Genomic DNA, 56,010 nt, shown 5'->3' on the forward strand with positions numbered 1-56,010 from the left:
GCTTTTGCAGCACCTGCTCAAGATGTGGATACTTTGCCAAATCAACAAATTGAAATTGTTGAGAGTGCCAACCAAGTAATTGCCCCCGCTGTTGATTTTCAAAACAACGAACTTCTTGCCAAAATCAATGCGAGAATGGCTGATACAAAAACAGCACGCGGCGGCTTCAAACAAACGGACGCAATGGGAGAAATCACAACAGGTGATTTTTATCTTCGGCGTCCAGGGCGCGTTCGTTTTGAATATGCCGCCCCTACCCCGTATTTAATTGTTTCAGATGGAACAACGGTCGCGATTGAGGATAAAGAATTAGACACAATCGATCGTGCACCTTTATCTGCGACGCCGTTAAAGCACTTTCTCAAGAAAACACTCAACCTGGCTGAGGATACAACTATTCTTGATGTCAGATCACTTCCAGATTCCCACCTCGTTGTCATAGAAGACAACCCCAAGAATGGTGATGAAGCTATTGATGGATTAGTTTTTCTGAAATTTTCTAAAGAAAACTATGATCTCATGGGATGGGTGACGATAGATGGGCTTGGAAATGAAACGCGTGTAGATTTATTCGACATGGAATTGAATGGAAATATCAGCCCTCGTCTCTTTGTTCTTGAAGATGAGGACAATAGAGACCGTCGTTAAATGGACGCAGGACTCACAATTAAGCCAACATTGTGTCTGTCGACCTTTTGGTCACACAAAAAAATAAAATAAAACTTATTGTATTTTAGATTTTTATGTGTCAATTTTACCACGTCAGTTTCAATACGAAGGCTTGGTTTCCCCCCGCAGGCTTTTTCTAAACTGATCTGGTTGAAAGGGAGCTATCCCCTCCTCGAATACCACAATTTATCGCGCCCGATTGTTCCCCGCAGTCGGGCGCATTTGTTTGTTCTTCATTTTGTTGATTATTGCTATGCGGCCTTACATTTGATGGCTTGCAATAATTCGCAACGCTCCATAGACCTAAATCTATGACAGATCTTCGTTTAACTTCTTGGAATATAAATTCCGTCCGTTTGCGCATGCCTCGCGTGGCTGATTTTATTGCACGCGAAAAGCCAGATATTTTGTGCCTTCAAGAAATAAAATGCCGCGAAGCAGAATATCCGCTTAAAGCATTTGAAGAGGCCGGCCTCCCCTATGTTGAGATTGCTGGACAAAAAGGAATGCATGGCGTCGCTATTGGGTCGCGATATCCATTAGAACGGTTGGAAACACCCGATTTCTGTATGCGTGAAGAAGCTAGAGCAATATCAGTACGCGTTGCAGGTGTAGAAGTTCACAATCTATATGTACCAGCTGGCGGCGATGAGCCTGACCCTACAATCAATGATAAATTCGCACACAAGCTTGAATTCCTCGCGCGCATGGAAAAAACTTATTCGGCTCGGTCAAATGATTCACAGCCGCTTATTGTTGTTGGCGATATAAATGTTGCACCCAGAGAGCATGATGTTTGGTCACATAAACAATTGCTGAAAGTTGTCAGTCACACACCGATAGAAACTCAAGCAGTAGATCGTATTCTAAAAGAAGGTGGTTTTGCTGACATTGCTCGCGTGAAGCATGAAGACAAAGAAAAACTGTACTCATGGTGGAGCTATCGCGCAAAAGATTGGGAAAAATCTAACAGAGGGCGCCGCCTAGATCACATTTGGGCAAACAGAGCAGCCACTCCCCTCACCGATCCGGCTAGCTATGAAATTCACAAAAATGATCGCGGCGGTGAAAAACCATCCGATCACGCACCTGTAACGATTAATCTAAAATCTGCTGTTTAAAAGCAAACCCTATAACTGCAGCCTGTATCCACCCGTTTCTGTAATCAACAGATACGCATGTTGTGGGTCAGGTTCAATTTTCTGGCGCAATCGATAGATATGAGTTTCTAGTGTGTGGGTGGTTACATTTGCATTGTAACCCCACACTTCTGATAGAAGCTCTTCCCTCGCAACAGCTTTGCCTTCAGCGCGATACAAATATTTCAAAATATTTGTTTCTTTTTCGGTCAGACGTATCTTCTTGCCCGCTTCGTCCGTCAAAGACTTCATAGACGGTCTAAATTCATATGGCCCAACTTTAAAAGTTGCATCTTCACTTTGTTCAAATGTTCTTAAATGCGCGCGAACACGAGCAAGTAATACAGTGAATTTAAAAGGCTTAGCGACATAATCATTGGCACCAGAATCTAATCCAAGCACCATATCTGCGTCAGAGTCTTGACCCGTCAACATTATGACGGGAACACGAAGACCATGTTTACGCATCAATTTACAAGCATCACGGCCATCCATATCTGGCATTTCGACATCTAGAATTACAAGATCTGGCTTTTCAGCTTCAGCCAAGTTCATTCCTTCAGTCGCATTGTGCGCTTGAATGATGGAAAACCCTTCATGCCGCTCAAATTGCTCTGCCAACGCCTCACGCAGGTCATTATCATCATCTACGATAAGAATGGTCTTAATTTGCGACACGTTGATCTCCTCACAATGGTTGTCTTTAGATTATGGTCATAGAATTAAGGCCAAAATCTATACATTAGATTAGAATGTAAGCATTGTTATTGAGTGGTGGAAGAGATGAGTAGCTATTATCACGCGAATTTTAGAGCAAATGAGAGCTCTGTGATCTCTTGGAAGGACAAAAGCTATCGCTGTTCACTTGGAAAAAAAGGGCTAATCCTCGCAAACCTTAAACGCGAGGGAGATAATAAAAGTCCCATTGGTGAATGGCCGATAAGGCGTGTTTTCTATCGGCCAGATAGGCTAAATTGCCCAGAAACTAAGTTAGAAACATTTGCTCTATCTCCCTCAATGGGATGGAGTGACGACCCGGAAGACACAGAAAACTACAATCGTCTTGTGAATCTGCCTTATGCATACAGCCATGAGAAACTTTGGCGTGATGATGGCGTATACGATATTATCGTAGAGCTAGGTTATAATGATCAACCGCCCATTCTGGGAAATGGAAGCGCAATCTTCATGCATATTAAAAGAAATGAGTATGAGGGCACAGAAGGTTGCGTTGCGCTTGCCAAAGAACATTTACTCGAATTACTCGAAGATGCTCAAATCGGTGATTTCGTGAAGATCGATTAAGTTGGATTATGCTTTGGAAATACGCTCCCCAAATAAAGCAGATCCGACTCTCACATGCGTCGCCCCAAAACCTATCGCTGTTTCAAAATCACTACTCATTCCCATTGATAATTTAGAGATTCCGTTTCGATTTGCTATTTTTCTAAGCAGGGCAAAATGGGGTCCAGCGGGTTCATCAACAGGTGGAATGCACATTAAACCTGATATTTTCAGGCTAAATTCACTGACGATTTGTTTTAAGAAATCATCTACTTCTCCAGGAAGTATACCAGCCTTTTGATCTTCCTCTCCTGTGTTAACTTGAACAAATAATTCTGGGTTTTTTCCAGTTTTCTGTACCGCTTTTGCAATAGACTGGGCAAGCTTCAGCCTATCAATGGTTTCAATGACATCAAATAATCTAACTGCTTCCTCAGCCTTATTGGTTTGCAATGGACCAATCAATCTCAGCTTCAGATCAGGGATTTGTTGTTTACGTTCACCCCAGCGTTCAAACGCTTCTTGAACTCTATTCTCTCCATAGACACGCTGACCTATTGCCAACATATCCTCTATTCTGTTTTCTGGTTGTACTTTGGAAACAGCGGTTAAAGTGATAGATTGCGGGTCCACCCCTTTTGAAAGGGCGGTTTTTTCAATACGTGCTAATATATCTGCGCGTCGCTCGGAAATAGAAAGATCAGGTGTTTGCATCATGAGTTTTGTTGAACCGCAAACTTCCGATCGTCGCAAGCTTCTATCTGTAAATCGTGCATATTTCTTATCTAGAAAACCTGCTCGATTGGAATCTGTTTTACCAGCAAGCATATTTGTAACAGATCCAAACCGAACACCTGATCCGGTTTCCATTGCAAGGCAATTGCCTCAAGGCAGTGGAATACTATATCGGCATTTTGGTAAAAATGATCGTTTCACTATTGGAGAAGAGCTAAAGATCATAGCCAGAAAAAATCGTTTGAAACTGATAATATCTTATGACCCAAAACTAGCTGATTTTATTCAGCCAGATGGAGTCCATTGGCCCAAAAAATACATCAGACACTTTTTACAACATAAACGGTTTTACAAACTTAATACCTGCTCTGCCCATTCATTCAGACAGATTTCAAATGCAGGTAAATTAAATTTTGATGCTTGCTTTGTCTCGGCTGTTTTTCCAAGTCGCAGTCCATCCGCACCCAATGCGATGGGTCCAGCAAAACTAAGGTTTTTGTGTCAGGAGTCGCAAATTCCAATTTACGGATTAGGTGGATTAAACCCCAAAAATGCACACGCAATCATCAAACATGCAGGATATGCAGGTGTCGACGGCTTTACATGAATTCAAATAGTTGAAGTTTAGAAAGAAAAAGCAGACTCGATGCGAACACCAGTTTCATTCTCTTGATCTACCCAGCTTGATGTATCTTGAGAAAGTCTTTCTCCACCAATACTAATCCCGCCACCAATACGGAAGCGAGGTGAGAACTGATAGAAAGCACCAGCTGTGATTTCTTCTTCTGGAAGCACATGCACATCATCACCTGAACGACGTGTCATATCAAGGGTCAGCCCCCAACGACCATTTCCGCTCCAAGCCAACCCAAACTCATCAGTTTCAGTAGTAGGTGCGACTAGAAATGATTTCTTTTCAGCATCTTCATTCGCTTTGTAAACAAAACTTTCATACCATTTTATTGGTGCGCTATTTGTTTCAAATTCAGCTACAGTTGACTCAACAACTTGTGGCTCATCAGCCCAAGCAGGTGCAGCAAACATAGCAGCAGAAATTAAAAGACCAGCGAAAAGTTTCATAACAACCCAAATAAAAAATATTTATTCCACACCCTCCTACTACTACCATAGGCGCCTATCGGAAAGTGTAATTCCTCCAAAAGTGCGGAATAAAGCTTAAATTTCCTTTAAGTGTTACTCATAACGCACAATAAGCTCGAAAACGGCGCCATTCCCTTCAATTTCCTGGTTAAAATATTCAGTCTTTGACGAAATGTAAGATAAGCCAATATCTACAAATTTGTTGAGAGGCTTAGAAACTCCCAAAGAGAAATTTTCACCCGAGATATCCAGCAATTTGTCTTTTGCACTTCCAAATTCTGCACCGACGACCCAATCATTGATTTCCCGCGTTAAACCGATTTCCCATGCACGATAATTAGCATTCTCACTTTCAATGGCATTATCAGAATCTATATACCTACCGCCCAGTTTCCAATCACCTTTTTCAAATTCTGCTCCCCCCCCAATAGCTGCATAATCGCCAAACCTCGAATCAGCACTCGATGAGGTTGCATTTATGCCGGTTAATCCAAGCCTGACTCGAAAATCCTGATCTCTAAACAAATGGGAAAACGATAATCCAGCTTCGTAGACATCTTCCAGATTGGCATTTTTGACGCCTGCCGTATTAACACTTGAGCTAAAATCAACACCTTTAGCATTCGCTTTTGGAGTGTAGGAAGCACCGGCACGAAAGCCAAGCAATCGCGGCGACATATATGTTATTTTGGTGCTGGGTCCGGTCACATCATTTCTGGATCTAACGATAGAAGACGATGTCGCATTTAATCGAGAACTATTTGGACTCCCAAACTGCATCACACGCGGTGGTCTAGCATCCAACCGAGCCGCCGCCCCAATATCTCGTCCGACACTCAATTCTCCCCAACCTGATTTTAGATATAAAAAAGCCTGTTCAAGACTCCCATACGGGCCATAATCTACCTCATTAGAAGAAACTGAAAGTCCTGTTGATGGAGCACGTATTCCAGTAAAATCACTGTTTTCAGCTAATTCATTGGAATCAAACTGCAAATGTCCTGCAAAACCTTGTCGCGTTTCATTATCAATTTGACCACGTATCTCGCCGACAAAACCAAGCGACATACCATTGTCGAAATAGTGTTTTTTTTCAATTCCGATACCAAATTGCGTTGCAAAAGGCTGACTTTCTGAAGAATTATTTTCGTCAATGAGACGACCCAATAATACAGCTTCCGCATTGAATTCTATAGGATTATCCTGCGCTTGAGCGGATTGCCCAACGCTGCTTGTGCCAGTCGCCACCACAAAAAATCCAGAAATCAGGTTTTGATATTTCATTCCATCTACGTCCTTATTCTGAATGCATATTAATCATGAATCAAATTGACGAAGTCTTATATGTCCGAAACTTATCGCGAAGACCATACATCTCAACACTTGCGCCATAGGGCATCTGCCAGTTAATGAGGTGTTTAGAAATGGTGCAATACCCCGCGCCTCTGACATGGAGTAAAGGCATATGGCCTCTGTAAAGATCACCGGATTCGCAATTTTGGCAGCATCGCTTGCAGCAACAGGCTGTTCGTCGTTTGGCGGTTCTTCTGACCAGGCAACTGTCAGAAAAGTAAGCGCAGACGGTAAACAGCAAGCTGGTATTGGCGTAAATGCTTACCTCTGGCGTGCATCCCTCGATACAATTAGTTTTATGCCTCTAAAATCAGCAGACCCATATGGCGGTGTTATCAATTCAGATTGGTACGCAAACCCAGAATTACCTGATGAGCGTTTTAAAACCACTGTTTACATTCTTGATACAAGATTGCGCGCCGACGGTGTGAAAGTTGCTGTGCAAAAAGAAGTGCTCGTAAACGGTAATTGGCAAACAGCAAATGTCGATGAAGGAACTGGTGCAGCGCTCGAAAACGCAATTTTGAGCCGTGCGCGTGAGCTTCGTTTGTCTTCGATAGAATAGTTCATTCTAACAACTTCAAAATTTCTTGGTCATCAATTCAAATTGACATACCAGATACACCTTATGAAACTCACGCCGTGATCTAAGATTTCGGCGTGTTTGAAATAATATACTTAAAATAGGCATCAAGAATCTACTTGATGGATGGAAGGCGATTTATGGTCTCGCGATATAATGCACGCGAAGTAGAGCCCAAATGGCAAAAAGCGTGGGCAGACGCTCAAATTTTTGAAGCGAAAACTCCTGCAGAAGCTGGCGATATGCCAAAAGCATACGTCCTTGAAATGTTTCCATACCCATCAGGTCGCCTCCACATGGGTCACGTTCGCAATTATGCGATGGGCGATGTTGTTGCCCGTTTTCATATTTCAAATGGCTATAATGTGCTTCATCCAATGGGTTGGGATGCATTTGGAATGCCGGCTGAAAATGCAGCAATGGAAAAAGGTGCTCAACCCGGCGTTTGGACTCACGAAAACATAGACGCCATGAAGGAACAATTTTCTCCTTTGGGACTGTCTCTCGATTGGAAACGCGAATTCGCCACTTGTGATGCAGACTATTATGGCCAGCAACAAAAAATCTTCCTGAAATTTTGGGAAAACAATTTGGTTTTCCGTAAAAAATCGAAGGTGAATTGGGACCCAGTCGACAATACTGTTCTTGCTAATGAACAGGTCATTGATGGCAAGGGCTGGCGTTCTGGTGCCATTGTCGAACAACGCGAGCTTGAGCAATGGACTCTTAAAATAACCCATTATGCTGAAGACCTGTTAAAGGGATTAGACAGCTTAGACCGCTGGCCTGAAAAAGTCCGTACCATGCAAGCCAATTGGATTGGTAAAAGCCTCGGAGCAACCTTTACATGGCCATTTGCTGGTGAAGCACCCCAAGGGCATGAAAAAGGCATAGACGTCTTCACAACGCGCCCTGACACACTTTTTGGTGCGAGTTTTGTTGCTTTGGCTCCTGATCACGCCATTACAAAAGAATTGGCGAAAACCAACCCCAAAATTGCTGCTTTTATCGCTGAAGCAGCGAAAGGTGGAACAACAGAAGAAGCCATAGAAAAAGCACCAAAACTCGGCATTGATCTTGGCTTAAAAGTTAAACACCCTTTCAATCCTGAATGGGAAATACCTGTCTGGTCTGCCAACTTTGTATTATCAACATATGGATCTGGTGCTGTTTTTGGGTCTCCTGCTGGTGATCAACGCGATTTAGATTTTGCCCGCAAGTATGACTTGCCAGTCATACCAGTCGTACTCCCAGCGAATGCTGATCCAGAAACCTATACGATAGAGAATGAAGCCTATACTGGAACAGGCACTCTGTTTAACTCTAAATTCCTTGATGGCCTATCGACATCAGAAGGGATTAAAGCTGCAATAGCAAAGCTTGAAGAATTAGGCTTGGGGTCTTCCTCCACAACATACCGTTTGCGTGACTGGGGTATTTCTCGTCAACGCTATTGGGGATGTCCTATCCCTGCAATTCGTTGTGATGATTGCGGTGTCGTGCCAGTCCCAGAAGACCAGCTTCCGATTAAACTTCCTGATGATCCTGATTTTTCAGCGCCTGGAAATCCGCTCGATCGTCACCCGACTTGGAAGCATACAACTTGTCCAAAATGCGCAAAACCAGCAACGCGTGAAACCGATACTTTAGATACCTTCATGGATTCATCTTGGTATTTCGCGCGCTTTTGTGATTCAGATTCGATTGAACCCGTCAATAAAGAAGCTGCAAGCTATTGGTTACCTGTGGACCAATATATTGGGGGTGTAGAACATGCTATCCTTCATCTTCTATATTCTCGCTTTTTTACAAGAGCCATGCATGATTGCGGAATCATAGACCTTCCAGCCGGTGAGCCATTTGCAGGATTATTCACGCAAGGCATGGTAACTCATGAGACTTACAAATCTTCCGAGGGCAAATGGTTATCTCCTGAAGACATAGAAGAGCGTGACGGCAATCTTGTTGAATTAGAAACAGGAAAGCCTGTTAGCGTTGGACAAATTGAAAAAATGTCCAAATCAAAAAAGAACGTTGTCGACCCGTCTATAATCATTGGAGATTATGGTGCAGACGTCGCGCGCTGGTTCGTATTGTCAGATTCTCCTCCAGAACGCGATGTAGAGTGGACTCAATCAGGCGCAGAAGGTGCATGGAAATTCATTCAGAAATTGTGGTCCTTGGCCGAGGCTGGCCCCGCTGAAGATGATGGTGAAATTGGCGACGGAGCAGCATCGGAACTCCTTCGTGCTACCCACAAAACAATCGATGGCGTTACACGCGGCATCAAAGACTTTCGTTTCAACACATCCGTCGCTCAAATCCATGAATTCTCAAATACTTTGAAAAAAGCCGAGAATGCGAAAGGCCCCGGTATAGCCACTGCCCGTCGATTTGCGTTGAAAACACTTGCGCAGCTCGTCTCACCTTTTGCACCCCACGTCGCTGAAGAAAGCTGGGCTGCTCTTGGTGGTGAAGGCTTAGTCTCTAGTGCACCTTGGCCTATCGCTGATGAAAAGCTAATGACTTCCGATACATTGACTATGCCGGTTCAAGTTAATGGAAAAAAACGCGGTGAGATAGAAGTCGATAAATCAGCGACAAAAGATGCTGTCGAAGAAATAGCGCTCAGTGATCCCAAAGTAGCGGCATTTCTTGCGGATAAAACCGTGAAGAAAATTATTGTCGTTCCAGGCAGAATTGTGAATATAGTGATCTCATGACCCAGAAACACTTCATTGCTTCTATGTTACTAATCACAACTGCTAGCCTTGGGCTAAGCAGTTGCGGTTTTCAGCCTGTTTATGGAAACGTGGATGCTATGAATGGGCCTATCAAAGTCATGCAAATTGATGGGCGTATCGGGCATAGGTTGCGGCAGGAATTAACACGCACACTTAGTAGCGGACTTCCAGGAATAGAAGATGGTGCATTTTTAACTGTTACCGCAGTAGAAGGTTTGCAACGCTTAAATCTTAAAGCCAATGTTGGGGTCTCTCGTACCACTATAATCGGTACAGCAAATTACACTCTACGAGATATTGAAGGTAGGGTTTTGTTATCCGGATCTGTGAGCGTCCAAACTGATTACGACGTCGCTAATTCTGAATATGGAGATATCGCACTACAAACGGATGCACGAGAACGTGTCGCTTATCTGCTGTCGCGGCGCTTACAAGAACAACTTTCTCTAGATGCAACCTCATCAAGACAAGATATTCAAATGAAGGAAGCAGAGTCCACCCTTACTGAAACTGCAGAAGAAGATAATGCAGCTAAATCTCTTGAGGACAACCAAGATAAACTGGACCGTATTCCTTGAACTTATCAGGCGACAAAGCTCTAAATTTTGTTCAAAGGCCTAAAGCAGGCATAAATGTAGTGCTTGCATTTGGCGAAGATCTTGGCGTCGTGTCAGACGCTGCACAAACGCTAGTTCAGAAATGGCGTAAGGTTGAAAACTCCGAACTCGACATTGTTCGTTTGCATGAAGACGAATTGAAGAAAGATCCCGGATTACTAACTGAACACCTCAGCGCAGTTTCTTTGCTAGGTATCAAACAGATCCTTCGCGTGCGATTAAGCAATGAATCGATCGCCAAACAATTGATTACGGTCGTGGATCAAATCGCTACGGGTAAATTATACCCAGAGAATTTTCTCATTCTGGAAGCAGGAGAACTTAAAAAAAGTTCTAAACTTCGAACAAGCTTCTCTACGTCTCCCGATACAGCATGCTTACAATTTTTTGCTGACTCAGACGTCGAGACTAGTGAATACATCCGTATAAAACTAAGTGACCTAAACATCCAAATTGACGAACTTGCTTTGGAACAATTTGCAGCGGAGCTACCCGGTGACAGGCGGCTCGCAAATGCAGAGATAGAAAAGCTTAGCCTTTATGCTTTCGAGCTTGGGCGTTCAATCCAACCAGATGACATCAAAGCTATCTGCTCTACAGAACAACCGCGCGGCGCTGACAACGCAGCTGACGCAGCTTTAGCGGGCGATATTGATGAGGCCAATAAGTCTCTCGACCGATTTTTGGATGCAGGCGGTTCAGCTATCTCAGCGCTAAGGACACTGCACTACAGACTATTGAGAGTTATCGATGCTCAGTCTGGAGCACGTTTTCTAAGGCCACCAGTATTTGATCGCGACAGACCTGCTTTCAATAAAATGCTAAAAGATTGGGATGCCGCCAGATTAAACCGCGCATTGTCCACCCTGTATGCAGCTGAGAAAACCTGCAAACAAGGTGGCATACCTGCCGAAGCAATATTAAAGATCGTCATCGATCGCTTCAGCCGTCGTCAAGTCTAGATCAGCGTGTCGCCCGCGCTGACGTAAGACGTCGACACACATCATCCAACTGCTCTAATTGCGTGTACTGGATTTTGATCTCACCGCCCTTATTGCCCTTATGTTTAATTTCAACATTCAAGCCAAGAGCGTGCGCTAGATCAGATTCCAACGCTTCCGTATCAACGTCTTTATGGCCTGCGGGTTTGGTAGCAGATTTCTCTTTCATACCATTTTCAGCAAGCATTCTGAACTTATGCGCTAATTTTTCGGTATCACGCACAGACAGACCATTTTTCATCACACGCTCTACCACGAGCATAGGATCTGGTGCACCCAAAGCCGCCCGTGCATGTCCAGCACTTAAATGACCTTCTCTCAAAAGGTCACGCGCCTCATCAGGAAGATTTAATAACCGAAGCGTATTTGCGATATGTGGACGACTTTTTCCCACATGATCCGCCAGCATATCCTGTGTCCGACCAAACCGTTTGATCAAAGATTGATAAGCTTCCGCTTCCTCTAATGGGTTCAAGTCCGCACGTTGCACATTCTCGATGACACCAATTTCAAGAACCTCCAACTCATCCAGCTCTTTGATAACAGCCGGTACAGTGCGCAGCCCAGCACGCGTCGCTGCGCGCCAGCGGCGCTCTCCTGCGACGATCTGATACTTACCATCCCCCTTATTAGGATCAGGACGCACGAGAATGGGTTGAATAACACCTTTAATTCGAATGGACGCTTCCAACTCAGCAAGGTCTTCTTCCTTGAAAGTCTGACGCGGCTGGTTTGGGTTTCCAGAAATTGATTTAATCGGAATTTCTAGAGCGTTTAACTTTGCCAAACCAGAACCACTTGCTGGCACTGTTTTCTTTGCTGCTGAATCTGGTTGCAGAGCTTGCTCACCAATCAAATCCATCAATCCACGACCTAGCCGTGATGGTTTCGCTTTAGGCGCTGCATCTTCTTTGTTTATGTCTTTAGCCATATTATGCACGCTCCCGTTCTCTTTGAATCACTTCACTGGCCAGCTTGATATATGCCTCACTACCGGAACATTTGTGATCGTAAAGCAAAGCAGGTTTTCCAAAACCAGGCGCTTCAGACAATCTCACATTCCTTGGAATGACCGTCTCATACACTTTAGAACCAAAGAAAGATCTAACGTCTGCTTCAACCTGCGCCGATTGCGCTTGACGCTTGTCATACATCGTCAACACAATTCCCTGAATTTCAAGCTCGGCATTCAATGCACCGCGTACAACTTCAACAGTGCGTAGCAATTGACTCAAACCTTCCATCGCAAAAAACTCACACTGTAACGGCACAAGAACCGCATCACAGCCAGTCATGGCGTTTATCGTTAGAGAGCTAAGAGATGGCGGGCAATCAATTAAAACGAAATCATATTCATCGCATTCGCCATTTGCCGCTGCATCTCTATAGGCGTCCATAGCGTCTTTAAAACGATAAGACCGGCGTGGATCATCAGACAGTTTGGTCTCAACACCAGAGAGGTTTTCATCTCCAGGAATGATGTGAAGCCTTGGTATAACCGTCTCTTTGCAAGCTGCACGTATCTCTGCGCCATCAATGACAACATCATAGCTGGTAAGATCACGTTCTGACGGTGGTATGCCCAAGCCTGTGGAAGCATTACCTTGAGGGTCAAAATCTATTAGAAGTACTTTGCGGCCCGCTGCTGCGAGGGCAGTTCCTAGATTGATAGAAGTCGTGGTTTTCCCAACGCCTCCTTTTTGGTTCGCTACTGCGATAATCCGTGTGCTCATTTATTTCGACGGTTAAGTCCCTTAACAACCAGAATACGACCTTCGGTATGACTGAAACTCTCATGCAGCTCGTAATCAAACTCCCAGTCAGACTGAGCAATTTCGATTTCTTGCAACACTTCTTTCCCTTTTAGGAATATACAGCTCGCCTTATTAGCGAGGAATCTTTCGCTATAATCGTAGAGTTGGGGCAATGATGCAAGCGCTCTTGACGTGACATGATCGTAAGTTTCACGTGAAACACTCTCAATTCGTGAGTTTTCTACAGAAATATTCAAATTCGCCGCTCTAGCAGCCGCCCTCAGAAATGCGCATTTCTTCCCATTAGATTCTACAAGCGTATATTTTTCTGCGGCATTACAAGATGCACACGCCATAATAAGTGCCGGAAAACCTGCACCAGATCCTAGATCAATCCACTTTGATGCATCATCAGAGCGGTATTGATAGACCTGTAATGAATCGAGAATATGACGCCGCCAAAGACGATTACGTTCTAATGGACCAATAAGATTGTGAGTCTTTCGCCACTTATCCAAAACTTCGACAACGATATTTATTTTATCAAATGTTTCACGTGAAACATCTAAATAGTCAGAAAGATCCTTCGACCGAAACCCGTCTTCATCCACCAAGGGATTATTCATTAGCTAGCTGCTTTCTGAGATTTCTTTACATACGCCAACAAAGCCGTAATAGCCCCTGGCGTAACACCTTCAATCCGGCTCGCTTGCCCCAATGTGATGGGTTTTATCAATTCCAGTTTGGACCGCACTTCATGGGATAATCCTCCCACTAATTTATAATCCAGCGACTCAGAGAGTTTTAAACGCTCGTCTTTCTGGAAAGATTCAATATCAGCTTTTTGTCGATCAAGATAAGTGGCGTAGATCGCTTCGATTGAAAGCTGTTCCTGAACCTGTTTTGAAAGCTCCAATAGTTCAGGCCATTTCTTAGCAAGTGTCTCATACTCAACGTGCGGGAAAGCTAGCATTTCATACGCACTACGACGACGGCCATCTTGGGTAATCTTGACGCCAATATCAGTCGCTTCATTGGGCGTCATAGCCAATCTTTGAAGCAACTCTCTACCGTGCTGAAGCGCGTTCAGTTTATTGTTGAATGCTGATCTACGGTCCTCGCTAATGATATTCCATTCATCAGCGAAAGGTGTAAGCCGCTGGTCCGCATTATCCGCACGCAGTGACAATCTATATTCAGCGCGTGACGTAAACATGCGATAGGGTTCAGACACGCCGCGTGTCACAAGGTCATCTATCATAACGCCGATATACGCTTGAGAGCGATCGAGAACAACTGACTCTAAACCCTGTGTCGAACGCGCAGCATTCACGCCTGCCATAAGGCCTTGCGCCCCAGCTTCTTCATACCCAGTTGTCCCATTTATCTGACCAGCCAGATAAAGACCCGGAACCTTCTTCAGCTGTAAATCAGCTTTAAGCTCTCTAGGGTCCACGTAATCATATTCAATAGCATAACCATATTGAACGACTTTGACATTCTCCAAACCCTTCATCGTGCGAAGGAATTTATCCTGCACATCAGCCGGCAATGAAGTCGAAATACCATTCGGATAGACAAGATCATCATCTAAGCCTTCGGGCTCTAGAAAAATTTGATGCTGGTTTCTATCTGCAAAGCGCGTGACCTTATCTTCAATAGATGGACAATAGCGCGGTCCTTTACCAGCTATGGCTCCAGAATAGACAGCTGACTTGGAGATATTGTCATTGATAACTTTGTGCGTCTCTTCATTGGTGTAGGTCATTCCACACTCAATTTGAGGCACAGTTATTTTATCTGTCAGGAAAGAGAATGGCACTGGATCATCATCGGCCGGCTGCATTTCTAACTGCGACCAATCAATGCTGTTTTTATCCAGTCTTGCGGGCGTTCCAGTTTTAAGGCGGCCCATATCGAGATCCAAACTATAAAGCCGCTTGGAAAGTTCTTTTGCAGGTTGGTCGCCAATACGGCCAGCAGGAATACGCTCTTCGCCGCGATGTATTATTCCATCAAGGAAAGTCCCTGTCGTTAGCACAACAGCTTTGCTTTTGTATATCGTTCCGCTTTCGCCAACGACACCTGACAAAACATCATTTTCAAATGTGAGATCATCAATGCCGTCTTCAATGACAGTCAAATTTTTCTGCGCCTTTACAGCAGCTTGCACGGCATTTCGATAAAGCTTTCTATCAGCTTGTGTACGAGGTCCTTGTACAGCTGGGCCCTTAGATCGATTGAGCAATCGAAACTGAATACCAGAGACATCAGCAGCACGTCCCATAATGCCATCAAGAGCATCAATCTCGCGAACGAGGTGTCCTTTGCCCAAGCCGCCAATAGCTGGATTACATGACATCTCACCAATAGTGCTTGCCTTGTGCGTGATAAGCGCAGTGTTCGCTCCAGCGCGCGCAGCAGCTGACGCAGCTTCTACACCGGCGTGTCCACCACCAACAATTATGACATCAAAATCTAAATTCATGCTGACCATCCAAATACCAAGCACAAGCATTTAGAGATTTTATATCAGTTCGTCGACTCCGCCAAATGAGAATTGATCAATGTGTTTCACGTGAAACATCACTTTCCGATACAAAACTCACCAAAAATTCTGTCGAGCACATCTTCGGAATCTATTTCACCAGTAATTTTTCCTACATCGCGTGCGGCCAGTCTAATATCCTCTGCAATAAGATCTGCTGAGAAATCATTTTCCATGGCAAGGATGGCGTGTTGTAAGTTTTCTTTGGTAGATAATAATAATTGTTTGTGGCGTTGGCGAGAAACTAGCGGCGCAGAAGCACCCGTCGACATACGGTCAATAACTGTCTGTTCTAATTTATCTTTGATACGTTTGACATCTTCAGACATCTTCAGCGAAACTTTTTCTCTGAATACTTTTTTGTCCAAATCAGAGAGATTTAAATCTTGAGGAGTTCCATCAGACAAGTCTGCTTTATTTGCTAAAATAAAGTCTCCATCCTGCGCTAAACTTAAATCAGGAAGAGGTTGGTCATAACCGTGCATGAAAATCCTGAGATCACTTTCAGTTGCTCGAATTAAAGCTCTACGAACACCTTCGGCTTCTATCTCATCGCCTGTATCACGCAATCCTGCCGTATCAGAAAGCCAAACCACATAACCGCCTAACTCTAGCCGCACCTCAACAATATCACGCGTTGTTCCAGCTATACTAGATACAATCGCAGCATCACGGCCGGTCAGTGCATTTATAAGCGTTGACTTACCCGCATTTGGCGGACCAATAATCGCAATTTTAAATCCATCACGAACCGCCAAACCTGCATTCGCATTTTCCAAAGCCAAATCAATTGAAGCAATTAAATCCTTCACAAGCGGATAGGCGCGACTATCCACACCGCTAGGCACATCATCCTCGTCAGGAAAATCTATTGCAGCATCAAGTGAAGCCATTGCATTGATTAAATCTGAGCGCCAATTGAGACATTGCGCGTGAAAAGCGCCGTCATATTGTTGCATCGCTTGGCGACGTTGAGCATCTGTTTCGGCATCAATCAAATCCCCAATAGCTTCAGCTTTGGTAAGATCCATACGTCCATTTTCAAAAGCTCTGCGCGTATACTCTCCAGGCTCTGCCAGACGACAAAGTTTAGTTGCTAAACATGCATCTATAACGGAAGCAACAATCGCTGTTCCACCGTGAAGGTGAAGTTCAACAACATCTTCGCCAGTAAAGCTATTAGGGCCAGGCATAAAAGCGACAAGCGCTTCATCCAGTTGATCCCGTTTGGCGGAGTCTGATGGATGAAACAATAATCGAATAACCAGCTTACGTCTTGAGGGTAATTTCTGTGCAGTTAAAAGCTGTAAGATCTCTCCAGCCTTTGAACCAGATAACCGGATAACAGATACCCCAGCTTTACCCGACGCGCTCGCCAATGCACAAATAGTGTTATTCGACATGTTATTTTGACCAAATTGATTTGTTTCACGTGAAACAAATTTTACCAATTGAAACAAGTTTTGCTAAATAAGTTCCAGAATTCTCTGTTTCTGTTCGTCTCGGAATCCCAGAACTATTTCATCGCCGATTTCAAATAATGGTCGTTTCATAAGACTTGGATTTGCCAAAAGCAAATTAACAGCTTTTTCGTCAGTTATGTCATTTTTCTGATCGTCAGAAAGACCTCGCCAAGTCGTACTCGCTTTATTGATCACTTTATCCCAACCCAATAAAGCAACGTATCTTTCTAAATCATTTTGAGGAACACCATCAGATTTTACATCTCTGTATGTAAATCTAATATCATTCTCAGCAAGCCATTTTTGCGCTTTTCGACAAGTATCACATGCTTTAAGGCCGGTCATTGTAAGCATTGAAAATTCCATTCGTTTGATAATTTAAATACAAAAAAGGGATGACACAAATTTGCATCATCCCCAATTCTTCATTCGAAAAATATATAATTCTAGTTCTTCATAGAATCGAAGAATTCATCGTTATTTTTCGTTTGCTTCAATTTATCAAGTAAGAACTCGATTGCATCCTGTGCACCCATTGGGTTGAGGATACGACGAAGAATATAGACTTTCTGTAGATCTTTTTGTTGCATAAGAAGCTCTTCCTTACGCGTACCAGATTTAAGAATATCAATAGCAGGGAAGACACGTTTATCAGCGATTTTACGCTCTAGAACGATCTCTGAGTTACCTGTACCTTTGAATTCCTCAAAGATAACCTCATCCATACGTGATCCAGTATCAATCAATGCTGTTGCAATGATAGTCAACGAACCGCCTTCTTCAATATTACGAGCAGCACCGAAGAAACGTTTCGGACGTTGAAGCGCATTGGCGTCAACACCACCCGTTAGAACTTTACCTGATGATGGAACAACTGTGTTGTAAGCACGACCAAGACGCGTAATGGAATCGAGCAGAATAACAACATCACGACCATGCTCAGCTAGGCGTTTGGCTTTCTCGATAACCATCTCAGCCACTTGAACGTGACGTGTGGCTGGCTCATCAAACGTAGATGAAATTACCTCACCTTTAACAGAACGCTGCATGTCTGTTACTTCTTCTGGACGTTCATCTATCAGCAAAACAAGTAAGTAACATTCTGGGTGGTTCTCAGCGATTGACTGAGCGATGTTTTGTAAAAGAACAGTTTTACCTGTACGAGGCGGCGCAACAATCAGCGCACGCTGACCTTTACCAATCGGCGCAACGATATCAATTACACGACCAGATTTATCCTTGCGTGTAGGGTCAGGAATTTCAATGTTGAAGCGTTCTTCTGGGTAAAGCGGCGTAAGGTTATCAAAGTGAACTTTGTGTTTAACCTGATCTGGTGCTTCAAAATTGATGGACTCAACTTTTACAAGCGCGAAATAACGTTCGTCATTTCTAGGTCCACGAATTTCACCTTCAACAGTGTCTCCAGTACGCAAACCCATTCGGCGAATTTGCTGTGGACTGACGTAAATATCATCTGGTCCAGGAAGGTAATTGGATTGAGGAGAACGAAGGAAACCAAATCCATCAGAAAGGACTTCCACAACACCACCACCAACGATTTCAACATCGCGTTCGGATAGCTCTTTTAGAATGGCAAAAAGCAATTCTTGGGTACGTAAGGAAGAAGCGTTTTCAACTTCGAGATTTTCAGCGAATGCAAGTAAATCTGTAGGAGATTTAAGTTTCAGCTCCGCAAGCGTCATACGCTCAGGGGTTTCAGTCTCAGACATAAACCAGTTTTTCTTTTTTCTATGAGTAACGAATTACGGTATAAATAGGAAAGTCGAACCTAGGTTCGCGCATATTTCGTAACGGTCAGAATAGCCGTTTGAATTTTCTTCACCACATTCACGGTTAAAAGTCAACATCTACAGAAGAAAGTCAGAGCTGCAACAAGCTAAAATTTTTCAATTAGAAAACGGTTCTACAACGACCATTATAATCGCAATAATCGCAAGCATGAAGGGCACTTCATTTAACAACCTAAGTTTCTTTGAAGACATGCTCAACGTTCCAGCCATCTCTTTTTTATGAAGCCCAATAAAATATCCGTGCGATCCTGAAAGCAGAATAACTGCGACTATCTTTACCCAAAACCAGGGTTGGCTCGAGAAAAAATCCCAATTTAGATGTGCAAGTGAAAATCCAAAAACCCATGTTAAAATCAACATAGGCGTTAATATTATTTTCCGAAGCCGAATAATTGCCGAGTCCATAGTTTGGACTAATCCTTCATTATCGCGTCCTTCCATACGGTACACTAGCAGACGTGGGAGCATTAACATTCCAGCCATCCAAGCGACGACGCAAATTATATGTCCGGCGCGAAACCATTCGTAACCCATGCGATAATCCTATTCGGTTGAAATATGACTGTGAGGACATTTAGACCAGTTTTTTGGACAAATACGGTCCCCATCGGATGATAAAATTTCAGATTTTTCCAAAATAGCTTTCCGCACCAGATTTGTTAGTCCGCCAATAAATTCATTCGCTATCCCTAAAGCAGGCGCTCGCAAATAAGTTGTCACACCGTGCTCCCGGGCCAATTCGGCATATTCGTCATCTAATTCGACGAGTGTTTCAATATGTTCGGATACAAAAGCAATCGGACTTACAAGTATATTTTTTCCGTCCGCTGCAGCTTTTAAAATACTAGAATCTGTAGATGGACTGATCCATTCTAACGGTCCCACTTTTGATTGATAACAAATTTCTATTTCCCAATCACTTGGCAATTTTTTAGCAACAGCTGCACATGTTTGTTCTATTTGCCATTGATAGGGATCTCCGCCGTCCACAACTTTTTTAGGCAAGCCATGAGCTGACAATAAAACTCTTAAATTGTCTGGAGCTCCATTGTCTTTCCAAGTCGATACCAATTTATCCACATGCGCATTTATCAATCCCTCTTCCGTGGGATAACAACAAATAGTTGATGCTGTTTTGCCGCCAGCTTTTTTCCAAGCTTGAATGGAAGAACCTGTCGTAGTTGTCGAAAATTGAGGATAAAGGGGCAATAAAACAATTTTCTCAGGATTAAACGCATTTACAGCTTTAACCGCATCTCCAGTAAATGGTTTCCAATACCGCATAGATATAAAACAGCGAGCATCCAGTCCCGTCGCTTTTAATGATTTTTCCAGCTCATCCGCTTGAAATTGAGTTTCTGGTAAAAGAGGTGATGATCCACCCATTTTAGCGTAATTGCTTTTGGCTTCTTTGGACCGTCGCGATGATATCAATTTTGCAATCAACCATCTCAATGGTTGAGGCAGTCCTATAATGGCTTTGTCATTAAAAAGATTGAATAGAAAAGGTTCAACGGTCTCTAAATTATCAGGACCGCCTAAATTGAATAAAACAACTGCAATACGCATATTTTTTATTCCTTATTCTTCTCGAATGACTTTAACAGCCCGTTCAACATTACTAATGGGTGTCTGCGGAGTTACGCCATGGCCAAGATTAAAAATATGTGGCCGATCTTTAAACGCTGATTTAATTTCACGAATCCGTGCATCCATAGCATCTCCACCGGAAATTAACCTGAGTGGATCAAGGTTTCCTTGAACGGGCATTGATTTAGGCAATGCCTCATGGACCCATTTTACAGGTAGAGCAGTATCAAGTCCAACGCCTGTTACCCCAGTATGCTTCGCATAAGGCTCTAACATGGCGCCTGATCCACGAGGAAAGCCAATAATTGGCTGAGTAACCCCAAGATCACGAACACGCTGTATGAGCTTCTGTGTCGGTTTTATAACCAATCTATCCATACTATCTTCGGCTAAACCTTCGGCCCAACTATCGAACACCATGAGTGCATCCGCACCAGCATCAGCCTGAGCTTTAAGGTAGTGTGCGGTTGTTTCCACGAGGATGTCCAAAATTGCATCCAAATCTTCTGGATCTTGATAGGCTTTTAATCGCGCAGCCGATTTATCAGTGCCGCCTTTACCTTCGATCGCATAGACTGCAACTGTCCAAGGTGCTCCTGCAAATCCAATCAACGTTGTTTCAGGTGCCAATTGGGATTTAACACGAGATACCGTCTCGTATACGGGAGACATCCTATCCAACAACTTTTCTAAAGGAAATTTATCAAGATCAGCCGCAGAAGATGCCGGATCAAGTTGTGGACCTTCTCCTTTTACAAAACGTACATTTCTACCCATTGCATCTAGAATAAGAAGAATATCTGCAAAAAGAATGGCGCCATCCATATTATAGCGTCTTATGGGTTGAAGCGTAGCTTCAGTGGCTAAAGACGGTGAATAACAAAAATCTAAGAAGTCCTTGGCTCTACCACGTAGTTCAAGGTATTCTGGTAAATGTCTTCCAGCCTGACGCATCATCCATACTGGAGGATGGTCGTATATTTTGCCATTGAGCGTCTCTAGCAATTTTTTCTCAGGCTGTGCCACGTAAACCTCTTCCTTTAAATTCTATTATTAAGTTTAGATTCTTCTATTGTTATAAGAGCGTTGATAACGGGGAAAAATTAACGTTTGAACTTTTATCCACACTCTATCAACATCCAATGTGGCATTAGTTCACATCGTCTTCATTAATCTTAATTACGATTCATTAAGGTTAACGCCTTTGTTAATAAGGGTTAATTATGAGTCGAGTCCAAATTAACAATAATATGGTGGAAAGAATCTATTTTATTTTGTTGAATTTCTAGCCTGTAGATAGAATTGTGAATAAATGTGAGTAAAGTTAACCAAAATTAGCACCTAACAGGTTTTCCACAGATGGCTGGGGAAATACGGGTAATACCCGGTAAAACCACGGTATTTTGTGCATTAAACCAGTAGAGGACGGCATTGCCGAAATTATATGGACATTTATTTCAACGTCCACCTTCTATCAGATTCAACAGGTGAAACACTAAATGCTGTCATGCGTGCAGCCTGTGCTCAGTTTGAAGATGTATCCCCTTTAGAACATAATTATTATCTGGTGAGGTCTCAAAGACAATTAGATCGCGCGCTTCGGGAAATTGAAGGTGCCCCTGGTATTGTTCTTTACACGATATCTGATGAAGGGTTGCGAAAGACGCTCGAAGATTGGTGTTCATTGACTCATACACCAGTCTTACCTGTCATAGATCCAGCAGTTGATGTGCTAAGTCGTTATTTGGGATTGCGATCCAACAGATCTGTTGCTGGTCAATACAAAGTTGATTCCAGTTATTTTACTCGCATTGAAGCACTAAATTACACATTGGCGCATGATGATGGTCAAAGCGTAGAAGATTTAGGTGATGCCGACGTTGCTTTAGTTGGCGTTAGCCGAACATCAAAAACGCCTACATGTGTTTATTTAGGAAACAGAGGGATTAAAGCTGCGAATGTTCCATTGGTTCCCGGAGTTGATCCGCCCGAAATTTTAATGGGTCCAAATTCTCCATTAGTCATCGCATTGAAGATATCGCCTAAAAGATTGGTTGATATTCGGCGTCAACGTTTAATATCTATCAAAGAAGACCCAAATACCGCTTATGCATCTGAAGAAGCTGTGCGAGAGGAAATAACATGGGCAAATAGATTATTTGCACGCATGAAATGGAAAACAATCGATGTTTCTCGCAGATCCGTAGAAGAAACAGCGGCGGCGATTTTAAACACAATATCCGAATCTGGACGTAATTAGAGGCGACTAACTAAGTGACAGACTCCACATTAATTTTGGCTTCTCAAAGCAAATCTCGCGGTGATTTAATGCGTGGAGCCGGTCTTGTTTTTGAACAAATGGCTTCTAGTTTAGATGAAGATGCCGTAAAAATGGCTATGCGTGCGGATGGTGAATCAACTCAACGTCAAGCAGAAGCTTTGGCTGAGATGAAAGCGTTAAAAGTTTCTATCAAGCATCAAGGCATCGTTCTTGGAGCGGATCAAATGCTAGATCTTGAAGGTGTTCAGTTCGATAAACCTAAATCTATCGACGAAGCACGCGTAAATCTCCTAAAAATGCGCGGAAAAACCCATACATTAGAAACTGCTTTAGTTGCATGCGAAAATGGTCAACCCATTTGGAGAATGACGACGCGTCCTCGTCTTACAATGAGAAATTTTTCAGAAGAATTTCTTGATACCTATCTGAAAAATGAAGGTGATTTAGCGCTTACAACAGTTGGAGCTTATAGACTTGAAGCCCCAGGCGTTCAGCTATTTTCAAAGGTTGAAGGTGATTATTTCTCTATATTGGGTCTCCCCTTAATTCAGCTTCTCAATTGGTTACAAGATCGAGGAGATCTTCAAAAGTGAGTGGGATTTCCAATACAAAAGTTTATGGTGTAATTGGTGACCCCATTGCTCAATCTCTTTCGCCGGATATTCATAATCTATGGCTAAAAGCATCAAATATAAGCGCTTTTTACAATAAATTTCACTTGCAAACTGAAACTGCTGTGTCGGATATTCAAGCATTGCTGAGATTTGATGTTCAGGGCTTGAATATAACAATGCCTTATAAGGAAGCAGCTATAAATTCAGCAATTGATCTCAGTGATACAGCAAAAAAAATAGGTGTTGCAAACACACTCAAAGCAACATCCAATGGATGGTATGCTGAAAATACTGATGCTTATGGATTTTTAAATTCGTTATATGCTGTCATTTCAGAAAACACACTGAAAAACAAAAAAGTGTTGTTAATCGGCGCTGGTGGTGCAGCTAGAGCAGTCGCCTATATTCTTGATTTACAAGGTGCTGATTTAACCATCTTAAATCGAACTGTTTCTAAAGCAGACACCCTTATTTCAGAATTGGCTCCTAAAGCTAAATCTGGTGATTTACAGGGTTTAACAGAGCAAATGGATCGCGTTGATATAGTCATAAATGCGACGAGTCTTAAGGCCGGCCTCGCAAATAATATTGTATTTCCCGACGGTAATTCTCGTTTATTTTTTGACTTATCTTATGGAAAAGCTCCCGAAGAAATTCTGGGTAAAGCGTCTAATGCTGGATGGAAAAGTGAAGACGGCTTAAGAATGCTCGTTGAGCAAGCGGCTCTAGCCTATCAATTATGGCATAATGAAACGCCAAATGTCGAATTGGCCCTTGATATGTGTAAAAAGAAATTAGCATAAAATGATTATCTTAGGTCTTACCGGTTCTATAGGAATGGGGAAATCAACCACTGCCAACATGTTTCTGGATGCAGGCATTCCAGTTTATGATTCAGATGCCGCTGTTCATGCGCTTTACGAACCAGCTGGAAAAGCCGTTGAAAAATTAGAGGATGCTTTTCCGGGTGTAAAAAACCAAGAAGGCAGCATCGATCGTCAGAAATTAAGTGCATATGTGCTAAAAGATTCAGCTGCCATGAAAAAGCTAGAAGCCATTGTACATCCATTGGTATTTGAGACTCGTCTCAAATTTTTAGACGAACATAAAGCAAAAGGCACAGACATTGTGGTGTTTGACATACCCTTGCTTTTTGAAACTGGTTCAGATGCATTTGTTGATAAAATATTGGTCGTGACAGCACCTGCTGAAATTCAAAAACAACGTGTTCTTGATCGTGAAGGCATGACGGAAGAAAAATTTTCAGCAATTTTGACTAAACAAATGCCAGATAAACAAAAACGCGAACGCGCAGATTTTATTATTGATACAAGTCTTGGATTGGATAGCGCTGAAAAAAATGTTCATCAGATTATTCAATCTTTGATCCAGTTAAACGAGAGTGAAGACTAAAATGCGTGAAATCGTATTCGATACTGAAACAACGGGCCTAAGTGCAAAAGATGGTGATCGTATTATCGAACTTGGTGCAGTAGAGATTGTTGATCTTTTACCCACTGGACGTGAATTTCACAGGCTAATCTATCCAGACCGTCAAGTTAGTGAAGATACAATTCGTATTACCGGTATTACCGATGAAATGCTAAAAGGTAAGCCCGTTTTTAGTGATCCAAGTGTTTATAAAGAATTTCTCGATTTCATCGAAGATTCTCCCTTAGTCGCACACAATGCAGAATTTGACCGTGGATTCTTAAATGAGGAAATGCGCCGTGTCGGCGGGCCTGAATTTCCAAAAGAACGCTGTGTAGATACGTTGGCATTGGCACGTGAAAAATTTCCTGGTGCTTCGGCGACACTAGATGCCCTTTGTAAGCGATTTGATATTTCTCTTGCAAAAAGGGACGTTCACACAGCGGTTGTCGACTCTCAGCTCTTAGCGTCAGTCTATCTGGAATTAAGAGGGGGGCGTGCTCATTCTTTTGAATTTGAAAATGAAGGACAATCAGATGCTGAAGTGGCGTTTAAGCGTACTCAGCGTCGTCAACGGCCCAAAAAATTACGTTCTTTTTTAACAGAAGAAGAAAATGCAGCCCACCAAAGTTTTATCGCGACTTTTGACGAAACGCCGGTGTGGAATAAAATTTTGACAAAATAAAAGCGACGGTAAGAACATCGTCGCTTTTATATTTTTTATTGTTTAAGCTTGAGCAGTTGGTGGTGTTTGGTTTTCTGCCGCTGCTTGCGCGCGTTGAGCACGATATAATCCAACAAAATCAATTGGATCTATAAGCAAAGGTGGATATCCGCCTTCCCGTGTTACTTCAGCCATAACGCGTCGTGCAAATGGGAAAAGAAGTCTTGGGCACTCTATAAGCAACAATGGCTCTACATCTGCTTGCTGGGTATTTTTAAGTTCAAATAGTCCAGAATAAACAAGTTCAGCAATGAAAACGACGTTTTCTTCGCGTTTTGCTTGGGCCGATAAACGTAAATTGACTTCAAAAATACCAGGTTGATCAGGTTGTGGGTCTGCTTTTACATCAATACCCAATTCTATAGCAGGAGCATTTTGACCTGCACCTGCTGTAAGCGGGTTGGGATTTTCAAAAGACAAGTCTTTTATGTATTGCGCGAGTACGCGAATTGAGGGACCAGATTCAGCTGATGTTTGAGCTGGATCAATTGTTGGTTGGCCTTCAGTTGAGGGCGTGTCATTCATATCTTTACATCCGTTTGATACGGGGAACTAGGTGCCAGCTAACATGAGCTGCTAAAGCAAACAAGTAAAACGGTTCCATTCCTTGTTTTGTCAACATATATATGTGGCAAGAACTCAAATGATACATTATAAGAAGTGCCATGGATATTGAACTCATAATTTTCGCAGCAGTCGCGTTTTTCGTGCTGTATCGGCTGTACAGCGTTCTTGGAACGAAAACTGGAGCGGAACCACCGCCATCAGTTGTTCGAGAAGCCACACAAAAACGTAAAAATTCAGAAGGTAGTGATGAGAGCAATGTCACACCATTCCGTCCGTCTTTTACTGGGCCTGGTGCTTCTGCAATGGAAGAAATCTCTCAAATAGATAGCACGTTCTCGCCAAGTGATTTCACACGGAAATCAAAAAAAGCTTATGAGATGATCGTCGAAGCTTTTGCTGAAGGTGACAAAGAAACACTTTCAAATTTGTTGGTCGATGATGTGTATGAAGCGTATGTATCTGCAATTGATGAGAGAGAGCAGAACAATACGGAACCACTCCGCCTGATGCGTTTAAAATCAGCTGAAATTGCTGATGCTGAACTTTTGGATGGTGATATTGGACAAGTTTCTGTATCCTTTGAAGCGCAATTGAGTGATGGTGAAAACTTAAGGACGGCAAAAGAGATATGGACCTTCGAGCGCAGTCTAAAATCGTCAAACCCAGCTTGGCTTCTCGGTGGGGTTTCAGAAGCGTCTTAAGATGTGTCACCGCTATTTTTGCAGTCACTGCCTATGGGTGTGCGACAACTACAGTGTCGCCGCCTGAAACGGGTGTACCAAATACACAAGCCACAACTGTTATAACTGGTCCGAAAAATCCAGTCGAGCTGCAAACAGCTTCTGGTTATTCCATGGTGCCAAAATCATTTTCTGATCTACCTGCTTGGCAGAAAACTGATTTTATTTCAGCTCGATCAGCATTTTTGGAAAGTTGCCAAAGCTGGTCTAAGCGTGATGGAAAAAAATTAATATCTACATCAGCGCCTTATAGCGGCACTGTGTCAGATTGGATGCCAGCATGCACAAGCATTCAAGCTGCAACAGATACTAGAATGATCGCTAAAGTATTTGAAACTGAATTTACTCCCTACTTCATTAATCCAACAGACAAGCAATCTAAATTAACGGGCTATTTTGAGCCTGAATTAGAAGTGCGCTACAGGCCAGAAGCTGGATTTTCTCAGGCTGTTCCGGGTATTCCTGAAGACCTTGTAAGAGTGGACCCATCAGAGTTTGATCCTAAATTTGCTAAGGGCAAAGTGTGGGGTCGTGTTATTGAAGGCGAGTTAGAATTTTATCCAGACCGCAAAGATATTATCGATGAACCTTCTAAAGCATTGGGATATGCGTCTCCGGGTGAAATATTCTATTTACAGATACAAGGTTCAGGCAGGCTAAAATTTCCTGATGGAAGAGTTATTCGAGCCGCATTTGCAGCACATAATCACAAACCTTTTGTATCAATAGCTCGACACTTAATCGACACTGGACAGATACAAACCCACCAAGCTGGTATGAATTCTATACTAAATTGGATGGATGAAGTCGGTCCTCAAATTGCTCAAGATGCGATGAATGTTAATCCTCGTTATGTTTGGTTTACGCCTCAAGAGATCAAAGATCCTTCCAAAGGACCTAATGGTGCGCAGGGTATTCCGCTCACAGCAATGGCTTCAATGGCGGTTGATCCGCTATATCACGCATATGGTGCGCCAATATTTATAGATACCAAAGTACCTGCAATTCCTGGTGATTGGAAAGGGCGGGAATTTAGAAATTTGGTGATTGCACAAGACACAGGAGGTGCGATCAAAGGTATTCTACGTGGTGATTTGTTTTTTGGTTCTGGTGATGATGCTGGCGGCAGAGCGGCAAGTATGAATCATGATGTTGCTATGTGGGTATTACTTCCAAAATCTGTCGCATCTGCAATGACTGAAGCACAATTATTGGCAGATAGTGCTGATGGCTAAACGTCTTGTTTCAGATGCTGAAATGCGGTTGTGGAAGAAGATTGCCAAGACTGTTGAACCACATAAAACGACGAAGCAAAAAAAGCCTTTAATCGTCGAAGATTTTGCAAAATTGCTATCCAAACATTCTCATCTGGATGCACCACGTGTTCGCGTAGCAAAACATGTATCACCTGATATTAAGAAGCGTGCACAAGCAACAGACCTTCAACGTAAAATTATAGATGAAGCCGAAGAGCGTATTCCTGAAAAACCGTTAGAAAACAGAGAAAAAGATCGTAAAATCAGGCGTGGAAAAACATATGTTGATGCAACGATTGATCTACATGGTTTCACGCAAATAGCAGCGAGATCAGCCTTATCAGCTTTCCTCATGCATCATAGAAATGATGGTGCTAAGTGTGTTCTGGTGATTACGGGAAAAGGAAAGTTGGGCGATGGTATTATTAAAAAACGGCTAGTTGAATGGCTTGTTCAGCCCGATATCCGCGCCCATGTTTCGTCTTATTCCATCGCTCACCAGCGCCATGGTGGAAGCGGTGCATATTATGTATTTTTAAGAAAACTCAAGCACCAATATTGAGCCAAGCGCGAGGATGGATAAACTAGCTGTTAGTACGGTTTTGTTTTTCAACAATACCGGACATGCCTTGTCTTTTAGCAAGAGATTCTCCCACTGAATCTAGGCTAATGCCTCTAGATCTTAGTGCAACAAATAAGTGATACAGGAGGTCGGCGGTTTCATCAGCGACCTCTTGATCACTTTCAGAAGCTATGGCTAAAATGGTCTCAATTGCTTCTTCACCCATTTTTTTTGCGCATTTACTTGGACCAGCTGATAGTAATTTGGCCGTGTAAGAAGGCTGATCACTTGTGTTTCCATTGGCACGTTCGTCAATAGTTTCTGCTAAGTGAGTGAGGGCTTTGTATAAAGAATCTGTCGGGGTAAGCTTGGCCATATGTTGTCTTTCTGTCGATATAGTCTTGCCTAAGTGCGACTTGGAAGGGGACGAACAAAAGCGCCGGCTTCATTCAAGGCACGTCGCGCATCTGCAATTGTGGCTTCCCCAAAATGAAAAATAGATGCGGCTAAAACAGCATTCGCGCCGCCTTCTAAAATTGCTGGTGCTAAATGATCTACATGTCCGGCACCGCCCGATGCAATGACAGGAATGGAGACAGCATCGGTCATGCGTTTGAGCAGTTCAATGTCATATCCGATTTTTGTACCGTCTCGATCCATGGATGTGAGCAGAATTTCACCAGCGCCTTTTGATTCAACAAGTTTGGCAAACTCGATAGCATCACGGCCGGAAGATTTTTTTCCACCATGTGTGAAGACACCCCAGCTATCACCCTGACGTCTGGCATCAATAGCCACAACTACGGCTTGTGCGCCAACTTTAAGAGAGCAGGCTTTTACAAGGTCTGGATCTGCAACAGCGGCGGAATTTACTCCGCATTTATCAGCTCCAGCAGCCAGTAGCGTGACCATATCTTCTGGTGATCTTACACCACCGCCAACGGTAACAGGCATGAAACATTGATCCGCAGTTCGTTCGATCACATCGAGCATAGAACCACGCCCTTCATTTGTGGCAGATATGTCTAAAAAGCAGAGCTCGTCTGCGCCTTGTTCATCATAGGCTTTGGCAAGCGCGACCGGATCACCAGCATCGCGCAGGTCAACAAAATTAACACCTTTTACAGTGCGGCCATCTTTTACGTCGAGACAGGGGATAATGCGGTTTTTTAACATGCTGAATGCATACGCTTGAGGACGGTTTGGAGCAAGTAGGAAAACAAAAATGCACTCTATATTGGAAAGAGCGCATTTTATTTCTTACTTGCGAAAACTGGTTAGTTTGCTGGATTATGCTTTGCTATAAATGTATCAAGTGCTTTGAGCGTATCTAGCCGGGTTTCGCTGGTAGATAACCAATGATCTCCACCCTTTACTTTAATAAAGTCTACGTCTTTGCCTGATTGCTTCAAAGCACTCTCCATCACTGCACTTTGCTTGATATTGACGATAGTGTCGTCGTTTCCGTGGATTAGCAGGACTGGAGCTTGAAATTTATCGGCATGATTTGCTGGAGAAATATCTATTAGTTTCTGTTTTTCGGTTTTCTTGTCGCCGATGACGCGTTTCCAGTATTCTACGACCCAGCTGTTGTCACCATTTTCTTCGTTTACACTGTCTAACATACGAGGCAAATCAGAAACTGGTGCAATTGCAGCAACACATTTATAGAGTTCAGGCGTAAAGGCACCGCCAGCAAGGGCAGAATACCCACCATAACTTGCGCCTATAATACAAACCCGTTCTGGGTCGACAAAGTTCATTGAGGTTAGCGCTTTTAAACCATCAGTGACATCATCTTGCATGAGGCCAGCCCATTCACCACGCCCTTGAAGTTTGAAATTGGTTCCAAAACCAGTGGAGCCACGGAAATTAGGTTGTAAAACAAGATAACCTCTGCTGGCAAAATATTGCGCCAACCAATGAAAATCCAATTGAACATAAGATTCTGGACCGCCATGAGGCAAAATGATCGCTGGAAGGTTTGTTGGGTCTTTCACACCAGGTGGCCAAGTTAGTAGAGCTGGAATTCTAGTTCCATCTCTGGCTGGATACTCAATAGTCTGAACATCTGCTATCCACTCCGGTGCTATATCTCTAGATTGTCCTATGCGCTTGAGGTCTTTTGTTTTCACATCATAAAGGAAATAGTTACCGGGCTCAGTTCCGCCAGATATCTTTAAAATGAATTTGCTCCAGTCAGATGACCACGACATTATGTTAATTGCGAAAGTGGGATAAGTATCAAGAAGTGTTTGGATACTGGCATCTAACTCTTTGTCAAAAAAAGAATAACTGGGCCTCATACCAGAATACTTAACTCCATGAACGATCCTGTTTTCATCTATGATAACATAGTCAATATCAGTATTTTCTTTGGCAAGTATGGGACCACTTAATTCCCCATCCCAATTCAATTCAAAGAGGCCTTCTCCATCATCGATCTGGTCTAAGACAATAAGGCTTGAATGATCTGATTTAACACCTTGAAGTACGAAGGGGATGAGAGGGGAGTTTTCCTTTTTATAGACGTTTTCCCATTTTCCGTTGCGTTTTGTAGAAATTTCAAAGGTGTTGGAACTGTCGTCGTGATCTTCTCTCGCGAAAATCACACCCGTTTCTGATACGAACCAGTCGTTCGTGGAATATCGACCTCTTTCAAAAATCTGAGCCAATCCAGTTTTAGGATCGACTGAGAAAAGGTTGTATCGAGGATTACCCTTATTCCGAGCGCCCACATAGGCTGGCATTAAAACACGACCTTCTTTTGTCAGATTGCCAATGATTCGACCGACACCAGATTGAGCAGGGTAAAGACTGTCTTCGCTTCGAAGTAATTGGGTAATTTTGGATTTGGATAAATCCATTGCAAAAGACGCGGAATATTCCAGTTTTCCTCTAAACCCGAATATCTTAGTCGTTTCTGAAGCTGACAGCACAACGAAATCAGAGTTTATAAAATCAATTGATCGCGTTTTTATATCAGTTGTGTTCGCACCGTTTATTTCACCACTTTTCAAATCGTTGACGATAAATAATTCTTCACCATCTTGTTGACGAAGCATACCTATTTTTGAACCGTCAGGAGATATAGCTACAGATCTGATTTGACCCAATTCACCATATGCTTCTATAGGCGGCATGGGTGTTTGCGCGATTGCTGTTGAGTAGGTTGTCAATGCGAGAATAAATAACGAATACAGTAATTTCATGTCCCCAGTCCCCATTGGGATTAAATAATACACTTAGGAATTGCAGAATTGAATCTCTGTGTAAAGATTCTGACGGAATAAAAAGCAGCCATTAAATTTGAAGACCAAATAGGTTTTTAACGCTTTTATAAAAAATTGAATTCCGGTCATTCAGGGAGGGGGATAAATTCGTCTTCATCGCCAGGCACGATTGGAAATCGCTTGTTTTTCCAGTCCTCTTTTGCTTGTTCTAGACGGTCTTTTCGGCTTGACGCAAAATTCCAGAACAAATGACGTTTACCAAGAGGTTCACCGCCAATTAGCGCGATACGTGCGTCTGTGGCGCTAGTGATTTTTGTGTCAGGCTTATCTTCTAAAATAGCCATGTCATATTGCTGGATATCGGTGTCGCCAATTTTAATGTCCCCTGTCACCGCGTAAAGAGCGCGTTCCGGTGAGGATGGAAGAATGAGGGATTGGCCGGCTTTTAAATTCGCCTCGATATAAAGGGTCTCTGTAAAGGTTTTGACAGGAGAGGTCATGCCATAAGCACTCCCCATCAAGACACGTATGGGTACACCATCAATGGTTAGTGCTGGGATATTTGCATCAGGATAGTGATAGAAGGCGGGGGCAGTTTCTTCATCAGTTTCAGGCAGGGCATGCCAAAGTTGCAGGCCATGTAGGTTGCGGTGAATGGCTTCGCGCTCGGGACGTTCGCGTTCGGAATGGACAATTCCTGAGCCAGCTACCATGAGATTGATATCACCAGGCCTAATAGCTTGTAGTGAGCCTAAACTGTCGCGGTGTAGGATTTCGCCTTCAAACAAGTAAGTGACTGTCGCGAGGTTTATGTGGGGATGTGGGCGAACATTGACACCGTGCCCGGGAGGGAAGGTTGCAGGCCCCATATGGTCGAAGAATATCCAAGGGCCGACACTGCGCTGTTTTATAACGGGAATTGCACGCCGGACGCTAAAGCCGCCAAGATCTTTGGTTTTGGGTGTGATAACCAGCTTAACGGCGGTGCAAGTTTTTTGGTCATTGCAATCGTCTACGGATAGGTCTTTTTCAAGGCTCATAGCGCTAATCTTTCAACCAATTTCAGTGTCGAATATAGCGCAATTTATCCAAGGAATGAAGAGACGCTATCTTGCAATTTCAATGGCTTCTTTTGGATTGATATCACCATCATATAAAGCTCTACCGAGTATTGTTCCGTATACGGAGTTTATGCCATTCCGTGTACTGAGTAGCTTGATATCATTGATATTTTTTACACCACCAGAGGCGATGATCGGTATACTGACGGCATCTGCGAGATGACCTGTAAACTCTACGTTTACGCCTGTTTTCATGCCGTCTCGGCCGATATCTGTGGCGATGATGGCGCAGACGCCTGAATCTTCAAATTTCCTTGCAAGATCAACGGCTTTCATATCGGTTGTTTCCGCCCAACCTTCAACGGCGACCATGCCGTTAATGGCATCAATGCCGACTGCAACTTGATTTGGGAATGCTTTTGCAGCTGTTTTTACAAATTCTGGATCGCGTACCGCAGCTGTACCGAGGATAACTCTTGAGATACCCGCTTTGAGCCAGTTTTCAATGCCAGCGATATCACGGATGCCACCACCAAGCTGAACTGGAGCTTTGGTTGCGGATAGGATTGCTTTGACAGCGTCTTCATTGGTGGAGCGACCATCAAAAGCACCATTTAAATCAACAACATGCAGATTTCTAAAACCCATAGCTTCAAATTTTGCAGCTTGGTCGGCTGGATCATCATTGAACTTGGTCGATTGCTCCATGTCACCTTTAATCAGCCGTACACATGCACCGTCTTTAAGGTCGATTGCTGGGAAAAGTTCCATTGATCTATGGTTTCCATTTTAGAAAGTTGGAGAGAAGTTTCTGTCCGATTTTTTGGCTTTTTTCGGGGTGAAACTGCGTTCCAAATATATTGTCTTTAACAATTGCTGCTGTGAAATTGCCACCATAGTCACTACTTGCTGCTATATGCGTGTCGACTTTGGGTGTGAAAACATATGAGTGCGTGAAGTAAAGGTGAGGGGTTTCTCCTAAACCTTTGAGCAATTCATGGTCGGTTATTGTGATTTCATTCCAGCCCATGTGGGGGATTGGTAGTTTTGGATTGTCTGGTTTGATTTTATCAACAATACCCGGGATGAAATCCAGTCCCTTTGTTTCACCATCTTCAAGACCGGTTGTGGCAAGAAGTTGCATCCCAACGCAAATTCCCATGAAAGGGGTCGACCCTTTTAAGACGGTCTCTGTGAGCACTTCAACTATGCCAGATCTGGATAGGAGTTCATTTTTGCAGTCTGCGAAATGACCAACACCAGGAAGAAATATACAGTCTGACTTTTTGATAAGATCAGGGTCTGACGTAATTTCGATTTTTAGGTCCAATTCGGCAAGTTTGGCGGCTTCAGCCAGAGCGCGCGACGCTGACCGGATATTGCCTGAGCCATAATCAATAAGTGCAAGAGTTTTCATGAGGGGCGTTCTAGCGTGACAGTTATAGATCTGTCACGCTTAATAATCGGATATTTGCTATAAGCTACCTTTAGTAGAGGCAGCTTGGCCGGCTAAACGTGAATCTTGCTCGCTCGCCATACGAACAGAACGTGCCAAAGCTTTAAAACATGCTTCGGCGATGTGGTGTGTGTTCACACCATATAGGCATTCAATGTGCAAACATGCGCCTGAACTCATCGCAAAAGCGTGGAAGAATTCCTTGAATAATTCAGTATCGACTTCACCCACTTTGTCGCGGGTAAATTCAACGCGCCAGACAAGGTAGGGACGGTTGCATAGATCGATGCTTGCGCGTGCGAGTGTTTCGTCCATGGGTATGTAGGCGTGGCCAAAACGGTTGATACCGGTAAATCCGCCAGTTTCTTTTGTAAGCGCATCTTTGATTGCGCCGCCAAGGACAATTCCGACATCTTCCATTGTGTGGTGCATATCAATGTGAAGGTCGCCAACACATTTAATTTCCAAATCAATTGCAGAATGCTTGGCAAAGCTCTCAAGCATGTGATCGAAAAAGCCAATGCCTGTGGAAAGTTTGGATTTTCCAGTCCCATCCATATCAACTTTTACGTTGATTTGAGTTTCTTTTGTTTTACGCGCTTTTTCGGCACGCCTTAGACTATCCGTCATCCAAAACTCCGGTTATCGTTAATATTCTGATTACAACTAATACCTAGCTTATATGCTAAGTCGTGCAGTATTCTATATATTTGGTGCACATGGTTATAAATCCAAGAAAGTTTAAAAGCATTTTTGGAAACATTTTGATAGTAAGAAGTGATAATGGCGAGAAAAATTGACGCCTCAAAACGCATGAGTTTATCATTTCGCCTGACGATTGTCAGTGTAATTGCATCTGTGTTGGTCGCATCCATTACCTTTGGAATTGAAGTTTTTGTTTTTGGCGAAGACCATTCTATGGATGATTTGCCTTGGTATGCTGGGGCAATGCTTATGTTAGCGATCCTCGTTGGCGCAGGCGTTTACATGGTTATACAGGCGTTTTTAAAGCCACTTAGTGTTTTGGCTGCTAGTTTGCGCGCTGCAAAACCGGGGCAGGGGCAAGATGTCGCCAAAACAGCATTGCCTATTTCATCTGATCTTGCTGCTGCAATAGAAGAAATGACAAGCCGGTATGATGCTGTCATTCGAAAATCTTACAAAATGTCGATATCTGATCCGCTGACAGGTCTGGTAAATCGGGCGCAATTTGTAAAAAAAGTCGAAATGTCCATTTTGTCTGCGGGCGAAAGATCAATATCGGTCATCATAATAGATTTGGACCGATTTACGCGTGTGAATGACAAGTTCGGACCGCAACTCGCTGATGAGTTGCTTGTAATGGTGGGGGCACGGTTAAAAGCATATCTTCGAGAAGCCGACACAGAAATTAGGGGAATGGAGCAATCGCAAGAAGCACCTAGTATTTTAAGTCGATTATCAGCAGATGTTTTTGCGGTATTAATTCCATTCACAACTCAGCATGTCGTTGAAAAAATGGTTGAATTTCTAAGGTTTGAATTAGAAAGACCTTTTACTCTGGATGGTCGAATGGTTGAGTTGACTGCAGCTTATGCAGCGGCCTCCGCTCCCGCTGATGCCCCAAATGCGGGTGAGTTGATGAAGCAAGTCGATATTTCTCTAAAGATGTCTAAGCAGTCTAAATTCAAGGGTCTGCAATTTTATGATTCATCCATGCATGAAACAGCGCAGCGGAATTTAACGCTTGAAGATGATATACGTCATGGCATTGAAAATCATGAATTTATTCCCGTTTTCCAGCCCAAAGTGGAATTAGAAACTGGAGTGGTTATTGGCGCTGAAGCATTGGCGCGGTGGCGGCGGCCAGATGGGGCGGTTGTGTCTCCAGGAGTGTTTGTTCCTAAAGCTGAGGAAATGGGATTAATACCTCAAATGGGCGCAAGTATCCTCAGAGATGCCTGTGTTCAAGCTGCTAAATGGGATTTTAATGGTCACAAACCGCGCTTGGCTGTTAATGTCTCTCCGCTGCAATTTGAAGACCCAAATTTCTTTTCCATCGTGGAAGAAATTCTAGAGGAATCGGGTTTAGCACCTGAATTGCTTGAACTAGAATTGACTGAAACTGCGGCTGTGGATAACCCAGAACGTGTCGCGAAAATTATGCGTCCTTTAAGGGCGAAAGGTGTGCGATTTGCCATTGATGATTTTGGAACAGGCCACTCCAACTTTACAACAGTAACTCGCTTGCCTTTTGATGTGTTTAAAATCGACCAGCAATTTGTGCGTGCTCATGGAAGTGATCCGCATGCGCCAGCCATTATTGAGATGATATTGGCAATGGCAGAAGCATTAGGACAGGAAACTGTTGCGGAGGGTGTTGAAACTCAAGAGCATTATGAATTCCTACGCCGTCGCGCATGTACAATTGGCCAAGGCTATTTCTTTTCACCTCCATTGCCTGCGCATGAGTTTGAAGAATTTGTGCGTCATTGGCGTGCGCCATCACTGACAAAGAAAATGGCTTAGTATTCAGTGTGTAAGCACGAAAATATTTGTAAAATTTGCGAAAACTCCTTGATCCTGCCTGATTCAACGTTCACCTATATGTTCAAAGTAGGACTTTAGGAGAATTTAATGACACAAGCATCATCCCCACAGAGCTGGCACAGCACAACGATTTTAGCCGTGCGCAAGCCGGGCAGGGTTGTGATTATTGGTGATGGTCAAGTCTCTATGGGCGATACCGTCATGAAAGGGAATGCTCGCAAAGTTCGACGCTTAGGTGAGGGCGGTAATATCATTGCTGGTTTTGCTGGGGCGACAGCTGATGCTTTTACGTTGTTTGAACGCTTGGAGCTGAAACTTGAACGTTTTCCCGGCCAATTACAGCGGGCAGCCGTTGAGCTGGCCAAAGACTGGCGCACAGATAAGTATCTACAAAAACTAGAAGCGCTTTTGATTGTGGCTGATAAGCACACAACGCTTGTGCTTACGGGTATGGGTGATGTGCTGGAACCAGAATATGATGTCGTTGCGATTGGTTCTGGTGGAAATTACGCGCTATCTGCTGCACGCGCTATTTTTGATTATGAAGAAGATGCTGAAGTGTTGGGCCGCAAAGCAATGGAAGTTGCAGCGGAAATTTGTGTTTACACCAATAACAATTTCGTTGTGGAGAGTTTGGATGTCTGAACGTGACGCCCTTGAGCAAGCGATAAAGGATGGAGTTCTCAGCGCTGAACAGGGCGAAAAACTTCAAGGTTATCTTGCAAAGGGCGGCGATCCATATGGTCCCGAAGATGCTGAAAACTTAAGCTTTTTGGCATCCTTCAACGATATTTTTCTGACGTTTGGAATCATGATCCTGATGTCAGGTGCGACCTTGTTTTTAGGGTGGTTTTTAAAGACTATTATTCCGTGGAGTCTGCTGGGGCCAGTATTAGCGCTGATTATGGCGTCTTTTGCATGGGTGATGGCAGAGTATTTTTGTGCGCGACGGCGGTTGCTATTGCCCTCTATGGGGTTGGCGTTGGTTTTCTACTTTATGGTAGGTAGTGGCGTTGGTGCTTTGTTAGCAAAAGTGCTAATTGATAATGCGGGTGATATCGCATTGCAGGCGGCGCAGGGCGGAGCGCAGCAAGGTGATTTACCGGGGATATTCTTTAAAAAAGCTTTTGATTCTAGCTATTTATCAATTATTGCAGGTGCAGGTGCGGCGCTAGTATTCTATTTGCGGTTCAAACTTCCATTTTCGCTTTTCCTGATCGCAGTTTCAGGTGCTTTGCTGTTTTACACATACACATTTCAGAGCAATGGATTTAATCTTTCAGCCATTGGTGCGGGTGCTGTTTTTTTTGTGGGGTTGGTGACATTAGCATTTGCAATGTTTTTTGATGCACGAGATCCGGCGCGGCGGACAATACAATCTGACAATGCTTTTTGGCTGCATTTAGCAGCAGCACCGCAAATTATGTTGGGTATGCGCTTCATAATTATTGGGGATTCAGTGGCGTCTCAGAGTGGATCTTCTGTGATGATGCTGTTGGCTTTGTTAGGGGTTGGTGTGCTTTCGCTTGCGTTAAACCGGCGGGCCTTGATTTTTTCAGGTTTGATCACATTTACACTCGTCGTGTTCTCGCTTGTTGGTGATTCTGGATTGTCAGGCGTAGAGGTCGTGGCGCTACCGTTACTGATTGTTGGAGGTAGCGTTGTTCTATTGGGTGCTGGTTGGAAAACAGCGCGCAATATGGTTTTGAAGATTTTTCCAGAAGACGGAATATGGGGACGTCTATTTCCCCCTGAACATGTGCTTAGCGGCAAAGACAAATAAATAAGGCCTAAGATGACTGAATTTTCTCCTCGCGAAATCGTATCCGAACTCGATCGCTTCATCGTGGGTCAAGCAGATGCAAAACGCGCTGTTGCGCTTGCTTTGCGCAATCGCTGGCGCCGTAAGCAATTGAGTGATGATCTTCGTGAAGAAGTGACACCAAAGAATATCTTGATGATTGGACCGACAGGTGTCGGTAAAACCGAGATATCACGCCGCTTGGCAAAACTTGCGCAAGCTCCCTTTATCAAGGTGGAAGCGACAAAATTTACAGAAGTGGGTTATGTCGGTCGCGATGTCGAACAAATCATTCGTGATTTGGTTGAAGCCTCTATTGCGATGGTCAAAGAAGAAAAAAGCAAAGATGTGCGTGCACGCGCTGAAAGCGCTGCGGAAAGTCGTGTATTGGATGCGCTTGTTGGGCCTGATGCAAAAGAGAGCACACGCGAGTCATTTCAGACTAAATTGCGCTCTGGTGCTTTGGACGACAAAGAAATCGAAATTGATCTGTCTGACAATGGCTCCCCAATGCAATCTATGGATATTCCCGGACAGCCGGGTGCAAGCATGGGCATGTTAAATCTGGGTGACTTGCTGGGCAAAGGTTTTGGTGGCCGTACTAAAACAGTAAAAATGACCGTTAAAGATGCATATCGTCCGCTAATTGATGATGAGTCTGATAAGCTGGTCGATCAAGAATCTGTTGTGCGGGATGCTATTAAGCTGGTTGAAGAAGAGGGGATTGTTTTCCTCGATGAGATCGACAAAGTTGCTACGCGCCAAGAAGCTGGCGGCGCGGGTGTATCTCGTGAAGGTGTGCAGCGTGATCTATTGCCATTGATTGAGGGAACAACTGTTTCCACAAAACACGGGGCAGTGAAAACCGACTATATCTTGTTTATTGCGTCGGGTGCGTTTCACGTTTCTAAGCCGTCTGATCTGCTGCCAGAGTTGCAAGGGCGTTTGCCTATCCGTGTTGAATTGCAGGGTCTTACACACGAAGACTTTAAACGTATTCTGACCGAACCTGAAGCAAGTTTGATCAAGCAATATATTGCGTTGATCGGTGCTGAGGGGATGACGATTGAATTTGATGAAAGTTCAATTGATGCGATTGCTGAGATTGCCGTTCAGGTGAATGACACTGTTGAAAATATCGGTGCGCGTCGTTTGCATACTGTGTTGGAGCGTTTGCTTGAAGAAATCTCTTTCACAGCTCCTGACCGCAGTGGTGAGAGCTTTGTCATAACAGATGAGTATGTGCGTGAGAAAGTTGGCGGTTATGCCGGTAATGCCGATCTGTCGAAGTATATTTTATAAGGTTTGAAAGATGCCAACCGAAGTGTTTGAATTTAAAGCAAGTCGGTTGGGGTCATTTTTGATTGCAATAGGGTCCGTTGTGTTTATCGCAGCGGGCTTTATTTTATGGTATCAGCCGGATGCACCTTTTGAGCTAAGAGCTATAATGGGTTTGCTTGGCTTAGGGGCCGTCATCGTTTTTTGTGTTGTGCTGTACCGTTTGATTGTAAATCCGGTGATGGTGCGGGTATCGGCTGACGGGATTTTCATAAAAAACTATGATGCGACCATTCCGTGGGAAGCGCTGGAGACTGTCAGGCTGATTAATTTAGATCATGCTGGAGATTTGATAGAATTTATTCCTAGCCAACCTATGCATAGTGTTTACATTGCAGGTAAGTTTGCCCTCGGCAAAACAGCGAATAATTTAGCAAAATTGCCTGATTATTGTTATAGCATGACGGGCATTCGGGGCAGCAATCAGGATTTAATGAGAGCTATGAGTTATTACATCCGGACAGGGTAAATGGTCATGTTTTAACTAGCGAGTATCATTTCTAGAGCTCGGCGAGCTGATCTCAGGAATGAGGTGTTATGCGCTGCTTTGTCGAGAGATTTTAGTTTGTCCTGATCTAGCCACGTATTTCCTACCATGACAGCATTTGGAAATTCTAACGCACTGATATTTTCAAGTGGATTAGATGATAACAAAACGAGATTGGATTTTTTCCCAATTTCAATTGTACCTGTATCAGAAAATTCTAGGACATTAGCCGCATTTCGTGTGGCCGTTGTTAGTGCTTGATAGGGTGTGAGACCTGCTTCGACATAAAGTTCTAGTTCTCGGGTGAGGGCAGATCCGGGAACATTTACAAATATGCCTGCATCTGTTCCTGCCACTATGGTTACCCCTTCATCGTATAGAAATTTTGCTGCTATTAAATAAAAGTCTGCACGTATCTGTTCATGCTTTAAGGGAGCGTGATGGCTCCAGAATTCAATCGTGTTTTTATCTATATAAGTGAGAAATGGGTTGACTGTTTTAACTTCAGGACGGTTGGCGTAATTTCCTTTGGACTCCGCTACTCGCACAAGATTTTCATGCGCGATTAGAGTGGGCGTGACGGCGACATTGGCTTTTGCCATATCTTTCGCAAGTTGTACCATTCCGGCTTTATCGAGATTGTCTCTCATTCCATGCCAGACTATGGATTCGACATGTTCTATAGTTTGAAAATTGTCATCTAGAATATCTTTAAAAGGAATGTTGAATTGTTTGTCATGAGGCATATCATGAGTACGAATTCCTTCAGGCGTGTGCCCTACAATTTTAAGGTCAAGACGTTTAGCTTCATCCGAAATTGCCTGATAGGCTGGGCGAGTCAGATTGGAATAGACTTTTAGAGTTCGATAACCTTTTTTGTGTTGCTTCTGAACCTCTGTGCGGGCTTCTTCGGCTGTCGTAATAAGTATATGGTTTGCTTGTTGATTGGGACCAGGGCTGTTGAGAATTGGGCCTGTGGTTGTGAAATCTGGACCGAGTAATTTTTGATTTTGTATTTTTCTTTGCAATGGAAGATGAAAAGGCATCCCCGACATGTTGCGGATGCCGGTCACGCCATGGGCTAGGTAACCCGCTAATTCCGCTTCATCCCATACATGAACATGAGCGTCGATTAAGCCTGGGAGGAGATATTTATCAGTTCCATCGATGATATGTGTTGATGCATAGGTTTGAATATCGGCGGTAGTTGAGATTTCTGAAATTATACCGTTTTGGACAAATATAGACATGCCAGATTGAAGTTCAGGCGTATCCCGTTTCATTGAGATCAGGTTGACGTTTTTAATCAATACATTGTCATAAGATGGTTCTTTGTATTTTAATGCAGACGGATAGCCCGTTGTAGCAATCACAATTGCGATTATCATTGTAGTGATTACTGCAAAGGTAATCCTAAAAAGTCTTGATTTTATCATTAGAATGTCTCGGCTTTAGATCAGATTGCAGTTTTGCTATAGAACTAGCCTTCATATTTGTTTATTTCCTAACGCGCCTCAAGGTTAAATTTAGCCTGCCGCCATTTTTAAGTAGGGTCGAGCTGCCGCCATAAATGCGGTCTATTCCATGATAAGCTAAACGCGCTTGCCCGCCTAGAATGATCACATCGCCTGAGTTTAGTTTGAACGATTTGGTTGGGCCGCGCCGGTTTAGGCCGCCAAGGCGGAAGCGGGCGCTATCTCCCAATGATATGGAAACAACGGGGGCATTTATGTCTTCTTCGTCTCCATCACAATGCAAGCCCATTTTCGCATTTTCATCATAATAGTTCACAAGACAGGCTTGAGGTGGTTTAGGGTATTGCGAAACGCTCTCCCATATGCTCATTAAGGCGCGCGGAATGCTGGGCCACGGTTTTTTTGTTTCAGGGTGTTGTTTATCATAGCGGTATCCTGTCGCATCAGAAATCCAGCCAAGTTCTCCAAAATTAGTCATTTTAACGGTGAAAGGTTTATTGCTTCTGGGCATTCTGGGAGTATAAAAATGGTTATTTTTCATATGGTTACGGATAGTTTCAACCAGATTTTCTTGGGCTTGCCGGTCAAGGTAATTTGGTAGGAATTGAAACCCGTCCAACATGTGTCCAATAACCTTTAGTAATAAACTTCATCACGAAAATGTGAGTTTGCCTATTGAGCCTGAAAAATTGAACCCCATATGGGCTTACGAGCCTGGCTTTTTTAATATAAGTGAGCCGAGTTTAGTTTTTTAGGGGACCGCCTGAACCGGGCGCCGCAAGTTTTGGGCCCATGTCGGGCAAGGGCGGCCGCCAATATCTAAGAATGAGAGAGACAGAAATATGGGAAAAATTATCGGGATTGACCTCGGTACAACTAACTCTTGTGTAGCCGTTATGGACGGATCAACTGCCAAGGTTATCGAAAATGCCGAAGGTGCACGCACAACGCCATCTGTTGTTGCATTCCGTGAAGACGGTGAACGCATGATTGGTTTGCCAGCTGTACGCCAGGCTGTGATGAACTCAGAGCAGACATTCTACGCAATTAAGCGTTTGATTGGTCGCCAGTTCTCAGACCCGACAGTGGCAAAAGACCAAGAGATGTCACCTTTTAAGATCGTTAAAGGTCCAAATGGTGATGCTTGGGTGAAAGGCCGCGACAAAGATTACGCGCCACAAGAGATTTCAGCTTTCATTCTACAAAAGATGAAAGAAACAGCAGAAGACTTCCTCGGTGAAACTGTCACTGAAGCAGTTATCACTGTTCCTGCTTACTTTAACGATGCTCAGCGTCAGGCCACGAAAGATGCTGGCCGCATTGCTGGACTAGATGTTAAACGTATTATCAACGAGCCGACTGCGGCTGCACTTGCTTACGGACTTGAAAAGTCTGAAGGTAAAACAATTGCTGTTTACGACCTTGGTGGTGGTACATTCGATGTGTCCATTCTTGAGATCGGTGATGGTGTTTTTGAAGTGTTGTCTACAAATGGTGACACATTCCTTGGTGGTGAAGACTTTGACCTTCGCATCGTGGATTACCTTGCAGACGAGTTCAAAAAAGACAAAGGCATTGACCTTAAGAAAGACAAGCAAGCGCTACAGCGTTTGAAAGAAGAAGCTGAAAAAGCGAAAAAAGAGCTTTCTTCTTCTGCGTCTTACGAAGTGAACCTACCGTTTATTTCTATGAGTGCTGCTGGTCCTGAGCACCTTAACTTGAAGCTTACACGTGCAAAATACGAAAGCATGGTTGCTGACCTTGTGAAACGCACAATCGAGCCATGTAAACGCGCTTTGGCGGATGCAGGTAAATCTGCAGCAGACATTGATGATGTTGTGCTTGTGGGTGGTATGACACGTATGCCGAAGGTTCAGGAAGAAGTGAAACAATTCTTCGGTAAAGAGCCACACAAGGGTGTGAACCCTGATGAGGTTGTGGCGATTGGTGCTGCAATTCAGGCTGGTGTGCTTCAAGGTGACGTGAAAGACGTTGTTCTTCTTGATGTAACACCGCTTTCATTGGGTATTGAAACATTGGGTGGTGTGTTCACACGTCTTATCGACCGCAACACAACAATCCCAACAAAGAAGTCTCAAACTTTCTCAACAGCTGATGATAACCAAGCTGCTGTGACGATCCGCGTTCTCCAAGGTGAGCGTGAGATGGCTGCAGATAACAAAGTGCTTGGTAACTTCAATCTTGAAGGTATCCCACCAGCACCGCGCGGTATGCCACAAATTGAAGTGACTTTCGACATCGACGCAAACGGTATCGTGTCTGTGTCTGCAAAAGACAAAGCAACAGGCAAAGAGCAACAAATCACTATTCAGGCTTCTGGTGGTCTTTCAGACGACGAGATCCAGAACATGGTGAAAGATGCTGAAGCCAATGCTGATGCAGATAAAGCCAAACGTGAAGCTGTTGAAGCGAAAAACAATGGTGAGTCACTTGTTGACGGCACAAACAAACAGCTTGAAGAGCACGGCGACAAGATTCCTGCGGAAATCAAAGCAGAAATCGAAGCAGCACGTGATGCTCTATCAGCAGCTTTGGAAACAGACGATACAGCAGACATCACTGCCAAAACACAGGCATTGACTGAAGCGGCTATGAAAATGGGTGAAGCCATTTACGCAGCAGCTCAAGAAGGTGAAGCCCATGCAGACGCTGCAAAAGATGCAGCTAAGGATGCGGCTGAAGATGATGATGATGTTGTTGACGCTGACTTTGAAGAAGTTGATGGCGACACAAAAAGCTAGATCGGTCGCTTAGGCTTAGGTCTCTATGAAATGATGAAGGCTGCGGTGTTTTTGCATTCGCAGCCTTTATCGCTCGTAGAATTGACCGATTATTAGTCATTTTCACAAGGAGTACGTTTTAATACGGACCCTTGTCTTAAATGGTTAGCAACCCAACATAAGACATGAGTTTAGTTCGGTTGTATGACTGAATGCATGTTTACTGCTGTACGAGAAAAGAACGACGCATGAGCGATACTTGTTATTATGAACTTCTAGGCGTTTCTAAAGACGTTGACGAGAAAGCACTTAAATCTGCCTTCCGTAAGAAGGCGATGCAGTATCATCCCGACCGCAACCCTGATGATGCATCCGCTGAAGCGATGTTTAAAGAAGTGTCATCAGCGTATGAATGCCTTTCTGATCCTCAGAAACGCGCCGCGTATAATCAATATGGTCGTGCTGGATATGAGCAGGGCGGTATGGGTTCAGCTGGCGGCGGTGGCGGATTTGGTGGCCAACGTCCTGAGGATGTGTTTGGCGATATATTCGCGGACTTTTTTGGTGGTCGTCAAAGCGGCGGTGGTCGCGGCGGTGCGACACGCGGATCTGATCTGCGTTATGATTATTCAATTACGTTGGAAGAAGCATTTTCAGGTAAGCAGGCTGAAATAGAAATTCCAACAACAGAGACATGTGATCCATGTCATGGGACTGGTGCTGCTAAAGGATATTCTCCTGAAACATGTGGGACATGTGGAGGAGCAGGGCGTGTGAGAGCACAGCAGGGCTTTTTCACGATGGAGCGCACATGTGGTGCCTGTCAGGGGCGTGGGACTGTCATTAAAAAGCCATGTGGTAAATGTGGCGGTCGCGGCAACGTTCATGCAAAACGCAAGCTGGATATCAATATTCCTGCAGGTATCGAAGATGGACAACGTATCCGATTGCAAGGTGAAGGCGAAGCCGGAACCATGGGCGGGCCTAAAGGTGATCTTTATATTTTTGTGTCGATTGAAGAGCATGAATTATTTGAACGCGATGGTCCAAACCTGTATGCGCGAGCACCTGTGCCTTTCTGTAAAGCCGCTTTAGGTGGCGATATTGAAATGCCAACCATTAGTGGTGGGCGGGCGCGTGTTTCTATTCCTGAAGGTGCGCAAACAGGAAAGCGTATGCGTTTAAAGGGTAAAGGGATGCCATCTTTGCGTTCAGCAGTGGCGGGCGACCTTTATGTGGAATTGTTTGTTGAAACGCCGCGCAATCTGTCGGCTAAACAAAAAGAACTTTTGCGGGAATTCTCTGAATCTTGTGATGAAGATACAAATCCTGAGCATCGCGGATTTATCAGCCGTGTAAAAAGCTTCTTTGACGCATCTGCTGACGCTGAGTAGTTTACTTAGAATATCGGTAGAATAGGGATGAAATGCCATGACTCTTAAAATCGCCATTGCTGGTGTTGCTGGTCGTATGGGGCAGTCGCTCGTTCGTGCATGCTCAACCCTAACTGATTGCGAGATTGTCGGCGGGACGGAACGCCCCGGATCGGGCGCGCTGGACCAAGATATTGGCGTATTGGCTGGACTGCCACCTAGCGATATTAAAGTTTCACTATCGCCGGCAGAAGCAGCACGTCATGCTGACATTTGGATTGATTTTACTGCGCCTGTTCCAACACTGGCATCCATGACAGCTCTCGATACCACGGGTGTGAAAGCTGTTATTATTGGAACTACTGGTTTTAATGAAGCTGAGGATGAGGCACTTCAAGAATTTTCCAAGCGATTTTCGATCGTTAAAGCAGGGAATTTTTCATTGGGCGTGGCAATGCTCTCAGCATTGGTTGAGCAGGCCGCAGCGCGTTTGGGAGATGATTGGGATATTGAAGTGTTGGAGACACATCATCGCCGAAAAGTGGATGCGCCTTCTGGTACAGCTTTGATGCTAGGTGAAGCTGCGGCAAAGGGACGTAATGCACCGCTAGATGATTTGAAGACGCCGCCCTATGATGGAATAACAGGCGAACGCGAGGCTGGAAAAATTGGATTTTCCGTGCGTCGAGCCGGCGGTGTTATTGGTGATCATGAAGTAATGTTTGGTTCTGATGAGGAGCTTATTTCTTTGCGTCACACAGCATTAGATCGAAATGTTTTTGCGAAAGGTGCAATTCGTGCTGGGCAGTGGGCGATCCAGCAGCCGGTAGGTTTTTATACCATTCGCGACGTGCTGGACCTTTAAAACGGATATTTAAAAATCAACCAATTCGGTTGGAACTTCAACATCACACACATCCACAACTTGAGGCGGTGTGTTGAAGAAAAACGGGTCTGAACGCACTCGCTTTGAATTGATACTATTCATAAAGCCTGCTGTTTCAGTTCGCATGACTTCATAATTTGGTTGCTGATTTTCTGGCAATTCAGAAGCCAGTGTAACCGAGATCATTTCGTCACCTTTATTGGGTGATTGAATGACACCGCCTGCAATATTTTTATCGCCGCGCTGAAGTTTTTGGACGTATTGCATTCCAGAGATAACACGGCCAAAGACTGTCATATTGCGATCTAAATAGCGCTGTGCATCCAAGGTGATGTAAAAGTCAGTCCCGCCTGTATTTGGGTCTGAATCTCGCGCCATTGCCAGCATTCCCGGACAATGTAGCAACCATTTTTTTTCTGCATCAAAGCCGACAGGAAAACCATTTAGAAATCCGACTTTTTCTGCGAATAAATCGTCATTGTCTAATAGCTGAATTTGGTCTGCTTCTAGAAGCGGCTGCTCGTGTTCAATTTCAAGCGGCGGCCATTTCTTATCTTCTGCATCGATACCGCCTTGAGCCACAAAACCGTCAATAACGCGGTAGAATTCTTTGCCATTATATGCCCGCGCTTTTACCATGTCTTGAAAACGAGCAACATGACCGGGTGCAAATTCGGGATTGAGTTCTATAAGAATATTACCATATTTGGTGGTGATCACCACAATGTTTTCTGGTTCGATTTTGCGCCAGTTTTCGCCCTTCATTCCAGATTCCAAACTCAACGGGGTTGGTGTTGGCTTTGGAATTATCTTTGCCTGATTATCTGTATCCTGAGCACAGGCGGAGAGGCTTATGCAAAAGCTGCTTATCAATAATAAGTGTTTTATCAATTTACCATTCCCCGATATTTTCAGCACTTGCCCAAGGTTCTGCTGACGCAAGTGACTCGCCCTTTTGAAGGAGTTCAACGGAGATATTGTCTGGTGATCTTACAAAAGCCATATGCCCATCACGGGGCGGGCGGTTTATGGTAACGCCCATATCGGATAATTTTTTGCAGACCGCATAAATATCATCGACTTCATAAGCGAGGTGACCAAAATTACGGCCACCAGTATAAGATTGTTTGTCCCAGTTATAGGTGAGTTCCACCGCAGGAATACCCGGTAATAAACCGTTTTCTGGCAAACCACCTGCTGCTTCTATGTCGGCTGGTGTTGCCAGAAATACAAGTGTGAAACGGCCTTTTTCAATATCGCGTCTCTCAACGACAGTCAGACCAAGGCCGTCGCAGAAGAAACGCAGGCTTTCGTCGATATCTTCCACTCGGATCATTGTGTGTAGGAAACGGATACTCATTAATTGTTCATCCCTTTAAGTTGGATTTGAATTTCTTGTTCAAGTGATTTGGGACGGTTGTGGTGGTGTAAACGGGCTGTCACGGCGGCAATGGCGACAATTCCAAACACACAAAGAATTGTTATTCCAAATAACCAAGGGGCAAAGCCTTCGTCCAGATCGGCTATTTGTCCCGATGCGTTCCAGATACTATTCCATATCCAACTAGCTACTACGAATAAAGCAGGTAGGCAGATAAGTGATGCGACGGCTCCACCAAAATTTAACAAATGGCCGCGCGGATTGTGAACCCGCTTATAAATTTCGACAAATACGTCTTCACCAAGTTTCTGGATGTCTTTGTCTTCATTGCGCCGCGCATTGAAAATGTCGTGAGCGTCTTTTTCCACTGTCCTGTATTGGAAAAAGATAATTGTGCCCCAGACTAAAAAAACGAGGATGAGAGATATAAACAAGATCACAGCGAATACCGTTAAATGAATGAGAATTAGGAGTTGATATTATATATATCGTTCGGCACGGGCATTTTGTAGTGCATCTTGAAGGGAAGCAACAAAGGAAAGGCGTTCTTCTGGCGTTAAAAATTTGCCAATAGCGTATGAATGTCCCGAACTGCTCAGTCTGATAAATTTGTTTTCATGGCCGTGAGGCGTGAGACCGACGCGTGTAAACGCTGTTGGGAGTGTTGCGCTCGATTTTTTGCCTTGGGGGTTAATGTGAATGACAGTTAGGTCTTCGCTGCTAACCTGAACAAATGTTTTCTGCGACAAGGCTTTGTTATTGGCTCTGAAAACGAGCCATAAAATAAGTAAGTCTATCGCGAGAAAACCCATAATGATAAAAAAGCCATAGGGCAGGAATGCCAGACTGGTGAGAATGCTTAAACCGGTCAAAATCAGGATCAATGTTACAAATCCCCGATCGGATAATGACCTAGATGGCTGTAAAACAGCGTCCATATAGATTTTTGACGGAGTATCTTGCATTTGCCACGCTGATTTTGAATGTTTAACACTTTTTTGTCTTGCCCGAGCGAGCTTGGAGAAACCATATTGCAGCTCGGGTCAACAATCTAGGTATATATCAATGGCAAGTGCTTCAAAGCCGGTAGCGACGAAAAAAAAGAGAGTGTCGAAACCTCGCAGCCGGATAAAGCATGACGATATTCTAGAAATGTTTGTGAAACTGGCAGACGATCGGCCAAACCCTGAAACAGAGTTAGAATACCATTCTCCCTTTACGCTTGTTGTTGCGGTCGCGCTTTCGGCGCAGGCGACAGATGTGGGTGTAAACAAGGCAACGCGTGTTTTATTTGCCCATGCAGACACGCCTGAAAAAATGCTTGAGTTGGGCGAAGAGGGCGTCGCAAAATATATTAAAACGATTGGTCTATGGCGCAATAAAGCGAAAAATGTTGTTGCATTGTCGAAGATGATTATTGATGGTTTTGGCGGTGAGGTGCCTCAAACGCGGGAAGAATTGGTCAAATTACCAGGGGTTGGTCGAAAAACAGCGAATGTTGTTCTCAATGAGGTATTTGGTCAGCCGACCATTGCTGTGGATACGCATATATTTCGTGTGTCCAATCGCACAGGCTTGGCACCGGGAAATAATCCAGATCAGGTTGAAGATTTATTGGAACGAGTTGTGCCAGACACCTTTAAAAAGGGAGCACATCATTGGCTCATCTTACATGGTCGCTATACCTGCGTAGCCCGCAAACCAAAATGCGGGGAATGCGTTATCTATGATTTGTGCAAATTTAAGGAAAAGACAGCCTAAAGCGAGGCTCGTTTGATGAGTGCGGCGGCATACATTTCACTCATTCTCGGTCCTTCCACAGGGTAGAGATATGGCTCGATCATTTCTAATTCCATCAATAGAAGTTTACCTTCTGAGCCACGCAATAGATCAATGCGGGCGTAAAGTGGTGTTTCAAATGGAATGAATGACAAAATGTCTTGAGCCGCTTGAATGTCGCTCTCTTCTGGCTGAATAGGCGTTTCGGTTCCGCCATAACTGCTTTGAATACGATAATCTCCTGACTTTGCCGTTTTAAGCAAAGCGTGGGAATATTCACCATCAATGAAGATATATGAATATTCTCCCTCGGTTTGTATCGCGGGCATAAATGGTTGAATCATAGCTGGACGGTCCAGCAAAATCCCGTCGGGGATTTCGTCACCGCGTTTATACAAGCTTTGACCATGAGCACCGGCACCAATTTGACGTTTTACGATCACACCGCTTGTGTCGTATGTGTCAAACACCGATTGGATGTCCATTTTTGTTGGTTCATTTACCCACAATGTCGGGACAGTTGAAGCGCCTTGTTTGGCAAGGTCTTTTAGATAAGATTTGTTGACATTCCATTTTATTGTTTGGGCCGAATTATAGAGTTTCAAGCCTGATTTTTCGATGTTTTCCAGCTTGTTGAGAAAGTCTTGCTGATAATCCTGATAATTCCATGGGGTTCCAACGACCACGGCGTCGGCATCGGAAAAATCAGATATAGGAGCTTTCCAGTCGATAGCTTGAATCGTGTGTCCGCTTTGGCGAAGTGCGTTCTGAAGCTGGCCAAACTGAAGATCAAACTCAAAAGCATCATTTCTGCGGTTTGGTCGGTCTGGAAGTGTTGTTTCGCAAGCGAGAAATGTAAAATTCAAGGTGTTTTCCTTGTAAGTTGGCAACATTCACCTTGTGGAAGGTTTATGCTCGCATATAACTAGCCAATATCTTTTAACGCTAGAGCGTTTTTTTATTTTGGAGCTTTTCATGACCAACCCCCGCTATGACGTTATTGCATTGGGTAATGCTATTATGGATGTAATTGCGAGCGTGGATGATGCGTTTCTTGAGAGCAATGACATTCCCAAAGCGCGTATGAGTTTGATTGATCAAGAGCGTACAGATTTTCTGTATAATGCATTGCCCGATACAAAGGTTGAAACATCCGGTGGGTCTGCCGGTAATTCGATCGCGTGCTTGCTTAGCCTTGGCGCGAAAGCTGCTTTCATGGGGAAAGTAGCTGACGATGAGATCGGAACGGCATATGTCAGTGACATGGAGCGTATCGGCGCGACATTTTCTGGAAAGCCGTTGACAAGCGGTATATCAACAGCGCGCTGTATGATTGCTGTGACGCCTGATGGTGAGCGTTCTATGAATACGTTCTTGGGTGCATCTACAGAGTTTGAAGCTGATGATGTGGATGAGGATCTAATTAGAGACTCTAAATGGCTTTATCTGGAAGGATATTTGTTTGATAAGCCTGCTGCCAAAACTGCATTTGTACGAGCAGCTGAAGTGGCGAAGGCTGCAAACCGTAAAGTCGCTGTGACAATGTCGGACGTGTTTTGTGTAGAGCGTCACCGTGAAGCATTCCGTCACCTCGTGAAAAATTACGTTGATCTTGTGTTCGCGAATGAAGAAGAGCTTTTGGCCCTTTACGAGACTGATGATTTTGATGCGGCAGTTGATATGCTTAAGACAGAGACGCAATTTGCTGCAATCACACGCTCTGAAAAAGGGTCTGTTGTCATAGATTCAAATACGCGTTTGAATGTGCCGACAAAACCATTGGATAAAGTGGTCGATGCGACAGGCGCAGGGGATGCTTATGCTGGTGGGTTTTTCTTTGGCCTGAGCCAAGGTTTGAACTTGGAAACTTGCGCGCGTTTGGGACATTTGTCTGCGAGTGAAGTTATTTCTCATTACGGTCCACGCCCGGAAACGAATTTGAGAGAACTTGCTATCGCGGAAGGTCTGATTTCGGCATAATCAGAAAATAAATGCTGTTACACAGGAATTGTTGTGTTTGAGATCTTATCAAATCAGTCTTATAGTTAATTGATATGAAATGGGATCAATTATCAGATGACTGGTGCCCCATAGCTAGGGCAACATCGATCGTAGGGGATCGCTGGACCCTTTTGATCGTTCGCGATTGTTTTCTGGGCGTTAGCAAATTTGACGATTTTCAGAAAAATCTTGGTATTACCCGCCATGTATTGGCGCAACGGTTAAAACGGTTGGTGGCTGTAGGTGTGCTGGAAAAGAAAGCTTATCAGAGCCGTCCTGAACGATTTGACTATATGCTGACAGAGCGTGGTAAAGAATTAGGTCATGTGCTTGAAGCCTTGCGACTCTGGGGCAGGGAACACCTCTCTATACGTCGACAAGCCGGTATTGGTGAAACAATCGACGAATAGATGATCATCGACTTAAAAAAAGGGCTAGCCTATTCAAGGCTAGCCCTTTTAAATTGAATCAATTCAAAATTTAGTTTCCAGAACTCACGGCAACCATAGCTGCTCGCAATGTACGGTCACCGATTTTCCAACCAGATTGGAAAGTTTCAGCAACAGTGCCATTTGGTTGATCGGATGGGATTTGCGAGATGGCTTGGTGAAGGTTTGGATCAAAGCTAGCGCCAGGGGCAGCATCAATTGCTACAACACCATTACGTGCGAAAGCTGCGTGCAACTCTTTTTGAGTCATCTCAATTCCAGCCAATAAACTTTGACCTTGCTCAGACAATGCTGCTTTTGCTTCATCTGAAACAGCACCAAGAGCACGTGTCATATTGTCAGAGACAGAAAGTAGGTCGCCGGCGAATTTTTCTACCGCATAGATGCGGGAATCAGCGACTTGCTTTTCTGTGCGTTTGCGCAGGTTTTCCATGTCAGCCATAGTGCGTACAAGCTGATCTTTTAAGGCGTTTGTTTCAGCTTCTAATTCAGCAATCCGTGCTTCTGGTTCGTCTTCAGCAGGTGCAGCATCATTTGCAGCTTCTGTCGTTTGCGCTTCTTCACCAGTGTTTAAAGCTTCTTCAGCTTCGTTTTCGACTTTATTTTCTGGCGCTTGCGTGTCTTCGCTCATCGCTTTTCCTCTATTTTCTCGGCCGGTCCGCCATCTAATAATCGACCCACAACTTGGGCAGTGTAATCCACCATTGGAATGACGCGCGCATAATTTAGGCGCGTTGGACCAATAACACCCAAAGCTCCTACAACTTTACGCTCAGAATTCATATAGGGCGCGACAATAACACTTGAACCTGAAAGGCCAAAAAGTTTGTTTTCTGCACCAATAAACAGCCTTACACCCTCTGCATCGCGGGCACGGTCTAAAACTTCAACCAAGCTTTCTGTTTTATCGAGATAAGAAAAGAGGTCTCGGACTTTATCTACACTTTCGGCTAATTGTTCATCGCCTAGAAGATTTGCTCGTCCTCTAACGATGAGGGATCGCCCACGGTCAGGGTCGTCTCCTGTCCAATGCGCGAGACCAGCTTCAACAAGCGTGCTTGCCATATCGTCGAGTTGGGCGCGTTTTTCGCGAATTTCACTGAGCACATCTGCTTTAACTTCAGAAAGTGTTTTGCCCCGCATACGTGCGTTTAGGTAATTGCTTGCTTCTTGTAGAGCCGACAATGGCATGCCTTTAGGCAGCGTAAGGAGGCGGTTTTCAACGTCTTCATCTGCTGAAACGATAATTGCAAGCGCCTGATTGGGACCTACGGATACAAATTCCACATGTTTGATTGCCGCTGCATTGCTTTTCGGGCTGGCAACGAGACCTGCGCCTCCCACTAAGCCGGATAGCATTTCAGATGCTTCACCGAGAAAATCTTCTGGAAGGCCGCCTTGGGCAGCAGACAATCTTTGTTGTATGCGCCGTTTATCCACAGCTCCAAGTTTCATCTTTTGGACTTCCATAAGGCCATCCACAAAAAGCCTTAGTCCTTGATGAGTGGGAAGGCGTCCAGCCGAAGTGTGGGGACTGTCGAGTAATCCTTGTTCTGCAAGATCTGCCATCACATTGCGAATAGAAGCAGATGATAAGCTTATGCCACGTCTAGAAATTGTTCGGGAACCGACAGGTTCACCAGTTTCTAGATATGCCTCCACAATCTCACGAAAAATCGTACGTGAGCGAGCATCCATTTTGGATAGCTGAGATTGGTTTTCTGGTGGTTCTATAATCATATCAATTACTAGAATAAGAATGCTTGGCTGTAGATGCAATGCGTATTGTATGCATTGCCAAACCATGTGTGCTTCCTGTATCGCCTTTTTAAACAATTTTCATTCAATTTTTTGCGGAGAATCGGGAAATATCCGAAATCTGCACGATAAAGGACCATTCACACATGACTCAGTTTGAGCGCCCATCAAAACGTGCACCGGAATCCCTGCGTGAAGTCAGCTTAGAAGTAGGTAAGTCCCGCTATGCAGAAGGGTCATGTTTGGTGAAATTTGGTCACACGCATGTGCTTTGTACTGCATCATGGACTGGGGATGTTCCGCGCTGGATGAAAGGCACAGGTAAGGGCTGGGTAACGGCGGAATATGGTATGCTACCCCGCGCAACGCACACACGTGGACGTCGTGAAGCAGCAGCGGGTAAGCAATCAGGTCGGACACAAGAGATACAGCGTCTTATTGGTCGTGCATTGCGTTCTGTTACAGACCTTGAAGCGTTGGGTGAAAATCAAATCACGATTGACTGTGATGTGATTCAAGCTGATGGCGGCACACGTACTGCTGCGATTACGGGTGGGTATGTGGCGTTAGCGCTTGCAATCAATTACCTGAAAGAAGAGGGTATTATTTCAACTAATCCGTTGGTGTCTCAAGCAGCCGCTATTTCTTGTGGTGTGTATCAGGATGTGCCTGTGCTGGATCTGGATTATGCAGAAGATTCAAATGCGATGGTGGATGCAAACTTTATCATGTCATCTGATGGCCGCATTATTGAGGTTCAGGGAACGGGTGAGGAGCGTCCATTTTCTCGCGAAGAATTTCTTGCGATGAGTGATTTAGCAGACGCTGGGTGTAAAGAGCTGTTCGCTCTTCAAAAAGCGGCGATTGATAACGCATAAGAAGGGCTAAATGGGGATTTCAGCGGATGCAGCTTGTGAGGTGTGAAGCCTTATTCAGCTGCAGTTCGCTGGCCTTCGTCATCGGAACCACTTAGTTCGTCTTCCTCATCTTCCCATATGAGTATATCGCCGGGTTGGCAGCCAAGCTCTCGACAAAGTGCTTCGAGAGTAGAAAAGCGGATAGCTTTTGCTTTACCTGTTTTCAGAATTGACAAATTGGCGAGGGTGATACCTACACGGTCGCCAAGCTCTGTGAGAGACATCCGGCGATCTAAGAGGACTTGATCAAGTTTTACGCGAATCGTCATAGGATTAGGGTAGGGCCTTTTTTCTATATGGTCATCTGCTGATCTTCACGAAGGCGTGCACCTTCAGCAAAAACCTGCGATAGAACGACCAAAATAAGTACTGCTCCCCACGTTATAAAATTTGTGCTCATCAATCGTGTTAAGATTCCAACCGGTTGTAGTTGAGTGTCCATCCCCACGATATTTATTATAAAAGCAATGACAGGATTGACGAGAATTCTTGTCAATTCAAGTATTGCAATTATCAAAGCGATTTTACGAAATCGTATTGCATTTTCAGGCACAAATGGATCTCCATCAACAAGCGTTTCAAAAACGCTTCGTAAATTTGATGCGATCGACATAACACCTATGCACAAAATTGATCCTACTAGAGCAAGGCTCGTCATTCTGAACGGATCAGCATGCAACGAAATTCTACCCAAAATGGAATTTTCGACAATTCCGCCACTTAAGGTAGCGATAATTGAAAGAAAAGTTATAATCCAGATAAATCCAAGCGCAGCGCA

The 56,010-nt window shown here is 44.0% G+C and carries 61 protein-coding genes (1 of these 61 only partly in view); 28 read left to right on the plus strand and 33 right to left on the minus strand.

All coding sequences use genetic code 11. The features are described 5' to 3' along the window. Window positions 1-648: LolA family protein (locus AC5EF3_RS08385; protein WP_493547715.1), on the plus strand; the 648-nt coding region annotated here is incomplete at its 5' end. 332 nt (window positions 649-980) lie between these two features. Next, the gene (locus AC5EF3_RS08390; RefSeq protein WP_493547716.1) at window positions 981-1,790 is read left to right on the plus strand and encodes an exodeoxyribonuclease III; all 810 of its coding nucleotides are present in this window, start codon (window positions 981-983) and stop codon (window positions 1,788-1,790) included. A gap of 9 nt (window positions 1,791-1,799) precedes the next feature. On the opposite strand, the gene AC5EF3_RS08395 is transcribed toward AC5EF3_RS08390, so the two are convergent. Continuing rightward, window positions 1,800-2,486: a response regulator transcription factor gene (locus AC5EF3_RS08395; RefSeq protein WP_493547717.1), complete on the minus strand. Its 687-nt coding sequence runs from the start codon at window positions 2,484-2,486 to the stop codon at window positions 1,800-1,802. A 105-nt stretch (window positions 2,487-2,591) separates the two neighbouring features. Between AC5EF3_RS08395 and AC5EF3_RS08400 the strand changes: the two genes are divergently transcribed. Beyond that, the gene (locus AC5EF3_RS08400; protein WP_493547718.1) at window positions 2,592-3,113 is read left to right on the plus strand and encodes a L,D-transpeptidase family protein; all 522 of its coding nucleotides are present in this window, start codon (window positions 2,592-2,594) and stop codon (window positions 3,111-3,113) included. Window positions 3,114-3,119: 6 nt separating this feature from the next. On the opposite strand, the gene AC5EF3_RS08405 is transcribed toward AC5EF3_RS08400, so the two are convergent. Next, window positions 3,120-3,806 (minus strand): YggS family pyridoxal phosphate-dependent enzyme, encoded by a 687-nt coding sequence (locus tag AC5EF3_RS08405; protein ID WP_493547763.1) that lies wholly within the window; start codon window positions 3,804-3,806, stop codon window positions 3,120-3,122. Window position 3,807: 1 nt separating this feature from the next. On the opposite strand from AC5EF3_RS08405, the gene AC5EF3_RS08410 reads away from it, so the two are divergent. Further along, window positions 3,808-4,434 carry a thiamine phosphate synthase gene (locus tag AC5EF3_RS08410; RefSeq protein WP_493547719.1) on the plus strand — a complete coding sequence of 209 codons (627 nt, stop codon included), beginning with the start codon at window positions 3,808-3,810 and terminating at the stop codon, window positions 4,432-4,434. Window positions 4,435-4,451: 17 nt separating this feature from the next. On the opposite strand, the gene AC5EF3_RS08415 is transcribed toward AC5EF3_RS08410, so the two are convergent. Continuing rightward, complete coding sequence (locus AC5EF3_RS08415; RefSeq protein WP_012777870.1) at window positions 4,452-4,907, minus strand: NtrZ family periplasmic regulatory protein; 456 nt, start codon at window positions 4,905-4,907, stop codon at window positions 4,452-4,454. Between the two features lie 114 nt (window positions 4,908-5,021). Then, the gene (locus AC5EF3_RS08420; RefSeq protein WP_493547720.1) at window positions 5,022-6,212 is read right to left on the minus strand and encodes a porin; all 1,191 of its coding nucleotides are present in this window, start codon (window positions 6,210-6,212) and stop codon (window positions 5,022-5,024) included. Window positions 6,213-6,393: 181 nt separating this feature from the next. Between AC5EF3_RS08420 and AC5EF3_RS08425 the strand changes: the two genes are divergently transcribed. The 4 genes from AC5EF3_RS08425 to holA all read left to right on the plus strand — a co-directional run bounded on the left by AC5EF3_RS08425 (window position 6,394) and on the right by holA (window position 11,187). After that, window positions 6,394-6,846, plus strand: a complete 453-nt coding sequence (locus AC5EF3_RS08425) for a DUF3576 domain-containing protein (RefSeq protein ID WP_012777868.1) — start codon at window positions 6,394-6,396, stop codon at window positions 6,844-6,846. 158 nt (window positions 6,847-7,004) lie between these two features. Then, a complete protein-coding gene (gene leuS, locus AC5EF3_RS08430; RefSeq protein ID WP_493547721.1) occupies window positions 7,005-9,587 on the plus strand; it encodes a leucine--tRNA ligase in 2,583 nt (860 codons plus the stop codon). Further along, a complete protein-coding gene (locus AC5EF3_RS08435; protein WP_493547722.1) occupies window positions 9,584-10,186 on the plus strand; it encodes a hypothetical protein in 603 nt (200 codons plus the stop codon). Before leuS ends, AC5EF3_RS08435 begins: the two co-directional genes overlap by 4 nt. Then, complete coding sequence (holA, locus tag AC5EF3_RS08440) at window positions 10,183-11,187, plus strand: DNA polymerase III subunit delta (RefSeq protein WP_493547723.1); 1,005 nt, start codon at window positions 10,183-10,185, stop codon at window positions 11,185-11,187. Before AC5EF3_RS08435 ends, holA begins: the two co-directional genes overlap by 4 nt. Window position 11,188: 1 nt before the next feature. Here holA and AC5EF3_RS08445 read toward each other — a convergent pair whose 3' ends face one another. The 10 genes from AC5EF3_RS08445 to hemE all read right to left on the minus strand — a co-directional run bounded on the left by AC5EF3_RS08445 (window position 11,189) and on the right by hemE (window position 21,418). Then, a complete protein-coding gene (locus tag AC5EF3_RS08445; RefSeq protein WP_493547724.1) occupies window positions 11,189-12,157 on the minus strand; it encodes a ParB/RepB/Spo0J family partition protein in 969 nt (322 codons plus the stop codon). 1 nt (window position 12,158) lies between these two features. After that, window positions 12,159-12,959 (minus strand): ParA family protein, encoded by an 801-nt coding sequence (locus tag AC5EF3_RS08450; RefSeq protein WP_012777863.1) that lies wholly within the window; start codon window positions 12,957-12,959, stop codon window positions 12,159-12,161. Continuing rightward, entirely contained in the window at window positions 12,956-13,606 is a 651-nt protein-coding gene (gene rsmG / locus AC5EF3_RS08455; RefSeq protein ID WP_493547725.1) for a 16S rRNA (guanine(527)-N(7))-methyltransferase RsmG, read from the minus strand. Before rsmG ends, AC5EF3_RS08450 begins: the two co-directional genes overlap by 4 nt. After that, window positions 13,606-15,468, minus strand: a complete 1,863-nt coding sequence (gene mnmG / locus AC5EF3_RS08460) for a tRNA uridine-5-carboxymethylaminomethyl(34) synthesis enzyme MnmG (RefSeq protein WP_493547726.1) — start codon at window positions 15,466-15,468, stop codon at window positions 13,606-13,608. Before mnmG ends, rsmG begins: the two co-directional genes overlap by 1 nt. Window positions 15,469-15,566: 98 nt before the next feature. Continuing rightward, window positions 15,567-16,931, minus strand: a complete 1,365-nt coding sequence (mnmE, locus tag AC5EF3_RS08465; RefSeq protein WP_493547727.1) for a tRNA uridine-5-carboxymethylaminomethyl(34) synthesis GTPase MnmE — start codon at window positions 16,929-16,931, stop codon at window positions 15,567-15,569. Between the two features lie 63 nt (window positions 16,932-16,994). Further along, entirely contained in the window at window positions 16,995-17,345 is a 351-nt protein-coding gene (locus tag AC5EF3_RS08470; protein WP_493547728.1) for a Spx/MgsR family RNA polymerase-binding regulatory protein, read from the minus strand. Window positions 17,346-17,437: 92 nt separating this feature from the next. Next, window positions 17,438-18,721, minus strand: coding sequence for a transcription termination factor Rho (gene rho / locus AC5EF3_RS08475; protein WP_015828969.1), 1,284 nt, complete (start codon window positions 18,719-18,721; stop codon window positions 17,438-17,440). A gap of 177 nt (window positions 18,722-18,898) precedes the next feature. Further along, on the minus strand, window positions 18,899-19,336 hold the full coding sequence (locus AC5EF3_RS08480; RefSeq protein ID WP_015828968.1) for a CopD family protein: 438 nt from the start codon (window positions 19,334-19,336) through the stop codon (window positions 18,899-18,901). A 9-nt stretch (window positions 19,337-19,345) separates the two neighbouring features. Continuing rightward, window positions 19,346-20,371 carry a ferrochelatase gene (gene hemH, locus AC5EF3_RS08485; RefSeq protein ID WP_493547729.1) on the minus strand — a complete coding sequence of 342 codons (1,026 nt, stop codon included), beginning with the start codon at window positions 20,369-20,371 and terminating at the stop codon, window positions 19,346-19,348. Between the two features lie 12 nt (window positions 20,372-20,383). Next, window positions 20,384-21,418: a uroporphyrinogen decarboxylase gene (gene hemE / locus AC5EF3_RS08490; RefSeq protein ID WP_493547730.1), complete on the minus strand. Its 1,035-nt coding sequence runs from the start codon at window positions 21,416-21,418 to the stop codon at window positions 20,384-20,386. A 418-nt stretch (window positions 21,419-21,836) separates the two neighbouring features. On the opposite strand from hemE, the gene AC5EF3_RS08495 reads away from it, so the two are divergent. Genes AC5EF3_RS08495 through dnaQ form a run of 5 tightly spaced genes read left to right on the plus strand, consistent with a single transcriptional unit; the run spans window position 21,837 to window position 25,403 of the window. Beyond that, window positions 21,837-22,652: a pyruvate, water dikinase regulatory protein gene (locus AC5EF3_RS08495; RefSeq protein ID WP_015828965.1), complete on the plus strand. Its 816-nt coding sequence runs from the start codon at window positions 21,837-21,839 to the stop codon at window positions 22,650-22,652. A 14-nt stretch (window positions 22,653-22,666) separates the two neighbouring features. Continuing rightward, entirely contained in the window at window positions 22,667-23,266 is a 600-nt protein-coding gene (locus AC5EF3_RS08500) for a Maf family protein (protein WP_015828964.1), read from the plus strand. Continuing rightward, complete coding sequence (aroE, locus tag AC5EF3_RS08505) at window positions 23,263-24,090, plus strand: shikimate dehydrogenase (protein WP_493547731.1); 828 nt, start codon at window positions 23,263-23,265, stop codon at window positions 24,088-24,090. Before AC5EF3_RS08500 ends, aroE begins: the two co-directional genes overlap by 4 nt. A 1-nt stretch (window position 24,091) precedes the next feature. Next, window positions 24,092-24,700, plus strand: coding sequence for a dephospho-CoA kinase (gene coaE / locus AC5EF3_RS08510; RefSeq protein ID WP_493547732.1), 609 nt, complete (start codon window positions 24,092-24,094; stop codon window positions 24,698-24,700). A 1-nt stretch (window position 24,701) separates the two neighbouring features. Next, window positions 24,702-25,403 carry a DNA polymerase III subunit epsilon gene (gene dnaQ / locus AC5EF3_RS08515; protein ID WP_493547733.1) on the plus strand — a complete coding sequence of 234 codons (702 nt, stop codon included), beginning with the start codon at window positions 24,702-24,704 and terminating at the stop codon, window positions 25,401-25,403. 42 nt (window positions 25,404-25,445) lie between these two features. Here the strand turns inward: dnaQ and secB are convergent, their stop codons facing one another. Further along, on the minus strand, window positions 25,446-25,967 hold the full coding sequence (secB, locus tag AC5EF3_RS08520) for a protein-export chaperone SecB (RefSeq protein ID WP_015828960.1): 522 nt from the start codon (window positions 25,965-25,967) through the stop codon (window positions 25,446-25,448). Window positions 25,968-26,107: 140 nt separating this feature from the next. On the opposite strand from secB, the gene AC5EF3_RS08525 reads away from it, so the two are divergent. The 3 genes from AC5EF3_RS08525 to AC5EF3_RS08535 are packed head-to-tail and all read left to right on the plus strand — an operon-like array spanning window position 26,108 to window position 28,567. Continuing rightward, entirely contained in the window at window positions 26,108-26,710 is a 603-nt protein-coding gene (locus tag AC5EF3_RS08525; protein WP_015828959.1) for a Tim44/TimA family putative adaptor protein, read from the plus strand. After that, entirely contained in the window at window positions 26,638-27,984 is a 1,347-nt protein-coding gene (gene mltA / locus AC5EF3_RS08530) for a murein transglycosylase A (RefSeq protein WP_493547734.1), read from the plus strand. The genes AC5EF3_RS08525 and mltA overlap by 73 nt, the downstream gene beginning before the upstream one ends. Then, a complete protein-coding gene (locus AC5EF3_RS08535) occupies window positions 27,977-28,567 on the plus strand; it encodes a Smr/MutS family protein (RefSeq protein WP_493547735.1) in 591 nt (196 codons plus the stop codon). Before mltA ends, AC5EF3_RS08535 begins: the two co-directional genes overlap by 8 nt. A gap of 22 nt (window positions 28,568-28,589) precedes the next feature. On the opposite strand, the gene hisE is transcribed toward AC5EF3_RS08535, so the two are convergent. From hisE to hisB, 7 genes are all read right to left on the minus strand, one after another. Continuing rightward, window positions 28,590-28,943, minus strand: coding sequence for a phosphoribosyl-ATP diphosphatase (hisE, locus tag AC5EF3_RS08540; protein ID WP_493547736.1), 354 nt, complete (start codon window positions 28,941-28,943; stop codon window positions 28,590-28,592). A 29-nt stretch (window positions 28,944-28,972) separates the two neighbouring features. Next, window positions 28,973-29,743, minus strand: coding sequence for an imidazole glycerol phosphate synthase subunit HisF (gene hisF, locus AC5EF3_RS08545; protein ID WP_493547737.1), 771 nt, complete (start codon window positions 29,741-29,743; stop codon window positions 28,973-28,975). Window positions 29,744-29,844: 101 nt separating this feature from the next. Beyond that, a complete protein-coding gene (locus AC5EF3_RS08550; RefSeq protein ID WP_493547738.1) occupies window positions 29,845-31,779 on the minus strand; it encodes an alpha/beta hydrolase family protein in 1,935 nt (644 codons plus the stop codon). A gap of 146 nt (window positions 31,780-31,925) precedes the next feature. Beyond that, window positions 31,926-32,840: a pirin family protein gene (locus AC5EF3_RS08555; RefSeq protein WP_493547739.1), complete on the minus strand. Its 915-nt coding sequence runs from the start codon at window positions 32,838-32,840 to the stop codon at window positions 31,926-31,928. A gap of 66 nt (window positions 32,841-32,906) precedes the next feature. Then, window positions 32,907-33,632, minus strand: a complete 726-nt coding sequence (gene hisA / locus AC5EF3_RS08560) for a 1-(5-phosphoribosyl)-5-[(5-phosphoribosylamino)methylideneamino]imidazole-4-carboxamide isomerase (RefSeq protein ID WP_493547740.1) — start codon at window positions 33,630-33,632, stop codon at window positions 32,907-32,909. A gap of 4 nt (window positions 33,633-33,636) precedes the next feature. Next, on the minus strand, window positions 33,637-34,278 hold the full coding sequence (hisH, locus tag AC5EF3_RS08565) for an imidazole glycerol phosphate synthase subunit HisH (protein ID WP_493547741.1): 642 nt from the start codon (window positions 34,276-34,278) through the stop codon (window positions 33,637-33,639). Between the two features lie 57 nt (window positions 34,279-34,335). Beyond that, a complete protein-coding gene (hisB, locus tag AC5EF3_RS08570; RefSeq protein ID WP_015828950.1) occupies window positions 34,336-34,947 on the minus strand; it encodes an imidazoleglycerol-phosphate dehydratase HisB in 612 nt (203 codons plus the stop codon). Between the two features lie 153 nt (window positions 34,948-35,100). Here hisB and AC5EF3_RS08575 point away from each other — a divergent pair, with 153 nt between their 5' ends. The 5 genes from AC5EF3_RS08575 to AC5EF3_RS08595 all read left to right on the plus strand — a co-directional run bounded on the left by AC5EF3_RS08575 (window position 35,101) and on the right by AC5EF3_RS08595 (window position 40,454). Then, on the plus strand, window positions 35,101-36,825 hold the full coding sequence (locus AC5EF3_RS08575) for a putative bifunctional diguanylate cyclase/phosphodiesterase (RefSeq protein WP_493547742.1): 1,725 nt from the start codon (window positions 35,101-35,103) through the stop codon (window positions 36,823-36,825). A 108-nt stretch (window positions 36,826-36,933) separates the two neighbouring features. Beyond that, window positions 36,934-37,491 carry an ATP-dependent protease subunit HslV gene (gene hslV / locus AC5EF3_RS08580; protein WP_493547743.1) on the plus strand — a complete coding sequence of 186 codons (558 nt, stop codon included), beginning with the start codon at window positions 36,934-36,936 and terminating at the stop codon, window positions 37,489-37,491. Beyond that, a complete protein-coding gene (locus tag AC5EF3_RS08585; protein ID WP_493547744.1) occupies window positions 37,484-38,629 on the plus strand; it encodes a hypothetical protein in 1,146 nt (381 codons plus the stop codon). The genes hslV and AC5EF3_RS08585 overlap by 8 nt, the downstream gene beginning before the upstream one ends. Window positions 38,630-38,641: 12 nt before the next feature. After that, window positions 38,642-39,949 (plus strand): ATP-dependent protease ATPase subunit HslU, encoded by a 1,308-nt coding sequence (gene hslU / locus AC5EF3_RS08590; protein WP_493547745.1) that lies wholly within the window; start codon window positions 38,642-38,644, stop codon window positions 39,947-39,949. Window positions 39,950-39,971: 22 nt separating this feature from the next. After that, the gene (locus tag AC5EF3_RS08595; protein WP_493547746.1) at window positions 39,972-40,454 is read left to right on the plus strand and encodes a hypothetical protein; all 483 of its coding nucleotides are present in this window, start codon (window positions 39,972-39,974) and stop codon (window positions 40,452-40,454) included. 11 nt (window positions 40,455-40,465) lie between these two features. On the opposite strand, the gene AC5EF3_RS08600 is transcribed toward AC5EF3_RS08595, so the two are convergent. Then, entirely contained in the window at window positions 40,466-41,860 is a 1,395-nt protein-coding gene (locus AC5EF3_RS08600) for an amidohydrolase family protein (RefSeq protein ID WP_493547747.1), read from the minus strand. 109 nt (window positions 41,861-41,969) lie between these two features. Continuing rightward, window positions 41,970-42,569 carry an alpha-ketoglutarate-dependent dioxygenase AlkB gene (locus AC5EF3_RS08605; protein ID WP_493547748.1) on the minus strand — a complete coding sequence of 200 codons (600 nt, stop codon included), beginning with the start codon at window positions 42,567-42,569 and terminating at the stop codon, window positions 41,970-41,972. A gap of 220 nt (window positions 42,570-42,789) precedes the next feature. Here AC5EF3_RS08605 and dnaK point away from each other — a divergent pair, with 220 nt between their 5' ends. From dnaK to dapB, 3 genes are all read left to right on the plus strand, one after another. Next, window positions 42,790-44,709 (plus strand): molecular chaperone DnaK, encoded by a 1,920-nt coding sequence (dnaK, locus tag AC5EF3_RS08610; protein ID WP_015828943.1) that lies wholly within the window; start codon window positions 42,790-42,792, stop codon window positions 44,707-44,709. 227 nt (window positions 44,710-44,936) lie between these two features. Next, complete coding sequence (gene dnaJ / locus AC5EF3_RS08615) at window positions 44,937-46,082, plus strand: molecular chaperone DnaJ (protein ID WP_015828942.1); 1,146 nt, start codon at window positions 44,937-44,939, stop codon at window positions 46,080-46,082. 37 nt (window positions 46,083-46,119) lie between these two features. After that, a complete protein-coding gene (dapB, locus tag AC5EF3_RS08620; RefSeq protein WP_015828941.1) occupies window positions 46,120-46,926 on the plus strand; it encodes a 4-hydroxy-tetrahydrodipicolinate reductase in 807 nt (268 codons plus the stop codon). A 9-nt stretch (window positions 46,927-46,935) separates the two neighbouring features. Here the strand turns inward: dapB and AC5EF3_RS08625 are convergent, their stop codons facing one another. The 4 genes from AC5EF3_RS08625 to AC5EF3_RS08640 form a co-directional block, all read right to left on the minus strand. Further along, the gene (locus AC5EF3_RS08625) at window positions 46,936-47,712 is read right to left on the minus strand and encodes a peptidylprolyl isomerase (protein ID WP_493547749.1); all 777 of its coding nucleotides are present in this window, start codon (window positions 47,710-47,712) and stop codon (window positions 46,936-46,938) included. Between the two features lie 127 nt (window positions 47,713-47,839). Further along, a complete protein-coding gene (locus tag AC5EF3_RS08630) occupies window positions 47,840-48,307 on the minus strand; it encodes a VOC family protein (protein WP_493547750.1) in 468 nt (155 codons plus the stop codon). Then, the gene (locus AC5EF3_RS08635) at window positions 48,307-48,696 is read right to left on the minus strand and encodes a hypothetical protein (RefSeq protein ID WP_493547751.1); all 390 of its coding nucleotides are present in this window, start codon (window positions 48,694-48,696) and stop codon (window positions 48,307-48,309) included. Before AC5EF3_RS08635 ends, AC5EF3_RS08630 begins: the two co-directional genes overlap by 1 nt. A 111-nt stretch (window positions 48,697-48,807) precedes the next feature. Continuing rightward, window positions 48,808-49,293: a DUF2244 domain-containing protein gene (locus AC5EF3_RS08640; RefSeq protein WP_493547752.1), complete on the minus strand. Its 486-nt coding sequence runs from the start codon at window positions 49,291-49,293 to the stop codon at window positions 48,808-48,810. A gap of 100 nt (window positions 49,294-49,393) precedes the next feature. On the opposite strand from AC5EF3_RS08640, the gene nth reads away from it, so the two are divergent. Continuing rightward, window positions 49,394-50,089, plus strand: coding sequence for an endonuclease III (gene nth / locus AC5EF3_RS08645; protein WP_493547753.1), 696 nt, complete (start codon window positions 49,394-49,396; stop codon window positions 50,087-50,089). Here the strand turns inward: nth and AC5EF3_RS08650 are convergent. Next, window positions 50,086-50,973: an ATP-grasp domain-containing protein gene (locus AC5EF3_RS08650; RefSeq protein ID WP_493547754.1), complete on the minus strand. Its 888-nt coding sequence runs from the start codon at window positions 50,971-50,973 to the stop codon at window positions 50,086-50,088. The two genes, nth and AC5EF3_RS08650, sit on opposite strands and share 4 nt — an antisense overlap. A gap of 109 nt (window positions 50,974-51,082) precedes the next feature. Between AC5EF3_RS08650 and AC5EF3_RS08655 the strand changes: the two genes are divergently transcribed. Further along, the gene (locus AC5EF3_RS08655) at window positions 51,083-52,087 is read left to right on the plus strand and encodes an adenosine kinase (protein ID WP_015828934.1); all 1,005 of its coding nucleotides are present in this window, start codon (window positions 51,083-51,085) and stop codon (window positions 52,085-52,087) included. Window positions 52,088-52,161: 74 nt separating this feature from the next. Further along, a complete protein-coding gene (locus AC5EF3_RS08660; protein WP_015828933.1) occupies window positions 52,162-52,518 on the plus strand; it encodes a winged helix-turn-helix transcriptional regulator in 357 nt (118 codons plus the stop codon). Window positions 52,519-52,588: 70 nt separating this feature from the next. Here the strand turns inward: AC5EF3_RS08660 and grpE are convergent, their stop codons facing one another. Then, window positions 52,589-53,188, minus strand: a complete 600-nt coding sequence (grpE, locus tag AC5EF3_RS08665) for a nucleotide exchange factor GrpE (protein WP_015828932.1) — start codon at window positions 53,186-53,188, stop codon at window positions 52,589-52,591. Continuing rightward, window positions 53,185-54,297, minus strand: coding sequence for a heat-inducible transcriptional repressor HrcA (hrcA, locus tag AC5EF3_RS08670; RefSeq protein WP_493547755.1), 1,113 nt, complete (start codon window positions 54,295-54,297; stop codon window positions 53,185-53,187). Before hrcA ends, grpE begins: the two co-directional genes overlap by 4 nt. A 164-nt stretch (window positions 54,298-54,461) precedes the next feature. Between hrcA and rph the strand changes: the two genes are divergently transcribed. Beyond that, entirely contained in the window at window positions 54,462-55,193 is a 732-nt protein-coding gene (gene rph, locus AC5EF3_RS08675) for a ribonuclease PH (protein ID WP_015828931.1), read from the plus strand. Window positions 55,194-55,243: 50 nt separating this feature from the next. Here rph and AC5EF3_RS08680 read toward each other — a convergent pair whose 3' ends face one another. Next, a complete protein-coding gene (locus AC5EF3_RS08680) occupies window positions 55,244-55,501 on the minus strand; it encodes a helix-turn-helix domain-containing protein (RefSeq protein WP_015828930.1) in 258 nt (85 codons plus the stop codon). A gap of 23 nt (window positions 55,502-55,524) precedes the next feature. Next, window positions 55,525-56,010, minus strand: the 3' portion of a protein-coding gene (locus tag AC5EF3_RS08685; protein WP_015828929.1) for a DUF2975 domain-containing protein. Its footprint extends 99 nt past the window's final position; the window shows 486 of its 585 coding nt (coding positions 100-585); its start codon lies off the right edge, out of view; the stop codon is at window positions 55,525-55,527.

The organism is Hirschia sp., assembly GCF_058892565.1.

What these genes read in the sequence shown, in the direction of transcription:
- AC5EF3_RS08655 (WP_015828934.1), top strand. Translation starts at nt 51,083, where the DNA reads ATGACCAACCCCCGCTATGACGTTATTGCATTGGGTAATGCTATTATG.
- mnmE (WP_493547727.1), bottom strand. Translation starts at nt 16,931, where the DNA reads ATGTCGAATAACACTATTTGTGCATTGGCGAGCGCGTCGGGTAAAGCT.
- rsmG (WP_493547725.1), bottom strand. Translation starts at nt 13,606, where the DNA reads ATGAATAATCCCTTGGTGGATGAAGACGGGTTTCGGTCGAAGGATCTT.
- hslV (WP_493547743.1), top strand. Translation starts at nt 36,934, where the DNA reads ATGACACAAGCATCATCCCCACAGAGCTGGCACAGCACAACGATTTTA.
- mltA (WP_493547734.1), top strand. Translation starts at nt 26,638, where the DNA reads ATGGACCTTCGAGCGCAGTCTAAAATCGTCAAACCCAGCTTGGCTTCT.
- AC5EF3_RS08445 (WP_493547724.1), bottom strand. Translation starts at nt 12,157, where the DNA reads ATGGCTAAAGACATAAACAAAGAAGATGCAGCGCCTAAAGCGAAACCA.
- AC5EF3_RS08630 (WP_493547750.1), bottom strand. Translation starts at nt 48,307, where the DNA reads ATGAGTATCCGTTTCCTACACACAATGATCCGAGTGGAAGATATCGAC.
- dnaQ (WP_493547733.1), top strand. Translation starts at nt 24,702, where the DNA reads ATGCGTGAAATCGTATTCGATACTGAAACAACGGGCCTAAGTGCAAAA.
- secB (WP_015828960.1), bottom strand. Translation starts at nt 25,967, where the DNA reads ATGAATGACACGCCCTCAACTGAAGGCCAACCAACAATTGATCCAGCT.
- rph (WP_015828931.1), top strand. Translation starts at nt 54,462, where the DNA reads ATGACTCAGTTTGAGCGCCCATCAAAACGTGCACCGGAATCCCTGCGT.
- AC5EF3_RS08390 (WP_493547716.1), top strand. Translation starts at nt 981, where the DNA reads ATGACAGATCTTCGTTTAACTTCTTGGAATATAAATTCCGTCCGTTTG.
- AC5EF3_RS08435 (WP_493547722.1), top strand. Translation starts at nt 9,584, where the DNA reads ATGACCCAGAAACACTTCATTGCTTCTATGTTACTAATCACAACTGCT.
- AC5EF3_RS08415 (WP_012777870.1), bottom strand. Translation starts at nt 4,907, where the DNA reads ATGAAACTTTTCGCTGGTCTTTTAATTTCTGCTGCTATGTTTGCTGCA.
- coaE (WP_493547732.1), top strand. Translation starts at nt 24,092, where the DNA reads ATGATTATCTTAGGTCTTACCGGTTCTATAGGAATGGGGAAATCAACC.
- AC5EF3_RS08575 (WP_493547742.1), top strand. Translation starts at nt 35,101, where the DNA reads ATGGCGAGAAAAATTGACGCCTCAAAACGCATGAGTTTATCATTTCGC.
- hisH (WP_493547741.1), bottom strand. Translation starts at nt 34,278, where the DNA reads ATGAAAACTCTTGCACTTATTGATTATGGCTCAGGCAATATCCGGTCA.
- rho (WP_015828969.1), bottom strand. Translation starts at nt 18,721, where the DNA reads ATGTCTGAGACTGAAACCCCTGAGCGTATGACGCTTGCGGAGCTGAAA.
- hisA (WP_493547740.1), bottom strand. Translation starts at nt 33,632, where the DNA reads ATGGAACTTTTCCCAGCAATCGACCTTAAAGACGGTGCATGTGTACGG.
- AC5EF3_RS08585 (WP_493547744.1), top strand. Translation starts at nt 37,484, where the DNA reads ATGTCTGAACGTGACGCCCTTGAGCAAGCGATAAAGGATGGAGTTCTC.
- dnaK (WP_015828943.1), top strand. Translation starts at nt 42,790, where the DNA reads ATGGGAAAAATTATCGGGATTGACCTCGGTACAACTAACTCTTGTGTA.
- hrcA (WP_493547755.1), bottom strand. Translation starts at nt 54,297, where the DNA reads ATGATTATAGAACCACCAGAAAACCAATCTCAGCTATCCAAAATGGAT.
- AC5EF3_RS08450 (WP_012777863.1), bottom strand. Translation starts at nt 12,959, where the DNA reads ATGAGCACACGGATTATCGCAGTAGCGAACCAAAAAGGAGGCGTTGGG.
- AC5EF3_RS08605 (WP_493547748.1), bottom strand. Translation starts at nt 42,569, where the DNA reads ATGTTGGACGGGTTTCAATTCCTACCAAATTACCTTGACCGGCAAGCC.
- AC5EF3_RS08420 (WP_493547720.1), bottom strand. Translation starts at nt 6,212, where the DNA reads ATGAAATATCAAAACCTGATTTCTGGATTTTTTGTGGTGGCGACTGGC.
- AC5EF3_RS08680 (WP_015828930.1), bottom strand. Translation starts at nt 55,501, where the DNA reads ATGACGATTCGCGTAAAACTTGATCAAGTCCTCTTAGATCGCCGGATG.
- hslU (WP_493547745.1), top strand. Translation starts at nt 38,642, where the DNA reads ATGACTGAATTTTCTCCTCGCGAAATCGTATCCGAACTCGATCGCTTC.
- AC5EF3_RS08625 (WP_493547749.1), bottom strand. Translation starts at nt 47,712, where the DNA reads ATGAAGGGCGAAAACTGGCGCAAAATCGAACCAGAAAACATTGTGGTG.
- AC5EF3_RS08550 (WP_493547738.1), bottom strand. Translation starts at nt 31,779, where the DNA reads ATGAAATTACTGTATTCGTTATTTATTCTCGCATTGACAACCTACTCA.
- AC5EF3_RS08600 (WP_493547747.1), bottom strand. Translation starts at nt 41,860, where the DNA reads ATGATAATCGCAATTGTGATTGCTACAACGGGCTATCCGTCTGCATTA.
- mnmG (WP_493547726.1), bottom strand. Translation starts at nt 15,468, where the DNA reads ATGAATTTAGATTTTGATGTCATAATTGTTGGTGGTGGACACGCCGGT.
- hemH (WP_493547729.1), bottom strand. Translation starts at nt 20,371, where the DNA reads ATGCGTATTGCAGTTGTTTTATTCAATTTAGGCGGTCCTGATAATTTA.
- AC5EF3_RS08495 (WP_015828965.1), top strand. Translation starts at nt 21,837, where the DNA reads ATGGACATTTATTTCAACGTCCACCTTCTATCAGATTCAACAGGTGAA.
- AC5EF3_RS08535 (WP_493547735.1), top strand. Translation starts at nt 27,977, where the DNA reads ATGGCTAAACGTCTTGTTTCAGATGCTGAAATGCGGTTGTGGAAGAAG.
- AC5EF3_RS08400 (WP_493547718.1), top strand. Translation starts at nt 2,592, where the DNA reads ATGAGTAGCTATTATCACGCGAATTTTAGAGCAAATGAGAGCTCTGTG.
- dapB (WP_015828941.1), top strand. Translation starts at nt 46,120, where the DNA reads ATGACTCTTAAAATCGCCATTGCTGGTGTTGCTGGTCGTATGGGGCAG.
- AC5EF3_RS08425 (WP_012777868.1), top strand. Translation starts at nt 6,394, where the DNA reads ATGGCCTCTGTAAAGATCACCGGATTCGCAATTTTGGCAGCATCGCTT.
- AC5EF3_RS08525 (WP_015828959.1), top strand. Translation starts at nt 26,108, where the DNA reads ATGGATATTGAACTCATAATTTTCGCAGCAGTCGCGTTTTTCGTGCTG.
- AC5EF3_RS08470 (WP_493547728.1), bottom strand. Translation starts at nt 17,345, where the DNA reads ATGCTTACAATGACCGGCCTTAAAGCATGTGATACTTGTCGAAAAGCG.
- dnaJ (WP_015828942.1), top strand. Translation starts at nt 44,937, where the DNA reads ATGAGCGATACTTGTTATTATGAACTTCTAGGCGTTTCTAAAGACGTT.
- nth (WP_493547753.1), top strand. Translation starts at nt 49,394, where the DNA reads ATGGCAAGTGCTTCAAAGCCGGTAGCGACGAAAAAAAAGAGAGTGTCG.
- AC5EF3_RS08640 (WP_493547752.1), bottom strand. Translation starts at nt 49,293, where the DNA reads ATGCAAGATACTCCGTCAAAAATCTATATGGACGCTGTTTTACAGCCA.
- AC5EF3_RS08555 (WP_493547739.1), bottom strand. Translation starts at nt 32,840, where the DNA reads ATGAGCCTTGAAAAAGACCTATCCGTAGACGATTGCAATGACCAAAAA.
- AC5EF3_RS08410 (WP_493547719.1), top strand. Translation starts at nt 3,808, where the DNA reads ATGAGTTTTGTTGAACCGCAAACTTCCGATCGTCGCAAGCTTCTATCT.
- AC5EF3_RS08480 (WP_015828968.1), bottom strand. Translation starts at nt 19,336, where the DNA reads ATGGGTTACGAATGGTTTCGCGCCGGACATATAATTTGCGTCGTCGCT.
- AC5EF3_RS08660 (WP_015828933.1), top strand. Translation starts at nt 52,162, where the DNA reads ATGAAATGGGATCAATTATCAGATGACTGGTGCCCCATAGCTAGGGCA.
- hisE (WP_493547736.1), bottom strand. Translation starts at nt 28,943, where the DNA reads ATGGCCAAGCTTACCCCGACAGATTCTTTATACAAAGCCCTCACTCAC.
- AC5EF3_RS08405 (WP_493547763.1), bottom strand. Translation starts at nt 3,806, where the DNA reads ATGCAAACACCTGATCTTTCTATTTCCGAGCGACGCGCAGATATATTA.
- leuS (WP_493547721.1), top strand. Translation starts at nt 7,005, where the DNA reads ATGGTCTCGCGATATAATGCACGCGAAGTAGAGCCCAAATGGCAAAAA.
- hisB (WP_015828950.1), bottom strand. Translation starts at nt 34,947, where the DNA reads ATGACGGATAGTCTAAGGCGTGCCGAAAAAGCGCGTAAAACAAAAGAA.
- hisF (WP_493547737.1), bottom strand. Translation starts at nt 29,743, where the DNA reads ATGTTAAAAAACCGCATTATCCCCTGTCTCGACGTAAAAGATGGCCGC.
- grpE (WP_015828932.1), bottom strand. Translation starts at nt 53,188, where the DNA reads ATGAGCGAAGACACGCAAGCGCCAGAAAATAAAGTCGAAAACGAAGCT.